Annotated in this window: 61 protein-coding genes; 25 read left to right on the top strand and 36 right to left on the bottom strand. The window is 35.6% G+C overall.

Annotated features, from left to right (window positions below):
- Positions 1–267 precede the first annotated feature (267 nt).
- Positions 268–1,584, top strand: coding sequence for a bifunctional rod-capping linker CpcD/ferredoxin--NADP reductase PetH (gene cpcD/petH / locus K2F26_RS20465; RefSeq protein ID WP_220609262.1), 1,317 nt, complete (start codon positions 268–270; stop codon positions 1,582–1,584).
- Positions 1,585–1,695: 111 nt separating this feature from the next.
- Positions 1,696–2,985 carry a homoserine dehydrogenase gene (locus K2F26_RS20460; RefSeq protein WP_220611964.1) on the top strand — a complete coding sequence of 430 codons (1,290 nt, stop codon included), beginning with the start codon at positions 1,696–1,698 and terminating at the stop codon, positions 2,983–2,985.
- Between the two features lie 108 nt (positions 2,986–3,093).
- Here the strand turns inward: K2F26_RS20460 and K2F26_RS20455 are convergent, their stop codons facing one another.
- Positions 3,094–3,531 carry a CAAD domain-containing protein gene (locus K2F26_RS20455; RefSeq protein WP_220611963.1) on the bottom strand — a complete coding sequence of 146 codons (438 nt, stop codon included), beginning with the start codon at positions 3,529–3,531 and terminating at the stop codon, positions 3,094–3,096.
- A 748-nt stretch (positions 3,532–4,279) separates the two neighbouring features.
- Between K2F26_RS20455 and K2F26_RS20450 the strand changes: the two genes are divergently transcribed.
- Both K2F26_RS20450 and pcrA read left to right on the top strand, forming a co-directional pair.
- Positions 4,280–6,007, top strand: a complete 1,728-nt coding sequence (locus K2F26_RS20450) for a sensor histidine kinase (RefSeq protein ID WP_220611962.1) — start codon at positions 4,280–4,282, stop codon at positions 6,005–6,007.
- A gap of 209 nt (positions 6,008–6,216) precedes the next feature.
- Positions 6,217–8,562 (top strand): DNA helicase PcrA, encoded by a 2,346-nt coding sequence (gene pcrA, locus K2F26_RS20445; protein WP_220609261.1) that lies wholly within the window; start codon positions 6,217–6,219, stop codon positions 8,560–8,562.
- A 196-nt stretch (positions 8,563–8,758) separates the two neighbouring features.
- Here pcrA and K2F26_RS20440 read toward each other — a convergent pair whose 3' ends face one another.
- The 11 genes from K2F26_RS20440 to K2F26_RS20390 form a co-directional block, all read right to left on the bottom strand.
- The gene (locus tag K2F26_RS20440) at positions 8,759–10,345 is read right to left on the bottom strand and encodes an Hsp70 family protein (RefSeq protein ID WP_220609260.1); all 1,587 of its coding nucleotides are present in this window, start codon (positions 10,343–10,345) and stop codon (positions 8,759–8,761) included.
- Positions 10,346–10,434: 89 nt separating this feature from the next.
- Positions 10,435–10,986 (bottom strand): nucleotide exchange factor GrpE, encoded by a 552-nt coding sequence (locus tag K2F26_RS20435; protein ID WP_220609259.1) that lies wholly within the window; start codon positions 10,984–10,986, stop codon positions 10,435–10,437.
- 14 nt (positions 10,987–11,000) lie between these two features.
- A complete protein-coding gene (locus K2F26_RS20430) occupies positions 11,001–11,489 on the bottom strand; it encodes a hypothetical protein (RefSeq protein ID WP_220609258.1) in 489 nt (162 codons plus the stop codon).
- Positions 11,486–12,706, bottom strand: a complete 1,221-nt coding sequence (locus K2F26_RS20425) for an AAA family ATPase (RefSeq protein ID WP_228020510.1) — start codon at positions 12,704–12,706, stop codon at positions 11,486–11,488. Before K2F26_RS20425 ends, K2F26_RS20430 begins: the two co-directional genes overlap by 4 nt.
- A gap of 59 nt (positions 12,707–12,765) precedes the next feature.
- Positions 12,766–12,978 carry a DUF2997 domain-containing protein gene (locus K2F26_RS20420; RefSeq protein WP_220609257.1) on the bottom strand — a complete coding sequence of 71 codons (213 nt, stop codon included), beginning with the start codon at positions 12,976–12,978 and terminating at the stop codon, positions 12,766–12,768.
- Between the two features lie 360 nt (positions 12,979–13,338).
- Positions 13,339–13,713: a DUF1257 domain-containing protein gene (locus tag K2F26_RS20415; RefSeq protein ID WP_220609256.1), complete on the bottom strand. Its 375-nt coding sequence runs from the start codon at positions 13,711–13,713 to the stop codon at positions 13,339–13,341.
- Between the two features lie 62 nt (positions 13,714–13,775).
- The gene (locus K2F26_RS20410; protein WP_220609255.1) at positions 13,776–15,365 is read right to left on the bottom strand and encodes a Ycf46 family AAA ATPase; all 1,590 of its coding nucleotides are present in this window, start codon (positions 15,363–15,365) and stop codon (positions 13,776–13,778) included.
- A gap of 125 nt (positions 15,366–15,490) precedes the next feature.
- Positions 15,491–16,216: a pentapeptide repeat-containing protein gene (locus tag K2F26_RS20405; protein WP_220609254.1), complete on the bottom strand. Its 726-nt coding sequence runs from the start codon at positions 16,214–16,216 to the stop codon at positions 15,491–15,493.
- 309 nt (positions 16,217–16,525) lie between these two features.
- The gene (locus K2F26_RS20400) at positions 16,526–17,653 is read right to left on the bottom strand and encodes an SUMF1/EgtB/PvdO family nonheme iron enzyme (protein WP_220609253.1); all 1,128 of its coding nucleotides are present in this window, start codon (positions 17,651–17,653) and stop codon (positions 16,526–16,528) included.
- Positions 17,654–18,362: 709 nt separating this feature from the next.
- Positions 18,363–18,692, bottom strand: coding sequence for a helix-turn-helix domain-containing protein (locus tag K2F26_RS20395; RefSeq protein WP_194058331.1), 330 nt, complete (start codon positions 18,690–18,692; stop codon positions 18,363–18,365).
- Positions 18,689–19,045, bottom strand: a complete 357-nt coding sequence (locus tag K2F26_RS20390) for a type II toxin-antitoxin system RelE/ParE family toxin (protein WP_220609252.1) — start codon at positions 19,043–19,045, stop codon at positions 18,689–18,691. The genes K2F26_RS20395 and K2F26_RS20390 overlap by 4 nt, the downstream gene beginning before the upstream one ends.
- 524 nt (positions 19,046–19,569) lie before the next feature.
- On the opposite strand from K2F26_RS20390, the gene K2F26_RS20385 reads away from it, so the two are divergent.
- Both K2F26_RS20385 and K2F26_RS20380 read left to right on the top strand, forming a co-directional pair.
- The gene (locus K2F26_RS20385) at positions 19,570–19,812 is read left to right on the top strand and encodes a hypothetical protein (protein ID WP_194058335.1); all 243 of its coding nucleotides are present in this window, start codon (positions 19,570–19,572) and stop codon (positions 19,810–19,812) included.
- A complete protein-coding gene (locus K2F26_RS20380; RefSeq protein ID WP_220609251.1) occupies positions 19,809–20,255 on the top strand; it encodes a type II toxin-antitoxin system VapC family toxin in 447 nt (148 codons plus the stop codon). The genes K2F26_RS20385 and K2F26_RS20380 overlap by 4 nt, the downstream gene beginning before the upstream one ends.
- A 362-nt stretch (positions 20,256–20,617) precedes the next feature.
- Here the strand turns inward: K2F26_RS20380 and K2F26_RS25075 are convergent, their stop codons facing one another.
- The 3 genes from K2F26_RS25075 to K2F26_RS20365 are packed head-to-tail and all read right to left on the bottom strand — an operon-like array spanning position 20,618 to position 21,421.
- Positions 20,618–20,884, bottom strand: a complete 267-nt coding sequence (locus K2F26_RS25075) for a HEPN domain-containing protein (RefSeq protein WP_220609250.1) — start codon at positions 20,882–20,884, stop codon at positions 20,618–20,620.
- Positions 20,850–21,101: a HEPN domain-containing protein gene (locus tag K2F26_RS25070; protein ID WP_220609249.1), complete on the bottom strand. Its 252-nt coding sequence runs from the start codon at positions 21,099–21,101 to the stop codon at positions 20,850–20,852. The genes K2F26_RS25075 and K2F26_RS25070 overlap by 35 nt, the downstream gene beginning before the upstream one ends.
- Complete coding sequence (locus K2F26_RS20365; RefSeq protein ID WP_220609248.1) at positions 21,098–21,421, bottom strand: nucleotidyltransferase domain-containing protein; 324 nt, start codon at positions 21,419–21,421, stop codon at positions 21,098–21,100. The genes K2F26_RS25070 and K2F26_RS20365 overlap by 4 nt, the downstream gene beginning before the upstream one ends.
- 468 nt (positions 21,422–21,889) lie before the next feature.
- Between K2F26_RS20365 and K2F26_RS20360 the strand changes: the two genes are divergently transcribed.
- Complete coding sequence (locus K2F26_RS20360; RefSeq protein ID WP_194058343.1) at positions 21,890–22,087, top strand: hypothetical protein; 198 nt, start codon at positions 21,890–21,892, stop codon at positions 22,085–22,087.
- Positions 22,084–22,467 (top strand): type II toxin-antitoxin system VapC family toxin, encoded by a 384-nt coding sequence (locus K2F26_RS20355; RefSeq protein ID WP_194058345.1) that lies wholly within the window; start codon positions 22,084–22,086, stop codon positions 22,465–22,467. The genes K2F26_RS20360 and K2F26_RS20355 overlap by 4 nt, the downstream gene beginning before the upstream one ends.
- 194 nt (positions 22,468–22,661) lie before the next feature.
- Here the strand turns inward: K2F26_RS20355 and modD are convergent, their stop codons facing one another.
- Positions 22,662–23,504 carry a ModD protein gene (gene modD, locus K2F26_RS20350; protein ID WP_220609247.1) on the bottom strand — a complete coding sequence of 281 codons (843 nt, stop codon included), beginning with the start codon at positions 23,502–23,504 and terminating at the stop codon, positions 22,662–22,664.
- Between the two features lie 531 nt (positions 23,505–24,035).
- Between modD and K2F26_RS20345 the strand changes: the two genes are divergently transcribed.
- From K2F26_RS20345 to K2F26_RS20335, 3 genes are all read left to right on the top strand, one after another.
- Positions 24,036–24,263 (top strand): photosystem II protein, Psb35-related, encoded by a 228-nt coding sequence (locus tag K2F26_RS20345; RefSeq protein ID WP_194058349.1) that lies wholly within the window; start codon positions 24,036–24,038, stop codon positions 24,261–24,263.
- Positions 24,238–24,423, top strand: a complete 186-nt coding sequence (locus K2F26_RS20340; RefSeq protein ID WP_220612027.1) for a hypothetical protein — start codon at positions 24,238–24,240, stop codon at positions 24,421–24,423. Before K2F26_RS20345 ends, K2F26_RS20340 begins: the two co-directional genes overlap by 26 nt.
- 109 nt (positions 24,424–24,532) lie before the next feature.
- The gene (locus tag K2F26_RS20335; RefSeq protein ID WP_220609246.1) at positions 24,533–24,895 is read left to right on the top strand and encodes a four-helix bundle copper-binding protein; all 363 of its coding nucleotides are present in this window, start codon (positions 24,533–24,535) and stop codon (positions 24,893–24,895) included.
- Positions 24,896–25,562: 667 nt separating this feature from the next.
- Here the strand turns inward: K2F26_RS20335 and K2F26_RS20330 are convergent.
- Positions 25,563–27,152, bottom strand: a complete 1,590-nt coding sequence (locus K2F26_RS20330) for a helix-turn-helix domain-containing protein (protein ID WP_194058353.1) — start codon at positions 27,150–27,152, stop codon at positions 25,563–25,565.
- Between the two features lie 766 nt (positions 27,153–27,918).
- Here K2F26_RS20330 and fdxB point away from each other — a divergent pair.
- From fdxB to K2F26_RS20305, 5 genes are all read left to right on the top strand, one after another.
- Entirely contained in the window at positions 27,919–28,212 is a 294-nt protein-coding gene (gene fdxB / locus K2F26_RS20325; RefSeq protein WP_096565798.1) for a ferredoxin III, nif-specific, read from the top strand.
- A 625-nt stretch (positions 28,213–28,837) separates the two neighbouring features.
- A complete protein-coding gene (locus K2F26_RS20320; RefSeq protein ID WP_220609245.1) occupies positions 28,838–29,815 on the top strand; it encodes a cytochrome c oxidase subunit II in 978 nt (325 codons plus the stop codon).
- 123 nt (positions 29,816–29,938) lie between these two features.
- Entirely contained in the window at positions 29,939–31,591 is a 1,653-nt protein-coding gene (gene ctaD / locus K2F26_RS20315) for a cytochrome c oxidase subunit I (RefSeq protein ID WP_220609244.1), read from the top strand.
- A gap of 152 nt (positions 31,592–31,743) precedes the next feature.
- A complete protein-coding gene (locus K2F26_RS20310) occupies positions 31,744–32,340 on the top strand; it encodes a cytochrome c oxidase subunit 3 (protein ID WP_246605426.1) in 597 nt (198 codons plus the stop codon).
- Between the two features lie 239 nt (positions 32,341–32,579).
- Positions 32,580–33,149, top strand: coding sequence for a Uma2 family endonuclease (locus K2F26_RS20305; protein WP_220609243.1), 570 nt, complete (start codon positions 32,580–32,582; stop codon positions 33,147–33,149).
- A 327-nt stretch (positions 33,150–33,476) separates the two neighbouring features.
- Here K2F26_RS20305 and K2F26_RS20300 read toward each other — a convergent pair whose 3' ends face one another.
- A complete protein-coding gene (locus K2F26_RS20300) occupies positions 33,477–33,740 on the bottom strand; it encodes a formylglycine-generating enzyme family protein (protein ID WP_220609242.1) in 264 nt (87 codons plus the stop codon).
- Positions 33,709–34,347 carry a serine/threonine-protein kinase gene (locus K2F26_RS20295; RefSeq protein WP_220609241.1) on the bottom strand — a complete coding sequence of 213 codons (639 nt, stop codon included), beginning with the start codon at positions 34,345–34,347 and terminating at the stop codon, positions 33,709–33,711. The genes K2F26_RS20300 and K2F26_RS20295 overlap by 32 nt, the downstream gene beginning before the upstream one ends.
- Before the next feature lie 760 nt (positions 34,348–35,107).
- On the opposite strand from K2F26_RS20295, the gene K2F26_RS20290 reads away from it, so the two are divergent.
- The 4 genes from K2F26_RS20290 to K2F26_RS20275 all read left to right on the top strand — a co-directional run bounded on the left by K2F26_RS20290 (position 35,108) and on the right by K2F26_RS20275 (position 37,176).
- Positions 35,108–35,593, top strand: coding sequence for a hypothetical protein (locus K2F26_RS20290; protein ID WP_220609240.1), 486 nt, complete (start codon positions 35,108–35,110; stop codon positions 35,591–35,593).
- Positions 35,594–35,724: 131 nt separating this feature from the next.
- The gene (locus K2F26_RS20285) at positions 35,725–35,895 is read left to right on the top strand and encodes a hypothetical protein (RefSeq protein WP_220609239.1); all 171 of its coding nucleotides are present in this window, start codon (positions 35,725–35,727) and stop codon (positions 35,893–35,895) included.
- Positions 35,896–35,913: 18 nt separating this feature from the next.
- A complete protein-coding gene (locus tag K2F26_RS20280) occupies positions 35,914–36,525 on the top strand; it encodes a cysteine dioxygenase family protein (protein ID WP_220609238.1) in 612 nt (203 codons plus the stop codon).
- A 174-nt stretch (positions 36,526–36,699) separates the two neighbouring features.
- Positions 36,700–37,176, top strand: a complete 477-nt coding sequence (locus K2F26_RS20275; RefSeq protein WP_220609237.1) for an ArsC/Spx/MgsR family protein — start codon at positions 36,700–36,702, stop codon at positions 37,174–37,176.
- A gap of 86 nt (positions 37,177–37,262) precedes the next feature.
- Here the strand turns inward: K2F26_RS20275 and K2F26_RS20270 are convergent, their stop codons facing one another.
- Together K2F26_RS20270 and K2F26_RS20265 are read right to left on the bottom strand one after the other, a co-directional pair.
- Complete coding sequence (locus K2F26_RS20270) at positions 37,263–37,991, bottom strand: PIN domain-containing protein (protein WP_220609236.1); 729 nt, start codon at positions 37,989–37,991, stop codon at positions 37,263–37,265.
- A 3-nt stretch (positions 37,992–37,994) separates the two neighbouring features.
- Positions 37,995–38,630, bottom strand: a complete 636-nt coding sequence (locus tag K2F26_RS20265) for a hypothetical protein (protein ID WP_220609235.1) — start codon at positions 38,628–38,630, stop codon at positions 37,995–37,997.
- A gap of 122 nt (positions 38,631–38,752) precedes the next feature.
- On the opposite strand from K2F26_RS20265, the gene K2F26_RS20260 reads away from it, so the two are divergent.
- On the top strand, positions 38,753–38,941 hold the full coding sequence (locus K2F26_RS20260) for a hypothetical protein (RefSeq protein ID WP_220609234.1): 189 nt from the start codon (positions 38,753–38,755) through the stop codon (positions 38,939–38,941).
- Positions 38,942–39,006: 65 nt separating this feature from the next.
- Here the strand turns inward: K2F26_RS20260 and K2F26_RS20255 are convergent, their stop codons facing one another.
- The 5 genes from K2F26_RS20255 to bchB form a co-directional block, all read right to left on the bottom strand.
- Positions 39,007–39,510 (bottom strand): hypothetical protein, encoded by a 504-nt coding sequence (locus tag K2F26_RS20255; protein ID WP_220609233.1) that lies wholly within the window; start codon positions 39,508–39,510, stop codon positions 39,007–39,009.
- A 26-nt stretch (positions 39,511–39,536) separates the two neighbouring features.
- Positions 39,537–39,983 (bottom strand): Tse2 family ADP-ribosyltransferase toxin, encoded by a 447-nt coding sequence (locus tag K2F26_RS20250; RefSeq protein ID WP_220609232.1) that lies wholly within the window; start codon positions 39,981–39,983, stop codon positions 39,537–39,539.
- Positions 39,984–40,007: 24 nt separating this feature from the next.
- A complete protein-coding gene (locus K2F26_RS20245; RefSeq protein WP_220609231.1) occupies positions 40,008–40,163 on the bottom strand; it encodes a ribbon-helix-helix domain-containing protein in 156 nt (51 codons plus the stop codon).
- 165 nt (positions 40,164–40,328) lie between these two features.
- Complete coding sequence (locus tag K2F26_RS20240) at positions 40,329–40,766, bottom strand: hypothetical protein (protein WP_220609230.1); 438 nt, start codon at positions 40,764–40,766, stop codon at positions 40,329–40,331.
- A 283-nt stretch (positions 40,767–41,049) separates the two neighbouring features.
- The gene (bchB, locus tag K2F26_RS20235) at positions 41,050–42,576 is read right to left on the bottom strand and encodes a ferredoxin:protochlorophyllide reductase (ATP-dependent) subunit B (protein WP_220609229.1); all 1,527 of its coding nucleotides are present in this window, start codon (positions 42,574–42,576) and stop codon (positions 41,050–41,052) included.
- Positions 42,577–42,897: 321 nt separating this feature from the next.
- Here bchB and K2F26_RS20230 point away from each other — a divergent pair, with 321 nt between their 5' ends.
- On the top strand, positions 42,898–43,560 hold the full coding sequence (locus K2F26_RS20230) for a Uma2 family endonuclease (protein WP_220609228.1): 663 nt from the start codon (positions 42,898–42,900) through the stop codon (positions 43,558–43,560).
- Between the two features lie 87 nt (positions 43,561–43,647).
- Here the strand turns inward: K2F26_RS20230 and K2F26_RS20225 are convergent, their stop codons facing one another.
- The 9 genes from K2F26_RS20225 to K2F26_RS20185 form a co-directional block, all read right to left on the bottom strand.
- Positions 43,648–44,217 (bottom strand): peptidylprolyl isomerase, encoded by a 570-nt coding sequence (locus K2F26_RS20225; protein ID WP_220609227.1) that lies wholly within the window; start codon positions 44,215–44,217, stop codon positions 43,648–43,650.
- Between the two features lie 284 nt (positions 44,218–44,501).
- Positions 44,502–46,535, bottom strand: coding sequence for a primary-amine oxidase (locus K2F26_RS20220; protein ID WP_220609226.1), 2,034 nt, complete (start codon positions 46,533–46,535; stop codon positions 44,502–44,504).
- Positions 46,536–46,696: 161 nt separating this feature from the next.
- Positions 46,697–47,221 carry a tetratricopeptide repeat protein gene (locus K2F26_RS20215; RefSeq protein WP_220609225.1) on the bottom strand — a complete coding sequence of 175 codons (525 nt, stop codon included), beginning with the start codon at positions 47,219–47,221 and terminating at the stop codon, positions 46,697–46,699.
- Positions 47,222–47,367: 146 nt separating this feature from the next.
- Complete coding sequence (locus K2F26_RS20210) at positions 47,368–48,153, bottom strand: transporter substrate-binding domain-containing protein (protein WP_220609224.1); 786 nt, start codon at positions 48,151–48,153, stop codon at positions 47,368–47,370.
- A 162-nt stretch (positions 48,154–48,315) separates the two neighbouring features.
- Positions 48,316–48,672: a 50S ribosomal protein L20 gene (gene rplT, locus K2F26_RS20205; RefSeq protein ID WP_220609223.1), complete on the bottom strand. Its 357-nt coding sequence runs from the start codon at positions 48,670–48,672 to the stop codon at positions 48,316–48,318.
- A gap of 21 nt (positions 48,673–48,693) precedes the next feature.
- The gene (gene rpmI, locus K2F26_RS20200) at positions 48,694–48,891 is read right to left on the bottom strand and encodes a 50S ribosomal protein L35 (RefSeq protein ID WP_096567982.1); all 198 of its coding nucleotides are present in this window, start codon (positions 48,889–48,891) and stop codon (positions 48,694–48,696) included.
- A 191-nt stretch (positions 48,892–49,082) separates the two neighbouring features.
- Positions 49,083–50,051 (bottom strand): DUF8738 domain-containing protein, encoded by a 969-nt coding sequence (locus K2F26_RS20195; protein ID WP_220609222.1) that lies wholly within the window; start codon positions 50,049–50,051, stop codon positions 49,083–49,085.
- Positions 50,052–50,216: 165 nt separating this feature from the next.
- Complete coding sequence (locus K2F26_RS20190; protein ID WP_220609221.1) at positions 50,217–52,553, bottom strand: ATP-dependent helicase; 2,337 nt, start codon at positions 52,551–52,553, stop codon at positions 50,217–50,219.
- A gap of 109 nt (positions 52,554–52,662) precedes the next feature.
- Positions 52,663–53,748: a RuBisCO accumulation factor 1 gene (locus K2F26_RS20185; RefSeq protein ID WP_220609220.1), complete on the bottom strand. Its 1,086-nt coding sequence runs from the start codon at positions 53,746–53,748 to the stop codon at positions 52,663–52,665.
- Positions 53,749–54,127: 379 nt separating this feature from the next.
- Here K2F26_RS20185 and ubiE point away from each other — a divergent pair, with 379 nt between their 5' ends.
- The 3 genes from ubiE to K2F26_RS20170 all read left to right on the top strand — a co-directional run bounded on the left by ubiE (position 54,128) and on the right by K2F26_RS20170 (position 56,805).
- Positions 54,128–54,838 (top strand): bifunctional demethylmenaquinone methyltransferase/2-methoxy-6-polyprenyl-1,4-benzoquinol methylase UbiE, encoded by a 711-nt coding sequence (gene ubiE / locus K2F26_RS20180; RefSeq protein WP_220609219.1) that lies wholly within the window; start codon positions 54,128–54,130, stop codon positions 54,836–54,838.
- 157 nt (positions 54,839–54,995) lie between these two features.
- Positions 54,996–56,231, top strand: a complete 1,236-nt coding sequence (locus K2F26_RS20175; RefSeq protein WP_194053952.1) for a DUF445 domain-containing protein — start codon at positions 54,996–54,998, stop codon at positions 56,229–56,231.
- A gap of 400 nt (positions 56,232–56,631) precedes the next feature.
- Positions 56,632–56,805 (top strand): hypothetical protein, encoded by a 174-nt coding sequence (locus K2F26_RS20170; RefSeq protein WP_220609218.1) that lies wholly within the window; start codon positions 56,632–56,634, stop codon positions 56,803–56,805.
- Positions 56,806–56,931: 126 nt separating this feature from the next.
- Here the strand turns inward: K2F26_RS20170 and K2F26_RS20165 are convergent, their stop codons facing one another.
- The gene (locus K2F26_RS20165; protein WP_220609217.1) at positions 56,932–57,144 is read right to left on the bottom strand and encodes a hypothetical protein; all 213 of its coding nucleotides are present in this window, start codon (positions 57,142–57,144) and stop codon (positions 56,932–56,934) included.
- Positions 57,145–57,406 lie beyond the last annotated feature (262 nt).

Genomic DNA, 57,406 nt, shown 5'->3' with positions numbered 1-57,406 from the left:
AATTAGTAAAAAAAAGTTTAAATTGATTTACTATTAACATTCTGTCAAAGACTTATCATCTACCTTAGAAGATGAACAGGTGTGTTGGATACCATACCTATACAGTCTTTGCCGAGTGTACTTAGCAGGGCATCATTTTTATGATGCTGTTTTCTCACATTGTCAGTTTTATGCTTTTATGCAACGAAAATCCGGTAAACTTAAAGCTGACAATATGATGGGAATTTTTTGATAAACGGTTAAGTAAATATTGGAGTGGTAGAACGAATGTACAATCAAGGTGCTGTTGAGGGTGCTGCCAACATAGAATCAGGTAGCCGCGTCTTCGTATACGAAGTGGTGGGTCTGCGTCAGAATCAAGAATCTGATCAAACGAACTACCCTATTCGTAAAAGTGGCAGTGTATTCATCAGAGTACCTTACAACCGCATGAATCAAGAAATGCGAAGGATCACTCGTCTAGGCGGTAAAATTGTCAGCATTCAGCCTATATCGGTGCTACAGCCAGTTAATGGTCAAGGAGCGGTAGACAGTGCTAACAGAGAAGTCAGCGAGCCAGTGACACCTGTAAATGCTAACAATGAGGAGATTGGTAAAGACGCACCCGTGAGTACCAGTAGCGAAGCCAAAGGTTTCGCTAAACCATCTAAGGATAAAAAAGGTAACACGATGACTCAAGCGAAAACCAAACACGCTGATGTTCCTGTGAACACTTATCGTCCTAATGCTCCTTTTATCGGTAAGGTAATCTCTAATGAGCCGTTAGTAAAAGAAGGCGGTATTGGTATTGTTCAACATATCAAGTTTGACTTGACAGGCAGTAACTTAAAGTACGTGGAAGGTCAAAGTATTGGTATTATTCCCCCTGGTGTAGACAAAAAAGGTAAACCTGAAAAACTTAGGCTTTATTCTATTGCTTCCACTCGGCATGGTGATGATGTAGACGACAAGACTGTATCATTGTGTGTTCGTCAATTGGAATATAAAGATCCAGCAAGTGGCGAAACAGTATATGGTGTTTGCTCTACCTATTTAACTCAGATTAAACCCGGTGATGAAGTAAAAATCACTGGTCCTGTGGGTAAGGAAATGCTATTACCTGAAGACACTGATACTAATGTAATCATGTTAGCTACAGGGACAGGTATTGCTCCTATGCGTGCATATCTGTGGCGGATGTTTAAAGATGCAGAAAGAGCAGCTAACCCAGAATATCAATTCAATGGATTTGCTTGGTTGCTGTTTGGTGTACCTAAGACGGCAAACATTCTCTATAAGGAAGAATTGGAAGAGATGCAGGCTAAATATCCTGATAACTTCCGTTTGACCTATGCTATCAGTCGGGAACAACAAAACCTTCAAGGTGGCAGAATGTATATCCAAGACCGTGTGGCAGAACATGCTGATGCACTGTGGCAGTTGATTAAAAATGAAAAAACCCATACTTACATCTGCGGTTTACGTGGTATGGAAGATGGTATTGATGCCGCTTTGTCCGCTGCTGCTGCTAAGGAAGGTGTGAACTGGAGTGATTATCAGAAAGGCATGAAAAAAGAAGGCCGCTGGCACGTGGAAACCTACTAATGTGGTCAATGCTCAATAGTAATTTAATTCCAAATTCTCAGCTTTAAGTTTGTAGGTGGGGCGATGCCCTGCCTACAATTGTTTTGTGTATATCGTTTGGGTGCAAAATCTGTGGGTGTTAAACTAGGAATATTAGGATTAGGTACTGTGGGAACGGGAACTGTACAACTGTTGCAGGACTTGGAAGGTCGTCACCCACTGTTGCAGGAAATCGAAATTCATCGGGTAGGAGTGCGATCGCTTGATAAACACCGAGATGTAGAACTACCATCGGGGGTAGTGACTACGGATCTAGAAGCAATTGTCAATGATCCAGATATAGATATAATTGTGGAAGTCATGGGAGGATTAGAACCAGCGCGATCGCTGATCCTCACTGCTATTAAAAATGGTAAGCACGTAGTAACAGCTAATAAAGCGGCTATTTCCCGATTTGGGGCAGAAATATTTACCGCTGCCAACGCTTCTGGGGTATATGTGATGCTAGAAGCTTCTGTTGGTGGTGGTATCCCTGTGATTCAACCCCTCAAACAGTCTTTAAGTGTTAACCAAATTCATACTATCACTGGCATTGTTAACGGTACAACTAACTACATCCTTAGCCGGATGCAAACGGAAGGCGGCGACTTCAATGAAGTTTTAGCTGATGCTCAACGTTTAGGTTATGCAGAAGCTGACCCTACCGCTGATGTTGATGGCTTGGATGCGGCTGATAAAATTGCTATTTTGGCATCTTTAGGTTTTGGCGATCGCATCAACTTGCAAGATGTCTATTGTGAAGGCATTCGCCAAGTCAGTAAGACCGATATTACCTATGCTGCTAAATTGGGATTTGTGATTAAATTATTGGCGATCGCCAAAGGCCAAATCGGTGATAATTCTCAGCTATCAGTGAGAGTCCATCCCACTTTAGTACCCCAAACTCATCCTTTGGCTAGTATCAATGGTGTTTATAATGCCATTCTGGTGGAAGGTGAACCCATTGGCCAGGTAATGTTTTTTGGACCTGGTGCTGGTGCTGGTGCTACTGCTAGTGCTGTTTGTTCAGATATTTTAAATCTGGTAGCGACGTTGAAAACTAATACCCCCAAAGCAAATCCCTTATTAGCTTGTAGACATCAACATTACTGTCAAATAGCGCCAATTTCTGAACTTGTTACCCGATTTTACACTCGTTTCCTCAGCAAAGACCATCCCGGAGTCATCGGTAAATTAGGAACTTGCTTTGGTAAATATGGCGTGAGTTTAGAGTCAGTCGTCCAAACCGGTTTTCAGGAAGAACTAGCAGAAATTGTCGTTGTCACCCACGATGTGAAAGAAGGCGACTTTAGACAAGCTTTAGCCGAAATTCAAACCCTGGAAGCAATAGATAGCATTCCTAGCATTTTACGAGTGCTTTGAGGAGATAGGAGACTGGGGACTGGGAAGAGAAGCAGGGGAAGCAGGGGAAGTAGGGGAAGTAGGGGGAGAATATTAACTCCTGCCTCCTGCCTCCTGACTCCTGAAAAATTAAGATTCTGAAGAGTCTTTACCTACAACTTGTGATTTGAGGGTTGTAATTTCACTGGTTAACTCTTGCCGAGTTGAAGCTTTGAGTAAATAGCGATAAACAAACCAGGCAGAATAACCAATACCAATCAATTCAAAGGTAGGTGCTACCAAGGGAATACCATTGAGAGAATCTAGTACAGCCAGTAAGACCTTAACAGTGACAATTGCTGTAATCACTAAACCAACGCTAATTATAGGCTGCTTGTATTGATTAAAGAAGTTACCTACATAGTCAGGTAATGTGCCTAAAAAGCCAGAAACTTGCTGCCCATATTTGAGCCATTGCTCTTGAGACTGTACAGGAGGCTGTAGTTTGGTGATGCTTCCTGCTTGGGTGTTGATATCTGGGATTGTTGTTTCTTTTGACTTGGTTTCTGTATATTCTGGTTCTTGCATTTTCACTTCCATAATTTTGACAGTGGAGTTTTCTTAATCCTCACTATTCTGACCACAAGACTGTTTACTAAGCAATGGACTCCTGAATCAGTACAATCAGGTTGAGGTCAAAAAGGGTTTTTAGTGTTTGTAATAGGTATTATCACCTTAATTACCGTCTTACCTTTGCTGCATTAACAGTAAAGTAAATCTAGAAAATAATTGGATAAGCTGTTGTGCATCAAGGATGTACGCCTCAATCTTCCAGCTTATATCCCCAACTCACATTCTTGTAGTCGGGGACTTACGCCGATTTTGTTAAACGCTGATTTAATCTGCCTATTTCTGACTATTAAAGCTATATTCCGCCAGATTCGTCAATTGGCTTTTTCATCTTGATTTTAATATGTAACAATTTTTAGGTTTGTTCAAATAGACTAGACGTTAATAATATTTGATGATATAATGTTTAGTCAATTGTAAAATCTCTATCAAACATAATAAGTTTGATCGGAAAAATCGCCTCTAATATCTCGCATTGGAAAGGAAAATTTTTGGCACAGAAACGCACTCCAGCAAAGCTGCCTTGATTAACCCTTGAGAAATGTCTCAACTTTCTATACTCAATATAAGTCCATGCTATTATCTGGAAAAGAATGATTTAATCCTGTTATCAAAGAGGGTAAATGAAAATTTAATCATATTTAAAGTCATTATCAAGGTTAAACTTGGTTGGTGATATTTGTAGGAAGGTTAAGAAAATGCTGGGATACCAGATCAAAAGCCTACCCTTGTTGACAAAAGTTTGGAAAGCAAGAAAGTGTCAACTCAAGAGTCAAAAATAGATGAACTTCCAACAATAGAATTTCCCTCCCGTGGGAAACTTAAAGCTAGTTCATGGCGTATCCATCAAAAAATTGGCTATGGCTACTTTGTAGCTATTGGAATTGGCTTTTTCGGCTCTCTGACTGGGTTGGTGCTGGCCAGCTATTACCGAGGAAGAGAAGTTCGGCAGTTCCATCAGGCTAAACAGCAAGAACAACTACTGAATAATTATAAAAATGCCATATTTGAGGCACAGTTGCATAGCGCGAATTTAGTGGCTGTGTTAGAAAATACACAAAAGCGAACCCAGAAAAAAGATGAATTACTGACTTCTTTTGCTGAAGCTCAAAAATTAGACACAAAAATCAGCGCATATATTAGCAGTAAGCCCGAGACTTTAGCTGCCAATAGCAACACTTTACAAACTTTATTATCAGATTATTCTAGTAATTTTAAAGCTTATATTGAGCAAGTAGAAAAAATTTTACAAAAACTTGATAATAATGCTTTACAGTCTGAACAAGTAGAAACTGTACGCAAAGAGTTACTGGAAGTTATGAACAGTAACACTGTCGAGGATCTAGATAATTTATCAAATAAGTTGACGAGAATTTTAAGAACGGCGCAAGAACAAGAACAGGATAGGCAAAACGATGTAGAGGAAGCGAGATTTGTAGAAAGAACAATTTTTATAGTCAGTATGCTGCTATCTGTGGCTATTGCAGCTGTGGTAGCTTGGCGTACCAGTCGAGCGATCGCTGAACCTGTAATTACTGTCACTCAAGTAGCTGAACAAGTGGCAAAAAAATCTAATTTTGATTTACGCGCTCCCATCACTACTGATGATGAAATTGGCTTGCTGGCTAAATCTCTCAATCGCTTGATTGAGCGAGTATCTGAACGCACTAAACAACTCGAACAGGCGAAAGAATTAGCTGAAGCTGCCAGCACAGCAAAAAGTCAATTTCTCGCTAATGTCAGTCACGAGCTACGCACACCGTTAAATGCAGTTATTGGTTTAAGTCAACTTTTGCAAGATGATGCTGCTGATATAGGTGCTTCTCCTGATTTTATTACTGATTTAGAAACTATTAATTCCGCTGGTAGACATTTGCTAGAACTGATTAACGATATCCTTGATGTGTCAAAAATCGAAGCTGGGAAAATGACTCTTTACCCAGAAACATTTGATATTACAAATTTGATTAATAATCTTGTTCTCACCGTTAAACCAGCTATGGAAAAAAATGGTAATAACTTGGTGGTAGACTGTGATGAAAATTTGGGAAATATGTATGCTGACCAAAAAAGAATGCGACAAGTATTGCTAAATTTACTCAGCAATGCTGCTAAGTTTACTACAAACGGTAAAATCACATTGACAGTTAAACATGAAAAAACCAACTTATTCAAAGATGCTCCTTTAGGTATAATTAGTTTTACTGTCACTGATACAGGTATTGGTATGTCCCCTAGTCAGCAGCAGCAGCTATTTCAACCTTTTACTCAAGGAGATAATTCCACTACTAGGAAATATGGCGGTACTGGGTTAGGATTGGCTATTAGCCGTCATTTTTGTCAAATGATGGGGGGTGAGATTATTGTCAAAAGTCAGCTTGGTGTTGGTTCTACTTTTAGAGTAAATTTACCTTTGAAAGCTAATAGGGAATAGGTGATTGGGTTTAAGTTGGTTTAATTTTATTATGATATGAATGAACCACGAAGGAACGAAGGAACGAAGGAAGAAGAGAATAAGAGAATAAGATAGGTAATATTGCACTTAACAGGGAGTAGTTAATAAAAAAAGCTATGTACTAAAAGATTTTCAATCTTCCTGTTCCCTACTGTATAAATATTATTGCATCGCTATTTCACACACCTATGACTACAAATATAGATTTTCTTAGCCATCTTAACCCCAGTCAACGTATAGCAGTTGAACACTATTGCGGACCTTTATTAGTTGTCGCTGGTGCGGGTTCTGGTAAAACTCGTGCGCTTACTTACCGTATCGCTAATTTAATTCTGCAAAACCGTGTTAACCCTGAAAATATTTTAGCGGTGACTTTCACCAACAAAGCTGCACGGGAAATGAAAGACCGGATTCAAAGGTTATTTGCTGAACAATTAGCTATTTCTCAACACGGTAACAAGTTTGATTTATTACCAGAATACGAACAAACTCAACTGATATCTAAAGTTTATCGCACTACTATCAAAAATATGTGGTGTGGCACTTTTCATAGTCTTTTTTCTCGCATTCTCCGCTTTGATATCGAAAAATATCAAGATGAAAAAGGACGACGTTGGAATAAAAACTTTTCTATTTTTGATGAGTCTGATGTCCAAAGTTTAATCAAAGAAATTGTTACTAAAGAACTTAATTTAGACAGTAAAAAATTTGAGCCTAAATCTGTGCGTTACGCTATTAGTAATGCCAAAAACCAAGGTTTATCACCCCAGGAATTTGAACGAGAACAGCCAAATTATCGTGGTCGGGTAATTGCTGATGTTTATAATCTTTACCAAGATAGATTAGCACAAAATAACGCTTTAGATTTTGATGATTTAATTTTAATTCCTACAAGATTATTTCAACAAAATGAACAAGTTTTAGGGTATTGGCATCGGAAATTTTGTCATATTTTAGTAGATGAATATCAAGACACCAACCGCACTCAATATGAATTGATTCGTCTGTTAGTAACTAATGGTGAAAACAGAAAGAGTGAGTGGGATTGGCAAAATCGGTCTGTGTTTGTGGTGGGTGATGCTGACCAATCAATTTACAGTTTTAGAATGGCTGATTTTACCATATTACTAGAATTTCAACAAGATTTTGGTGATGGTTTAGAGGATGATGATACCAGAACAATGGTAAAATTAGAAGAAAACTATCGCTCTTGTGAAAATATCCTCCAAGCTGCTAATGAACTAATTGAAAATAATACCCAACGTATTGATAAAATTCTCAGAGCTACAAGAGATGCAGGGGAAGAAATTTATTGTTATAAAGCTGATGATGAAATAGCAGAAGCAGATTTTGTGATTAATCAAATTCGCACTTTAGAACATCAAAACCCGGAATTAAATTGGGGTAGTTTTGCTATTCTTTATCGCACTAACGCCCAATCTCGACCTTTTGAAGAATTATTAGTAAAATATCAAATTCCTTATACAGTTGTTGGGGGAATGAAGTTTTATGACCGCAAAGAAATTAAGGATGTTGTCGCTTATTTAAGAGCAATTAATAATCCAGCGGATACAGTTAGTTTATTAAGAGTTATTAATACTCCTCGTCGGGGAATTGGTAAAGCTACTATTGATGCTTTGATGAATGCTTCCCAACAATTAGGTACAACTTTATGGGAAATATTAAGTGATGAAACATCAGTAAATACTTTAGCTGGACGTGCTGCCAAGTCTGTGAATGGTTTTGCTGGTATAATTCAGAAATGGCAAGAACAAATTACAAAAATTCCCGGTTCTGAAATTTTAGAAGGAATTTTGGATGATTCTAACTATATTCGGGATTTGATGGAACAGGGAACGGATGAAGCTGATAATAGAATCAGTAACGTCAAAGAATTGTTTAACGCTATCACTCAGTTTGAAGATGACAATAAAGGTGATGATATTTCATTACAAGCATTTTTGCAAAGTGCGGCGTTAAGTTCTGATTTAGATAATTTAAAAGAAGGACAAACAGCAGTTTCTTTAATGACTTTGCACGCTTCTAAAGGTTTAGAATTTCCTGTAGTATTTTTAGTTGGGTTAGAACAGGGGTTATTTCCTGGTTATCGTTCTTTACAAGATCCTGCATCGTTGGAGGAGGAACGACGTTTGTGTTATGTAGGGATAACACGCGCTAAGGAAAGATTGTATTTATCCCATGCTAGAGAAAGAAGGTTGTATGGTAGTAGAGAACCAGCTTTGCGATCGCAATTTTTGGATGAACTACCCCCAGATTTATTAACCACCAAAAAGAAAAACACCCGTACTTTTACTAAGTCAACATCTGCAAACCCTGATAATCAATGCGCATCAGAAAATTGGCGAGTCGGCGAAAGAGTATTGCATAAAACTTTTGGAATCGGCGAAATTACTCATGTTTTTGGGACGGGTAATAAGATATCTGTAGCGATTAAATTTGCTAGTTTAGGTCAAAAAATCATTGATCCGAAAGTAGCGCAGTTGCAAAGAATGGATTCAATAATTGACAATTAACAATGAACAATTGACAATTACCTCTCCCTTGAAAGGGGAGGTTTTAAACCGTATGGCTATAGCTTGCGTGACGACGTAGGAGTCATACGCCACGCTACGCTATCGGCTGACGCTCACGGCGGAAGCCTTGAATGAAACAATTGTCAATTTTCAATTGTCAATTATCAATTGATAAAAGGGACTGGGGAAGAAAATTTTAGATTAATTTATAAATTTCACCTCTATTAACTAATATCTCTGCTGTTAATAAATCCTTGACAGTTGCTAATAAAATTCGTCGAGAATCTACCTCAAATAACACAGATATTCTATCAAATCCTGCTGCTGCTGGAGGGTTAAGTTTTGCTACACATACCTGTTGATGTTGGGTATCTAAGGAACGATAACTTTCTTGATGTTGGAGAGTGCTAGAAGTCATTCTACCTGAAGCATCAAAAGCGATTTCTGTTTGTGTCATATCACCTACTTCTCCAATATCTAAACGAATCTCTGTTTGTCCATTATTTGCAGTTTGTAAGGTTAACCATTGGGAACTTTGACAAGGATATTTTGTACCTTTGGTAAATATAGGATGATAAATATAACTTTTGCTGAAATTATCCCATAAACGAATCGCGTAACTATGACGCAAAAAATCATCTATTTCTGTAATTTGGGTTATTGCTAATGCACCATGACATACAGCATCAAAGGGTTTATTTAATTTTACCTTGTTTTTACCAAAATAAGAGATGATTAATTGTTGAACTGCGGGAATTAAACAACTTCCTCCTACTAATAAAACTTGTTCAATATCATTTTTAGAAATACCTTTTCTTAAAGCAAAATTTAGAACTTCATCTAACGCATCCCTTAACTGTTGTAAAAATTGCCAATATTCTAAAATTTCTTCTAATTTTTCCCGGTTAATTTTTAATTCATAAGACATAAAAGATTCATCATCAAACCAACTTTCGGAAGCGGTTTGATTTTTAGAAAGTTGAATTTTTAAACCTTCAGCAATTTCTAGGAGATTTTGATAACTGATTTTACCAATTTGTTCAGGTGTGAGATTTTGCGATCGCAAATAATCATCAACTATCCAAACATCAATATCTTCACCACCTACATAAGCTTCTGATTTTGCTAAAACCTCAGCGCGTAAGTTATAATTATCATGAGAATTATTAATAGTTCTCACTAAACTTAAATCTAAAGTTCCCCCACCAAAATCAACCACTAAAATTAACTTACCGGGAGATTTTACAGCATAACCTAAAGCTGCTGCTGTAGATTCATCTATAATAGAAACTTGGGGAACATTTAATTTATTACCTAACTCTCGAAACCAGTCTAAATAACGTTCAAAAGCACCAACAGGAACAGTAAAAATTAAATGAGTAGGTTGGATATTTTGCTTTTTGATTTCTGTCCAAATAGTTTGGATAAACAATTCAGAAACAGCAATAGAATTATAACTAATTCCATCAATTTGACGTGGTGGTGGTTGATAATCTCCAGCTAAATCGCGTTTAAATTTTTTAAATAATCTTTCAGGAGGGTAACTTTGAGAAAGTCCTAAACGTTGACTTCTTACACCTTCACCTAATATAATATTATTGGGTGATTTAATAAATAATAAACTAGGAATAACGGGAAATTCTAACCTTTCACCTTGAGAATTTACACCCACAAAGACACGGGATAAATTAGGGAAACGTAAACTTTTAGGTTGTTGGGTATCAGGTTCTAAAATACTAATTACAGTATTACTTGTACCAAAATCAATTGCAATTGTAGTCATAATTTAGGAGTCAGGAGTCAGAATAATAAATAATTCTCTTGGATTTCTTTGCGTCTTTGCTTCTTTGCGACTTTGCGCGAAACTAAAATTCAATTATTATTAAAACCTCCCGGTAAAGAGCGACTAACCTTAGCAGGATAGAGAACTTGATCACCATTTTGATAACCAATAAACCGAATATAAACTAAATCACCTTCTTGAATATCATCACTATCAGCTTGATGTATTTGGGGATTATAATTAACCTGTTCCCAAGTTTCCCCAATCACAGTATAACCCCAATTGGTAATTAAATTATCTAAAGATGTAAATAGGGAAACCAGATTTTTAGCGGGTAAGTCAGGTTTAGCTAAAGCCATTTTTTTGACTGTGGGATAGTTGGTTAATAATGTTTGTAATTGGGTAAAGGTTTCAGTTTGGAAATCGGTTTGTAGTTGTTGAGATTGTTGTTTTAATTCTTCCCGCAGTCGTTGACATTGTAATTCTAAATCTTTAATTTTTTGTTCTGTATCTGTTGAGGTGATAGGTTGATAATTAGTTGGTGTATTTTCCTGGGTTTCGGGAAATAGGAAACGCAGAATCATATAAATGATAATAGTGAGAATGACGGCAAAACCGATATGATTAATTTGTTCTAGCATATTATTTTTTTAGGCTAATTGGTAAACAGAAATGGTTTAACAGATAAAATCATTCGTTCTAACTCAGGTTTATTATCTACAAGAACAGGATGTTCCCATAGTCCATTTTGATTTTCATAGCAAGCTTTAGCAAGTGCTTTTCCAATATTCTCAAAACTTTTTTTAGTATCATTTCTAAGAATTTCTGGATTAGGGTTGAAAACCAAAATAAATACCCTATTTTTTATATCTTCAGGAATACATTCTTGTACATAAGTGCCTCTATTTTGATAGATATCCCGATCAATAATCAATAAAATATGTTTATTAACATTTTGTCGCAGTTTGGGAATATATTTTTTTTCAAATTTATCTTTGACGTTTACCCATCCACGCGCTTTTTGTAGACGTTCAATCTGATCTTCATCTACGTTTAAATTTAGACAAAATCCGTTAACAATATCGTTATGAGCTTTATCTTCTAATAAAATTAGAAGATGTGGTCTATACTCATTTGAACTCATAATTCTATATCTCCACAAATTAAGTCTTCAATGAGATCAACTTGATCTCCAAGACCAGGTATCTCACTGATCAACCTAATTAAAGTTGGTTCTAAGTGACTTTTTCTATCAAGAAAAAAGGTATTTTCATCAGAGAATTTTTTGATTGCTTCAGGATTGTGAGAAGTTACTAAAAGTTGTCCACTATTTGTAAATGAACGTCGTAAAGACATAGTAAAATGACCTACTACCGATAGAGAAAGATAATTATCAGGTTCATCCCAAAAGCAGAAAACCGGACTGTAGAATTGATTAGTAGCTAATACCACAGCACAAAGAAAACAGCATTTTTCACCATCTGATAAATCTTGAAAATTAACATCTAAAGTAGCTTGATTTTTCGCAAATCTAACGATGAGACTTTTCACGTCTTTAGCAATAATTTCATTAACAAAATCCTGAAAGTCTGGCATAGGTTTTCGGAGATATTTGTCAATTTCTCTATAGGCCGCAGGATATCTACCCAGTAAACCAGAAAACCATTCTCCAATATTTGTACCATCTTTTTTTGGTTGTAAAGTTTCCCCGTGAGAATCTCCAGTCATTAAACTAGGAATTGGTGCTAAAATAATCATCTCAGCCAGCCAATTCTTTAAAACATAAAGACTATCATTACTAATTATTGGCATAGCTACTAAATGCCAATCTACAGAAAACTGAGCTTCTTTATTTTGGGTATTACTATGAATAGTAACTTGAGCATTTTTTCGAGAGTAAATTGGATTTCCATCAACTAGAAGCTGTTCTTCAAAAACTCGCAGCTCTTGAAAATTTTCTGGTAACTCTAACGCGAGAATATACTGATATAATTGATTTTTCAATAATACTTCTATTTCTAAGCGAATGGGAACTTCAAACTTGCTATAAGCAAAATCATTTCGTCCAATAAGATTATTTTTTTCCAGATCCCGCAATCTATTTGTACCTCTAGCAATAGCTTGAAGAACCTCTAATGCTTTACCAATAGTTGATTTACCTGTACCATTTTTGCCAATCAAGAGAGCAGATGGTATATCTTTTATTTTCAGTTCAAAGTTTTCTAAACATCGGAAATTATTTACATATAATCTTTGAAGCATAATACAGCCATTCCTAAAAGTAGAAAATAATGGATAATTTTGTCTGGGTATATAACGATTATACAGTAATTTCTGATAGCGAAGCGTGGCGTAAGCCATATATTTCTCGTTATCAGTCTTCAGATAACCGACTTCTTAAAGAAGTCCGGTATCTAAGTTTACTGTTGTTGTAAGGTTTGATTTTCAGAAGTTGTAATCATCTCATCATCTTGATAATATTCTGGTAATAATTCCTGAGATTCTATTTCTCCTAAAGATTGTTCTAAATTTTTTGTAGTTTCCACACAACTAGAACCAGTGGCATTTAAAACCCGTTCCACAATTTTACCATCTTTACCAATGCGATATTCTATCTTTTGATATTCTGCCATGAGAATTTTTCCTTTTTAATAATGTTAACATTTTAGATCCCCCTAAATCCCAAAAAGGGGGAATTTGAACGATTTAGCCCCTCTTACCTTAAAAAAGGGGAATTTGATATTTAGCCCCCCTTAATAAGGGGGGTTGGCAGGGGAAACGCATCTTATCAATAAGGGCGATTCAATCTCAATAACGACCAAAATATTCGCATTAACGACCACTTATTGACAATATTTTAGTCCATCACCATGATCCTGAAAAAATCAATCAAACGATAAATAGGGATTTATTGGTCTATACATTAAAACGGTATTTTGTCAATAAGATTTAGATGCGTTTCCCCTGGGGGGGTTGGGGGGATCAATTCTTATTTAAACCCATTTACCAACAACAACCCGCACAGTACCATCTGCTAAAACCTCCTCTTCTTCCACATTAAAACCCTCAGTTTGTATAGTTCCCATCAAAGTTTTATGAGCGTATTTTTGACTAATATTATTAACAAACTCCTGTTGATTAATTTCCGCACCCCAAAAATCTGCAACTAATTCATAAATTCCCCCCTGTTGACGAAAACCCAAATCATAACCATTAGCTTGTTTAATCACATATTCAGCATTAGTTTTAGAACCACTATAACCACGCACCTGAGAATTTAACTCAACCTGATAACCCAACTCCTTTAATACTTGAAGCAGCACTTCACCCTCTTTAATTTGCACCTTGATACTTGTAAAATGAGACATAAAAAATCAACTCCTTTTTTCATTCATGAATTATCAATTATCAATTGTCAATTATCAATTATTTAATCCACTTCCAAAGGACCCAAACCTTGCTGCTGAGAATAAACCTTCAACTCCTCCATTAACAGTGTATCAATAGATGCCGTTCTTGCGCCAGCTTCCGCCGCCCAACGTTTTAAAAATGTAATTTGTTCCTTAGCAATAGCCGCCAAAGGCACAGTTTCCGATACCGCATCTAAAATATCTTCTGTATTAAAATCCCTCCTATTTCCATCTATTAAACTACCAAAAGCCCGGTGCATTCCATCAATAATTACTTGTTGAATTTCAGCACCGCTAAAATTTTCTGTATTTCTGGCAAGTTTGGGTAAATCAAATTCTCGCAGTCGGGAAGGACGGATTTTTTGCAAGTGAACTTTAAAAATATCATGGCGTTCTTTTTCTGTGGGTAAATTTAAAAAGAATATTTCATCAAATCGCCCTTTTCTTAATAACTCGGCTGGTAATATTTGCACATTATTAGCAGTAGCTACCATAAACACCGGACTGGTTTTTTCTTGCATCCAGGTAATGAGTGTACCAAATACCCGGCGCGATGTTCCCGAATCACCATCAACACCACTATTAATATTACCAAATGCCTTATCTATTTCATCCATCCATAATACACAGGGTGATATTGCTTCTGCTAATTGTATCATTTGCCGAATGCGATTTTCACTTTCTCCGACTATTCCCCCAAATAATCTGCCCACGTCTAAACGTAACAATGGTAAACGCCATTCATGGGCGATAGTTTTAGCGGATAATGATTTTCCTGTTCCTTGGATTCCTACTAATAAAACGCCTTTGGGGTTGGGTATACCATAACGTCGTGCTTCTTCGGTAAAAGCATCTTGACGCATTCTTACCCACTGTTTAAGATTTTCTAATCCGCCGACGTTTTTTAATGATTCATTGGATGTGTAAAATTCTAATATTCCTGTTTGTCTAACTGCTTGTTTTTTCTCTTCTAAAACTCTATCAATATCTGATTCATTGACTTGTCCTTTTGCTGCTAAAGCTGCGGCTAAAACTCTTCTAATTCTGGCGCGACTTAATCCTTGACAGGCTTTAATTAATTGTTCTTTTCCTAGTCCATTTAAGTTAAGTTTTTCGGGGACTATTAATTGCTGAATTAAATAATCAATTTCTTGGATGTTGGGTAAGGGAAAATCAATTACTGTAACTTCTTCTTGTAGTTCTGGGGGAATGGTTAATGTATGACTGGTGAGGATGAGGGTTTGGCGTGTGCGTTTGAGTTGACGGGTGAGGTTTTTGATAGCACGAATTACGGGAGCATTTTTTTCTGTTTCGGGGTTTTTGAGAATAAAATGTATGTCTCGCAATACAAATATTGTGGTTGTATTTTCTGGGGTTTTGGTAATTCTTGATAATGCACCCATGACTGAACCTTTATCAGTTCCGTTGTCATCCCAACCGGTGACGATATCCCATAATAATAGTTGTCGTGGTGTCTGGGATATTTGGGTGAGTTGTTGCAGGACTTGTTCTATTGGTTCTTCTTCGACTCCGACTATATATAGTAGGGGATAGCGGGCGCGAAGCATGAGGTCTATTTGTTGGAGTAGTTGTTGATGGGGGTTATTCATTATGTATAAATAGGGGGATTAGTTGTTAGTTTATTGAGCTTTTTGTTTCGCGCAAAGACGCAAAGGAGCAAAGAAGAAAATAAATGTCTGAATTAATAGCACTTTAAATGAATTTAGTATAGTTATTAAATTCCTCTAGTGTTATTTGTCAGAGTTTGTTGATTAAGATGGGCGAAAAAAAAATTAGTTCCTGTTACATCAGCAAATTCAAGATTTGTGTTTAAAAAACTTGTATTAGCAATAATGGAATTTTGAAGATTTGCTCCATATAAATTAGCATTATCGAATTTAGTTTCAGTTAAATTTGTTGATTCTAAATTACAGTTTTTCAAATTGGCTCTGATTACAATAGCACCTGAGAAATTTGCTTCTTTGAAGTTACATGATACATTGTCATTATATCCTACACCTTCTGTTAAATTAGCTTTTGTAAGATTAGCTTTTGTGAAATTTGAATTAATAAAATTTGCATTTGTCAAGTTTGCACCTTGAAGATTAGCATTAGAAAAATTACTGTTAGTTAGCGATGCTTGAGTTAGATCAGATTCCTGCAAATCGGCATTAATAAGATAGACACTTATAAGTTTAGCTTTAACTAATTTAGAATTTTTTAAATTCACACCTTGAAGATTAGCACCAGTCAAATTAATTCCACTCAAATCAACTCCTTCAAGACTAGGGAGATAGGTTTCTTTCTGTCTAAATAGATTCCATGCTTTAATTCCCGCTGTACCAGCTTTTAACAAATTTACCGCTCTTTCTGTGGTCATTTTCAGATCATGACTACTTGATATTTGATTTTCACCACCAAGCACAGCATCGTATTCTAGGGGTTGTTGTGGATTATTCATGATTCGTTAATGGTTGGTTTCGTGTATGCTGTATTAAAAATAGCATATTATTGTCTGAATCAGGATGACCAGGATTTGAGGATGTACAGGATGTGATTGTTTAATTATTGGTTAGTTGTTGATGATTAGTATAGATAAAAGTGAATATTTATGAAGTGAGATGGAAGAATAAATATATCAATCACATCTATCAATCATCAAATTACAATCCTGTAAATCCTTTAATCCTGGATATCCTGATTCAGACAAAAAAATTTTTCGCTATGCGAGAGAGGTAAGACAAAAAAAGAGCAAGAGAGCATAGTGCTATTAAGTCCTCGCCGCACCACTACATACAACCCGAAAACCAACCCTGAAGTCGTTGAAGGCGAGGATGTTGTTGAAGCGACAAGCAGAACGGCAACCCTCAGGATTGACGACCCACGAACCACCGCGCAGCAGCTTTGTGTTAGTATTCTTTTTAGCATCTAGCCATGCGCTTCCATCTGTTAGCGCACCTTCATAGTTACTATGCCAATTATCTTGACACCACTCCCATACATTGCCGTGCATATCGTATAATCCAAAGTTATTGGCTACTCCAAAACTCCCTACGTCTCTTGTTTTTTCTCTATAAACTCCTTGGGGTTCTTGTCCATAAGTATTAATATTATCATAGTTAGCTAAATCAGTTGTAATCGTCTCTCCAAAGTGAAATGGTGTGTTAGTTCCCGCTCTACAAGCATATTCCCATTCGGCTTCACTTGGTAATCTATAGTTTTTTCCTGTCTTTTGACTTAACTTTTTACAGAAAGCCACGGCATTATTCCAACTAACTTGTTCAACTGGACGATTACTACCTTTGAAATAAGAAGGATTAGTTCCCATAATAGCTTGATATTGTGCCTGTGTTACCGGATATTTTCCCATAAAGAAACTAGGAATAGTAACTTGATGCTGGGGACTTTCATCATAAGATATTCCCTCTTCATTTTCTGGTGAACCCATCATAAAAGTACCACCAGGAATAGCAGCCATTTCCAAGCTAACACCATTACCCAAATCTTCTATAAAATATCTAGCTATACGTTGCTGTCGTTGAATAATTTCACCAATTTTATTAACTGTTACTACTTCAATTTGTTCTAGTTTTAAACCTTCGTGATTAGGTTTTTCTAATATTTGTTTAATTCTTGGTTCTGTTCTAGAATTTAATATTAAATAAGCTGCATTTTGAATATCCCAAGATTTATCTTTTAAACCTGCAATTACTAAATCTAAACCCTGTTCTCCATAATTCAAAGCTTGCTCAAGTGCAGCAATTCTCACTTTTGCATCTGGATTTTGTAACCGTAATTTTACCCCTTCAATACCACCTAAAACGGCTGCACCTTCTATTGATGGACTATTACCACCAAGCACAGCATCGTATTTTCCTGGTTGTTGTGGATTATTCATGATTAGTTAATGGTTGGTTTCATGTATGCTGTATTTAAAATAGCATATTTGGGTAATTTTGCTAGTTGTTTACATAAATTTAATATTGTCAGAATCAGGATGTCTGGTTACTGAGCGAAGTCGAAGTACAGGATTTGAGGATGTACAGGATGTGATTGTTTGATTATTGGTTAGGTGTTGATGTTGTGGTTGTCTGAATCAGGATGTCCAGGATTTAAGGATGTACAGGATGTGATTGTTTAATTATTGGTTAGGTGTTGATGATTTTTAAGTAATAGCCGGAATAATCAATACATTATTTTTATTGGTTAATTATCAAGTAATTATCCTGAAAATCCTCTAATCCTGTACTTCGACTTCGCTCAGTAACCAGTTATCCTGATTCAGACAAAAAGTTAATTTTCATCCAATAATCATCCTGTAAATCCTATCATCCTGGGTATCCTGATTCAGACAAAAAGTTAATTTTGAGGAAATGACTGTAACAATCAATACATTACTCACATCTAGTAACCATCAAATAACAATCCTCTAAATCCTATAATCCTGGTTATCCTGATTCAGACAAAAGGCTAATTTTTATAAAATAACCGTAATAATCAATATATCATTCACTTCTACTAATCATCAAATAACAATCCTCTAAATCCTATAATCCTGGTTATCCTGATTCAGACAAATTCATCAAATAACCATCCTGTTAATCCTATCATCCTGGGTATCCTGATTCAGACAAATTCATCATAATAGGTTCTTTATTAGGAAGTTTAATAATAATTTCCATAGTTCCTCCCAAAGCATTAACAACATTACGTATTGTATTTAATTCTAAACTTGGTTGATTTTCTAAATCAGATATTTCTATTTCTGATAATTCCAAACTATCAGCTAATTCTGATGATGATAAACCCAATCTTTCCCGTAAATTTTGCAGCGTAATTTCTGCTAATCTTAATTCAGAAGTTCTTGCAGCAATTATTTCTTTTCGTTCTTGAGAAAGTTGATTTAACTCTTCCGATAAAGTTGTATATTTTTTCATGATTTTTCTTCCTTGAGTGTTTCCAAATATTCTCGATATCTTTTATCTGCTATGGGTATATTTTCTTTATACCATTTTTTATTACCAGTTTTGTTACCTCCAACTAATAAAATCGCTTGTCTTTTGGGATCAAATGCAAATAAAATCCGCCAAGGTTCTCCTTGATATTGAATACGTAGTTCTTTCATATTACTGAAATTAGAACCTTCTAAAGTATCAACTCTTGGTCTTCCTAAACTGGGTCCAAATTCTGCTAAAATACCTAATACTGCAAATGCTTCATTTTGAAATCCCTGTTCTTGTTGATAAAACCAAATTCTAAAATCTGGATCAAATATTATATTCCATTCCATAAATCCGCTTAACTTATTTTATCTTAATTTCCTTTACTTTTGGGTAATGGTTAGTTTGGTGTATGCTGTATTTAATATACCATATTTGGGTAATTTTGCTGGTTGTTTAGATAATTTTAATATTGTCTGAATCAGGATGTCCAGGATTTAAGGATGTACAGGATGTGATTGTTTAATTATTGGTTAGGTGTTGATGATTAGTATGAAGAAAGGTTAATTTTGAGAAAATAAATGTAATAATCAATACATTATTCACATTTAGTAATCATCAAATAATCATCCTGTTAATCCTCTAATCCTGGTTATCCTGATTCAGACAAAAAGTTAATTTTGAGAAAATGAATGTAATAATCAATACATTATTCACGTTTAGAAGGTGAAGAATCAGATCCCCGACTTCTGTAGTAAATTTGTGGTGAAATCAGAAAATCTTGCTAGAAGTCGGGGATCTCCTGATTATGACAGTTTAGAGTTTATAATAGAATGTAATCTTGCCCATGACCTAGTAAATGAGATAAATAATTATGAATGTACAACTTATTGATTCCTTAGTAGAAATTGTGTTAAAATTAACTCCCGAAGAAAAACAACTTTTCCAAGAAAGGCTGAATTATCAAAATTTCCACCAACAAACTAAAAAACCTTTAACATCTGAAGAAAAATTAAAACTTTGGCAAGAGTGGATAGAAAAAGCTCCTCAAAGTTCTGTTAATCTTCCTGATGAAGCACTACGTCGAGAAAACATTTATGATGACAGAGGAAGATGAGTAATTACCTATTAGATACCAATATTCTTTTACGTTCCAGAGATATCACATCTCCTGATTTTCATTTAGTTGATAAAACAATTAAATATTTAATATCTAATAATCATCAATGTTTTATTACTTCTCAAGTAATCATTGAATTTTGGGTTGTTGCTACTCGTCCTGTCAATGTTAATGGATTAGGGTGGACTGTAGCACAAACAACCCAAGCAGTACAAATGCTAATAAATCAATTTGATTTACTAGAAGAAACACCAGATGTATTTTCTACTTGGTTGAACTTAGTAACAACATATAATATTTCTGGTAAACGCACTCACGATATACACATATTAGCCGTGATGCTTGCTCATCATATCAGCCATATTTTAACTTTAAATCCCAAAGATTTTATAACTGTTCCTGAAATTACAATTATTCACCCTGAAAATATTAGTAGCTAAGAATATAGTACAATATTATTGTCAGAATCAGGTGGTTATCGAGCGACTTGTACTGAGCGAAGTCGAAGTAAGTCGAGATAATCTCCAGGATTTAAGGATGTACAGGATGTGATTGTTTAATTATTGGTTGGTTGTTGATGATTTTTAAGTAATAGCTATAATAATCAATACATTATTTACTTTGGGTAATCATCAAATAATTATCCTGTTAATCCTCTAATCCTGGGTATCCTGATTCAAACAAAAAGTTAATTTTGAGGAAATAACTGCAATAATCAATACATTATTCACATCTAGTAATCATCAAATAATCATCCTGTTAATCCTCTAATCCTGGTTATCCTGATTCAGACAAAAAACATTCATAAACAATCAATATTTGCTTTCGCAAAATCTAGGATTTCTATAGTTCTTTGAATAATCAGATCCGCATCAGCTTCTGTAATATTAGGATCAGTATTATAGTCACCCCTTAAACGAGTTCTTTCTGCATCAATTAAATAACGATGAAATTCACGAGGAACTCTGTCTGTGCGAGCAAATTTTTCTCCAAAAGCAGCAATAACGGCTGAATGTTTAGAATAAGCAAGTCCTTCACTTTCTAAAAAAGCCGTAGCAATATACAGCACTTTGCGTAACGATTAGGTACAAGAATTTAGGGCATATCATTACATCAAATTGAAAATGAGATATAACCTGTACCAGATAGACGCGCAAAATGCTGTAAAACATAGCATAATAACCACGAGAAACAGCAAATTCAGCAAAACCTTTTTGGTTAAGTTCTACTGCTGCTTGTAAACTCCTCTCAGCTTTTTCTAAAAGTCTTTTTTGGTCATCATTCATATTATTAAACCATCTTTTCTAATATTACGAAAAAAACCACTCTCATAATTTTCTAATTGTTCTCTATTAGCAAAAGCACAACTAATTAACACATTGTATTCTAAACATAAATCAGCAATTATTTGACTAATTTTTTCACTCTCTTGAGAATAATTAAAAACATCTTTTAACACAATTAAAATATCAATATCTGAATCTGGTTGTGCTGTTCCTCTGGCTTGTGAACCATATAAAATTAGTTTTTCTAACTGTTCTCCATAAAGTTGTTTTAACTTTTGCTGTACTTGGGTTAAAACTGTGTAAATAGGTTGATTTAGCATAATTTTAATTAAGAGTGAATGAACAATAATTAACCTGTGTTGTTGGTATATGCTGTACTTAATATAGCATATTTGGGTAATTTTGCTAGTGGTTTAGATAATTTTAATATTGTCAGAATCAGGATGTCCAGGATTTAAGGATGTACAGGATGTGATTGTTTAATTATTGGTTAGGTGTTAATGATTTTTAAGTAATAGCTGCAATAATCAATACATTATTTACTTTGGGTAATCATCAAATAATTATCCTGAAAATCCTCTAATCCTGGGTATCCTGATTCAGACAAAAGGTTAATTTTGAGGAAATGACTATAATAATCAATACATCATTCACATTTAGTAATCATCAAATAATCATCCTGAAAATCCTATCATCCTGGGTATCCTGATTCAGACAATTGTATAATATTATGTATAATATCGTCATTATGTTACAATCTGAAGTGAGAGAAACAGGAGCATAAAACTATGCCATTAATCAAAATACCAAGACATTATCTTGTATCTCAAGATGAAGATTCAATTACGGTAGATGTACCTGAATCAATGCTATTAAATTGGAAAAAAGACTATGAAAAAATTAGTAAAGCTAAAGGAAGTTTAAAACATAGAAAATCAGCTATGTTAGCTCATTTATCTCATCTGCGTCAGGAGTGGGATAAATGAGATATCTTTATGATACAAATATTTTTATCTACTATTTAGCCGATGATATAATAGTTGATTCATGGTTTGCAGAAGAATTTGTGAATGTACACGAAATTCTACTTTCACCAATTATCCGTATTGAATTACTGAGTTTTGCTGGTTTGTCACAGGAAGAAGAAGAATGTATTGAAGATTTGTTATCTCAGTTTACTGTAGTTCCATTATCACAAGAGATTGAAAATAAAACCATACAATTAAAGCGAAATTACAAAATTAAACTTCCTGATGCAATTATCGCTGCTACAGCAATAAATCAAAACGCTATTTTAGTGACAAGAAATATTAGTGATTTTCAGGCAATTACAGAATTAAAAATAGTCAATCCTTTTGCTAATTGATTATATTAAATATAATTGTGAGGATGTACAAGATGTGATTGTTTAATTATTACTTGTTTGTTGATGATTAGTATGGATAAAAGTGAATATTTATGATGTGAGATGTAAGAATAAATACATAAATAACAGCCATTAACCACCAAATAACAATCCTGAAAATCCTTTAATCCTGGACATCCTCATTCAGACAATTATTACCTCCGTTTCATCTTCGCCCCAATATCAGCAGGTTTACCAAAATACGGGTAACTGGTCACCAAAATATCTACCCCTGTGCTGGCATAATTCCTGACATTTTCTAAATTAATTCCACCTGCTGCTGCTAATTGTAAACCTGGATATTTCTGCTTTAATTCTGCAACTAAACCACTAAGTTCTACAGTAGGAATTTTATCAAATTGAATTAAATCAACTCCTGCTTCAGCCACCATCCAAGCATCGGTTTCTGTTTCCACTTCAATAGCAATTTTTTGTTCTGGAAATCGTTTTCTCAGTTGATTAATTCGCTCACTTATTTCCGCAATACTATCTATAAATAATAGGTGTTGTTTAAAAATCAAAACTGTTTCTGAAAGTCCTAAACGATGGGGAGTAGCACCACCAGCTAAAATTGCTTTCATAGAAATAATTCTTGTACCAGGAAAGCATTTGCGAGTTGTGACAACTGCCACATCAGAATTTATATTTTTAGCAGCATCAACTAATTCTTTTGCACGGGTAGCAATACCAGAAGAGTATTCCATTAAATTTAACGCCACTCTCCAACCAATATGTAAAGCTTCCGCACAACCACTAGCTTTGAGAATTAATTGCTGTGATGTTAAACAAGTTCCACTTTCTAGTAAATATTCAACTTTTGCACCACATTTTTCAAATACTCTTGCTGCTTCTTCCGTTGCACAAATAGTCATGGTGTGACGGGTAGAAAATTCAATTTCTCCTAATTCTTTACCTATATTTAATCCATAGGTAGTTAAATCGAGAAATGGGACATCTTCTGCAATTAATTGTGCTATTTCTTCATCAGAAAAGAACATTCTCATATTATTTCCGTTGGAATAGTTATATTATCTGTGAGGGTAGGCAAAAGGCAAGAGTGAAGAGGAGAAAGTTGATTATCAGTAATTAACTGGACTTGATATCATTTATTTTGTCCATTGGAATAGGGAGCATATCTGTTTGGGGGGGGAACAGGAGGGAGAAGGGGAGATGGGGAGGTAAATAACCCAATCACCAGTCACCAATCACCAATCACTATCATATACTGTTGCTCCTAGTTGAATTGCGATCGCAATTACATCTTTATTACTCTCCCCATGAACGCAGAGATAATTACTCAGCTACTCTCTAACCAGCAATTGATCTGATTGATACACTAACGTACTATATAGTAATATAGTAATGTATTTAGTCTGAGAGTGTGGAATACTCTACCACAAACATCGGTTAGCACAACTGGGGAACATTTGACAATTTGGAAAACAATCTGTTACATTTATTTACATAAAGCAATAAATGTTTAAGACACGAAAGTAAAGTTAAGACATAATTAAAACACGAGGTTAAGGATGACTATCTTAGTTGCATTATTAGTTGTAGGTTGGGTTGCTGTTTCTGTGATTGGTTCTCTGGCTTACTTCATGGGTGAACAAACCAAGCCTATCCATGAACGGAACTGGCGTTCTGAGTCTTTTGAACAATTGGCTAAGTCTATTACTGGCATGGAAATTGATTACAGCGATCGCACTCCTGCTTATGCGATGGATGCTTATGCCAGCCGCACTCTACCCCAATAGTAGTAAAAACGCTTCATCAAAGTGCAGAGATCCCCGTCTTCTTCAAGAAGTCGGGGATTGGAATATTCAACGGTTTTCTTTTCAAATAGAAATTACTGCCAAAGTAGCAAGAAAGATTCTGATTTTGTTGTTAGTATTCATTGTCGGAATTATCGGCTGATCAATTCAGGGCTTCCCCTATTATTTACCCTGGAAACATCGGTAATTAATGTGGTTATTAGTCTAATTCATGACTATAAATACGCATCAAAAAATCAGGAGTATTTGCTATGATGATGATGATGACTGAATCCATGACTACGGAAATGCAAACTTGCATGAATGCTTGCATGGAATGTCATAAAATCTGCTTGGAAACCATGACTTACTGCATGAGCAAAGGTGGTAGGTACATGGATATAGGCATGATGAGCATAATGCGCGATTGCTCTGAAATGTGCATGATGTGTACAAATATGATGATGAGTGGTTCTGAATTTATGGGACGCACTTGTATGCTGTGTGCGGAAATGTGCGATCGCTGTGCTGCTGCTTGTGAAACCATCGGTGATGACAGCAAAATGAGAGATTGCGCCGCAGCTTGTCGTAGATGTGCGGAAACTTGCCGATCCATGCAAATGGCACGTGCTTAATTTGAATAACTAGCAGATTAACTATTATCAATTTATCTGCAACCTATTTAGGCGCTCAGGCTGTTGTGGTTTGGGCGCTTATCAATTGATAATTGACAATTGATAATTGTTTCATTCAAGGTTGAATATCATCACCATAAATTGTCTTATTTGTCAATGCCCCTATTTCTCACCCGCAAACAAAAGCAGGTAATTTTGGTAAATCTCGTGTCAGGATTTCTTGATAAATTTTTGATTTTAGGGGTTATTTCTTTTTTGGCTATTGCTGAAGCGTTTATCAGTCAAGACTTGTAAGCTTGTGCTAAAAGATACATTTTTAAAGTAGGGACAATAAAGCAATTTACAAATTCTTCTAAATTATAGCAGATAGCTGAAAGTATTGCAAGCTCGTTGATAAATAAAAATAATTCTCAATTAAATGTTAAGAAAATATAAAGGAAAAATGTAGTCAATTACAGATTTTCAATCATTTTATGGATTTTGATAAGATTTTATTATTTAAAATCCAATAGCGATCGCAGTTTACCTACCAATAGATCCCCGACTTCTCTAAGAAGTCGGGGATCTGGGTATTAGTTCTAAAAACCTAATTCTTAGGTAGGGGTAATTCATGAATTACCCCTACTTTAAATTACCCCTACTTTCGTTCTGTTTTGCATAAGTCCTGTTAAAGAATATTCAGCACCCTCCTTAATAAAGCTTGATCTTCAGGTTTAGGTTTCAGACGACCATTTTCCACATCACGAATCCAACTTTGACTTTTACCTGTTAACTTTGCTAATTCTCTTTGGGAGATATTGATACTTTTGCGGGCTTGAGATACTTGTTCAGCTAATAAATTATCCGTAGTTTTGACGGTTTTTTTACTTCTCACATTACGCCGCTTTTTTTTCTCAGCATCTGCACTGATATTTTCCCATTCTGGTGGTAATTCAAAAGATAAAATCCGGGCATTCATCAACATATTCCACTTACCACGAGGACCGCTATCTGTAAGACGATGATCACCACCACCGTCATTGATCCAAAACTCTAAAGCTTCATCTGGATCTTCGGGAATATCAACTAATTTTGCCCATAATGGTTGGATTTCTATGGGGTAGGTAACAGGATCAAAAATTGGCTTAACTCCAGAATGATTGAGAACTTCCAAATCATTTTCAAAAGTTCGTAATAACCGCTTTCTTTCATCTCGTAATCTGGAAGCTAAGTTAATTTTTTCCTCACCATAAGCAACACGCAGTAAAGTAGGAACAGTGATGCGTTGTTCTCTACCCATCTTGGTTTTAAAAAGTAACCATAACATCAATCTGACTGCGCCTTCATGTTGCTGCCACAGACTCATCACTGTAGTTAACAGCGTTTTCGGCAAAGTACCATATTGATAGAAACCAGTCCGTTCTTTACAGCCTTGTTTATTTAAAAAATGCTGCGCCCAAAGACCGGCTTTCACTTTAAATGTCAACCCAACTAAATATTTACATCCCTGTTCATCTTCCTGAAAATGATGATGAATATCTGTTAAATGCCACAAAGGACTTTCTGTAACAGAAAAACCGGGAACTTTACCTCTTGCTTGCCAGTCAATAGAAACAACCAGAGAGCAAGCTTGTTGAACGATGTTTTTGATTAAACATAACTTGGTGATTTTGTTAAGGTCTTTACGTTTTTCTAATCCCAAGTATGCTTCAAATTGTCGCTCATCAATTGAAAACTCCTGTTCCCAGGGTTGATCTAAAGTTGTAGCATAGGCAGCAAAAATCAGATGAATACAAGCGGCTCGAAGATCAAGATTTTCAATTGTTGGTAAATTTTTAGCCCGGTTACTAACTTGAAATGAGTCCTGAAGCTGAAAAGAAATTGCACCCCGACCTTGATTAACTTGTCGGCTATAGTGTAAATTACCTGTTGCATCTGTTTGCCATTGTAATGATTTACGTTGTGCTAGTAAGTTGCAAGCTTCCCAAATAACTATTGCCGAAGCAAAGGGATGATTCTTGCCATTAGAAAATAAATTAGGACTGGTAGGTTCTCGCACTTCAACTTTGCATCTGCCTTTTTTTGCTTGCCAGAGTATGGGGGAATTTGTAGGACAAGCAATTACACATTGCGGTTCTGGATAATAACCCTCACAATTGTTACAAAGACAAGGATCAATCCAATATTCGTTATTTTCGATTTTGATTGCACCCGTAGGACATTGGGGGCGGCAGTTATCACATCCATCGCAATTTTTGTTAGGAATTGTATAAGGCATAAGGCTGCTTCCTAGTCTAATTGCTGAGATGTTTGGCTCAAGTCTACCCTCGATGTCTCGTCTTGATTCATAACTTGCTACCAAATTATCTCCATGACAAGATCAGTTATTTGGTTAACAGTTATCAGTTAACAGTTATTGTCTTTGACTGTTCACTGTTCACTGTTGATTTTTACCTGTCACCTCTTTGGGACTTTGAAAGTCAGGCTTCATTGCTTCTTCATTAACTATACATTTCATAAAGATTTCGCTAAGTTTGTTCATAATGAGCTTGGAGATTTTTTTTAATATTTGTGTTCTGCTTTCACAGGAAATCTTGACAAAAACTGTTTTTTAATAACATCTGAAAAACTGAAAATTGTTTTTAATTAGTTAATGTTTAAATTCCTGTTCACTAACTGTTTACTTCTGATTGTTGATTATTTAGTATCTGCAAATACTGTCAAAATTCTTACTTTCACCTTATGGACTATTTTCTACTTGTTGATTTTTGCGAAAACCTATCAATAAAAATATCAGGATATAAATTATATTTATCTGAAAAATAACTGGATTTTCTCTTTGAATACTAAGGATCGAGTAGAGATTTTTTAATAAAAAATTGCATCTAGCCTAGAAAATTATTCGAGATAAATTGACATGATTTTTCAAGTCAGCAAAACTTGATAAAAAAGTTAATTTTTATCAGCAAAATGCCAAAATATTAGGCTACTATTAAGAGTAAATCACCAAGAAAATTGTAAGCGAAATTGCTGAGGTTAGATTCATGGCAACATTAACAGGATTGACATTTGGCGGTAAGTCTTGGACACCTAAATTTGTTACAGAAATTGACAAGGATAAATGTATTGGTTGTGGCAGATGTATTAAAGTATGTGGTTACACAGTTTTAGGGTTGATGGCATTGAATGAAGAAGGTGAATTTGTGGAAGATGAAGATGATGAAGAAATTGAACGCAAGGTGATGGTAGTCGCTCACCCAGAGAACTGTATTGGTTGTGAAGCTTGTTCTCGTATTTGTCCCAAAAATTGTTATTCCCATACAACATTAGACCAGTAATACTTATGGGCATCAACTACAGTCAGTAAGTTACAAGGAGAAGAGAAATTGTTTAACTCCTTACATCAGCATCACTGATTGATGAAAGTTCATTTAGAGGGGAATACTCAATCCTTACCTAACTTTACATAATTATTTAAAAAAATATTAAAAATTTTAGGATTAACAAAAACATAGATTTAAAATTGTTAGGGTTCATTACCTTAATGATAAAATTATGTGGATTTTAATGAGAAGTTAACCAAAATCCAAAATCTAAAATCTAAAATCCAAAATCCCATGACTGATTAATTCTGTTACCATAATTAATCATCAAGAAGGCTAATTGTATATAAATTGGGTTTTTGAGTCAAGGTAAACAGGAGAAAAAATATAATTTGTAATATTTTTGTAATATTTGTGAGAAAGATGTGAAAAAATCTGGAAGTTTACCCAATTTTGATGACTTACAAGTTAGAACGGTAATAAGTAAAAATTGAGGAGTCAGGAGTCAGGAAAAAAGGTGACAGGTGACAGTAAGAAGAGAATGGTATCTCATGTTTAAGAATGAATTTTTCTTCTTCTAAGACCCATACCCGGCACCCGACTTCCACTGATAATTGTTAATTGATAAAGAGTGGGTAGTATGCAAAAAGTTCCTGTGTCATTGTGGACACTGTTAGCGGGGATGTTCATTGCTCCTATTAGTATTTGGATAGGTCAACATCATCATTTATTACCAGAGCAAGCATCACAACAAGCGCCTTTGGTAGACGGATTTTTTAATGTCATGTTTACCATTGCGATCGCACTATTTTTAATAGTCGAAGGCACAATCTTAATTTTCCTATTTGTCTACCGTCGTCGTACTGGAGACAATAGTGATGGTGTACCGATAGAAGGCAACTTAGCATTAGAAATATTTTGGACAGCTATTCCTAGCGTCATTGTCATTGGTTTAGGTATCTACAGTGTGGATGTTTATAACCAAATGGGAGGTTTAGAACCAGGTACTCATCCTCATCATGTTGCTCATGTTTCTGGTACGGCAATGGCGGCTAGTATGAATGATAATTCTCAAACTTTAGCTGCTCCTAATATTGGCATCGGTGCAAGTCCCCAAACTAAAAATAACCCAGCAGACTTGGTAGTTGATGTTAAAGGAATACAATTTGCGTGGTTATTTAACTATCCTGAAACTGGTATAACTGCGGGAGAACTTCATGTTCCTGTCGGTGCAGATGTGCAGTTAAATTTATCCGCAGATGATGTAATTCATTCCTTCTGGGTTCCCCAATTTCGGTTAAAACAAGATGCAATTCCTGGTGTACCCACAGAATTAAGATTTGTAGCCACAAAACCAGGAAGATATCCCGTAGTTTGTGCAGAATTATGTGGTGGTTATCATGGTTCAATGCGGACACAAGTTGTAGTTCACAGTCCAGAAGATTTTAATAACTGGTTAACCGAAAATCAGGTAGCACAAAAACAAGAACCACTGCAAATTATAGCAGTCAATCCTGCTAATTTAACAACTGCTGAATTTCTTGAACCTTATATTCAGGAAATGGGAATCAGTGCAGAAAATATTCAGTCATTAGTAGAAGAAGGGAATAGGGAATAGGGAATAGGAAAGAAATGATCTGATGATTTATTCTTAATTATCCTGACTCCTGACTCCTGACTCCTGACTCCTGACTCCTGACTCCTGAAAATCCAAAATCCAAAATCCAAAATCTAAAATCGCATGACACAAACAGAATTTTCACCCAATCATCCACCAGATAATAGTCAACAAAAGACTTTACTGGTTGCCCATACTCAACATCTCCAAGCGTGGAAATGGTATGATTATTTCACATTTAATATTGATCACAAAGTGATTGGTATTCAATATTTGGTGACAGCATTTATATTTTATTTAATTGGTGGTTTAATGGCTGTGGCTATCCGCACCGAGTTAGCGACACCAGAAGCAGATTTACTTGATCCAAATCTGTATAATGCCTTCATGACAAATCACGGAACAATCATGATTTTCTTATGGATTGTTCCCAGTGCTATCGGGGGTTTTGGCAATTATTTAGTACCCTTAATGGTGGGTGCTAGAGATATGGCATTTCCCAAATTAAATGCCATTGCTTTTTGGTTAAACCCCCCCGCAGGATTACTATTATTAGGCAGCTTCTTTTTTGGTGGTTCTCAATCTGGATGGACCGCTTACCCACCACTAAGTTTAATCACCGCTAACACCGCACAAACAATGTGGATCTTAGCGATAGTCTTAGTAGGAACATCCTCAATTTTAGGATCAATAAACTTCGTCATCACCATTTTAATGATGAAAGTTCCCAGCATGAAATGGGATCAAATTCCTTTATTTTGTTGGGCAATTTTAGCAACATCCATCCTGGCACTTTTATCTACACCAGTATTAGCAGCAGGATTAATTTTACTGCTCTTTGATATTAACTTTGGGACATCATTCTTCAAACCAGATGCAGGTGGTAACGTCATTATTTACCAACATTTATTCTGGTTTTATTCCCACCCCGCAGTTTACTTAATGATCCTACCAATTTTTGGGATCATGTCAGAAGTAATTCCCGTTCATGCACGGAAACCGATATTTGGATATAAAGCGATCGCCTATTCCAGTGTTGCTATTTGTGTCGTTGGTTTATTCGTGTGGGTACACCATATGTTCACCAGTGGAACACCCGGATGGATGCGAATGTTCTTCACCATTTCCACATTAATAGTAGCCGTTCCCACAGGAGTCAAAATATTCGGTTGGGTAGCAACTTTATGGGGTGGAAAAATTCGTTTTACCAGCGCCATGTTATTCGCCATTGGTTTATTATCAATGTTCGTCATGGGTGGTTTAAGCGGCGTAACAATGGGAACAGCACCCTTTGACGTTCACGTTCACGATACCTATTATGTAGTCGCTCATTTCCACTACGTTTTATTTGGTGGATCAGTCTTTGGAATTTACGCAGGAATCTATCATTGGTTTCCCAAAATCACCGGCAGAATGATCAACGAAACCTGGGGAAGAGTTCACTTTGCTTTGACATTCATCGGCACAAACTTAACATTTTTACCCATGCACGAACTCGGATTACAAGGAATGCCACGCCGAGTAGCCATGTATGACCCCCAATTTACCAGCTTAAACCAACTTTGCACCATTGGAGCATTCATTTTGGGTATTTCCGTCATTCCCTTCGCTTACAACATCATTAATAGCTGGCTAAAAGGAGAATTTGCAGGAGATAACCCCTGGGAAGCATTGAGCTTAGAATGGACCACCAGTTCCCCCCCAATCATTGAAAACTGGGAAGTTTTACCCATAGTCACTCATGGACCATACGACTATGGCCATAGAGAAGAATAGGTGACAGGTGACAGGTGACAGGTGACAGGTGACAGTGAATAGATAATTATTTATTCCCAATCACCAATCACCAATCACCAATTACCAATTACCAATTACCAATTACCAATTACCAATTACCAATTACCAATTACCAATTACCAATAAACATCATGACAGCAATTACAACCAACGAACATCACACAACAGCACACGAACAACACCCAGATTTAAGAGTTTGGGGACTACTAACTTTTTTAATTTCCGAATCATTAATGTTTGGTGGATTTTTTGCCACCTACTTATTTTTTAAAGGTACTACCGCAGTCTGGCCACCAGAAGGAACAGAAGTAGAATTATTAGTACCCACCATTAACACCATCATCCTCGTTTCCAGTAGTTTTATCATTCATTTCGGTGATAAAGCAATCAAAAAAAATAGTGTTGGTTGGATGCGGTTTTGGTATTTTATCACTTTTTTGATGGGTGCTGTATTCCTAGCAGGACAAGTTTATGAATACATGAACTTAGGTTATGGTTTAACCACCAATGTTTTCGCTAACTGCTTTTATTTAATGACAGGTTTTCACGGACTTCATGTATTTGTGGGACTGTTATTAATTTTAGGTGTTTTTGTGCGTTCTTTCCGTCCCAATCATTATAATTCCATGAAACACACAGGAATTGAAATGGCGGAAATTTACTGGCACTTTGTTGATATAATTTGGATTATTCTTTTTACTTTGGTTTATCTCATGAATGCTTTTTAAGTTGGTAATGGGTAATGGGTAATGGGTAATTATTCACTCTTTACCTTTTCCCTGATCATACATTTTTCACAACTGTGAAAACATCATCCAATCACATCCTGAAAATCCTTAAATCCTGGATATCCTGATTCTGACAATTAAAATCCTGAAAATCCTTAAATCCTGGATATCCTGATTCTGACAATTAGCCGTAATTCTGCTATAATCATAATGACTTCAATATAATCGGTGACAGTATAATGATTACCACTGTTGAGCGTCGTTATAGTTTAGATGAATATCGCGCTATTGAAGAAAAGTCAGAAAGACGCAACGAATATCATGATGGGGAAATTGTACCAATACAGGGAGTAACACTCAACCATAGTCGTATCGGTGGTAATATTTTAGCATATCTTACATATCTTCTCCGTGATAGTCAGTTTGAACCAATTAATAGTGATTTACGTTTATGGATACCTGAATATAAAAGGGGTTTATATCCAGATGTGATGGTTTTTGATGGTGAACCACAATTAAATGAAAATCGCAACGATGAAGTTTTAAATCCTACCCTAATTATAGAAGTATTATCCCCTTCTACGGCAGATTATGACCACAAAGACAAGTTTACAATGTATCGTTCAATTAGCAGTTTTTGTGAATATTTATTAGTTGCACAAGACGAAGTTTTTATAGAAAAATACAGTAAACAATCTCAAGGTTGGTTATTAAGTGATTTTAATAATTTAGAAACATCTATTTCTTTAGAGTCAATTGGGGTTGAATTACCAATAGCAGAAATTTATCGTGGTGTTGTTTTTGATTAGATCCCCGATTTATTTATATCAATCCTCTAATTCATGATAAATTTCTCACAGAAGTCGGGTATCTTTGCGTCGTTAAATCACATCCTGAAAATCCTTAAATCCTGGACATCCTGATTCTGACAAATAACCCCTTGACAATCCCTGAATTATCTATCATCATCAATATAATGCCTATATTATTACCAATTAAAATTCCCAAACCCAAAATCAAATAACCCTAACCCCAAATACCGCACTTCAAAAAACGCGAAAAAATGATTGCCTGACGATGATGGGGAAAGAGAAAAGGAAAAAGGGTAGAGGTTAAAAGAGGAACAGTATAAAGGACTACAAGTTTCTGGAGGACAATACAACCCGAAAACCAGTGATTTGGTTACTACCGCCACGCAAATTCCCAGAGCGAAAATTAGACCGACAGCACAAAGCAGCGTTAAACCAAGAACCGCCACGTATAACATTTTTATCGCTTTTACAAATCCAAGCATTGCCATCAGTAGGCGCGTTTATATAATTGTCGTGCCAGTCATCTGCACACCATTCCCAAACATTCCCGTGCATATCATACAAACCAAAATTGTTCTGGTGGTGCATATCCAGGAGTTCCGGTAATAGTTCCCACTCTAGTTAAAATACTACCACTGGTTTCTTTAGAAACACCAAAATCAATTAAGAATAATTGACCGGTTTTACTTCTGAGAATATTTTCTGGTTTAATATCTCGATGAATTACATTATTGTCATGAATAAATTGCAAAACTGGCAATAATTCTGTTAAAATATTTTTGATTTGGGGTTCATTTAATAGACCTTGAGTTTTTAACTCTTGCAGTAAATTTTGTCCATCAATAAATTCCTGAATTAAATACAATCTACCATCTTGAGAAAAGAAAGCGAGTAAGTCGGGTATTTGCGGATGTTTACCTAACTCTTGCAGTCGTTGAGCTTCTTGTTGAAATAATTCCGTTGCTTTTTGTAAAGATGAACTTCCTGCTTGTTGGGGTAAAAATTGTTTAATGACACAGGGTGTATTTAATCTTTTGATATCTACAGCTTGAAAAGTGCGTCCAAAACCACCTTCTCCGATAAATTTCAGGGGGAGATAACGATCATCTAAGATGATTTTAGCACCGCAACTTACACAAAAATTAGTACCTGGGGGATTTTGGTAAAGACAGTCAGGATTGAGACATTGACTCATGGTAGTTGCTGGGTATATCTAGCCATGATTATAACATACCACTGTCTGAATCAGGATTTCCAGGATTTAAGGATTTTCAGGATGATAGTGTTTAATGGTTGGTGGTGATTTGATGATTTAAGTATTTGTCTGAATCAGGATTTCCAGGATTTAAGGATTTTCAGGATGATAGTGTTTAATGGTTGGTGGTGATTTGATGATTTAAGTATTTGTCTGAATCAGGATTTCCAGGATTTAAGGATTTTCAGGATGATAGTGTTTAATGGTTGGTGGTGATTTGATGATTTAAGTATTTGTCTGAATCAGGATTTCCAGGATTTAAGGATTTTCAGGATGATAGTGTTTAATGGTTGGTGGTGATTTGATGATTTAAGTATTTGTCTGAATCAGGATATCCAGGATTTAAGGATTTTCAGGATGGTATTATTTGTGTGTAAGTTATGATTTTGGTTAATTATTTATTATGTTTCGAGATAGATATTGAGATAATATAAAATTTACACAATTACGTCTAGTCCATGCTATAAAATAAATTAGAGTTGTAATAGGTAATGGGTAATAGGTAATGGGTAATAGGTAATGAGTAAATTACATCCTGAAAATCCTCAAATCCTGGATATCCTGATTCAGACAAAATCAACATCTTGAAAATCCTCAAATCCTGGATATCCTGATTCAGACAAAATCAATATCTTGAAAATACTGTAAAGATTTCAATATTGTAAATCCTAATGCTGACAAATTATCATGTTTCAAAATTATGCAAACCAACAGCAACAAATTCTCCTGGTTTGATGTATCCGATGAAGTCAAAGAACTATTAATATTAGCCGCTAAAAACTGGGAAAATACAGAAGAATCTGCCAAATATATGCAGCAAGCTTTAGCTAAAACCGGAGAAAATACAGATGTTTTAGTAGCAGCTTACAGATATTTTTATTACAAAAATAATTATGGTTTAGCACTGACAACAGCCGAAAAAATAATTGCTAAAATCAAAGAAATAGAGAATTTACCTGATAATTGGGAAGAACTGCAACCGATACTAAAACTAAGAAAAGAAGAACCCAATATCAGATTATTCTTAAATGCTTATGCTGCTTCTGGTTTAGTTGTAGCTAAACTAGGAAAATTAGAAGAAGCTAAAGAAATCAGTACCAAAATTCAAGGTATTGATAATAAAAATGATTTTGGTGCTAGTATTCTTTTCGACATTTTAACCCGTCCCCCAGAAGAAGATGAATAATTTGTAATTCTTAGGGAACAGGGAACAGAATATTTGACTTTTAAATTAATTCTCCCTAGTCACCAATCACCAATCACCAATCACCAATCACCAATCACCAATCACCAATCACCAATCACCAATCACTAACTATGAACACTTGGTTTTCTGTAAAAATTCCCTATTTCAACTTATCAGCATCTAGCAATAATACCATTATTTTACCAGGACAACCGGAAAATCCGAAAATTCCTGAAATTAGAAATCCTCAAGCTAATCCTCCTATGGTTTTTTTACCCAGATATTCACAATTTACACTCTAGATTGATACGATATAAATTATGCAAGTTCAGGATTGGTTTATCTCTGGAGATGGAAAACATCAAATTTGTAAATCCGCAAGAGAATGGGATTTATTACGTGATAATTATCGCCTTTATCGGTTTCTTACAGAAGTAGAAGATGTTCTCAATCAAGTTGAAGAGGAATCTATTTTTCTTCCTCAACTGAGAATGTTAGTAAGGCGATTAATTATTAATTCCTATTGGGTACAAAGTCAAAATTTAGAACCAGATTCTAAAACCGGAACATCAGTTTTATTATTATACGATGAATTAGGATTTCCTTTAACTGTGCAAACAGTCACATTTGCACCAGGAACAACTTCTAATATTCATAATCATGGAACTTGGGGAATAGTTGCTATTTTAAAAGGTCAGGAAAAAAACACATTTTGGCGACGTAATCCCACAGCCGAATTTCCTGATAAAATTGAAAAAGTAGGAGAACTAGATTTATATCCAGGTGACTTAATTAGTTTTACACCGGAGACTATACATCAAGTTCAATCTCTTGGTAATGAACCTACAGTAACTTTTAATATTTATGGTGAAACCAACCCTAAAGAAAGATTTGAATTTGATGTTATTAATCATATTGCTAAGAAATTTTAAATAAGTTTTAAATAAACTTTAAATGTAGTTGTAAAAATAGCAATCACAGATTATTGTCAGAAATATAGAATCCTAAATTAATGATTTATCTTTCATCTGCGTTTATCTGCGTTCATCTGCGTTTAATGATTGTCCATCCAGAAATCAAACTTGAAACCTATAGGAGAAACAACAATGGCCAGAGTAATTTTCTATGAAAAACCAGGCTGTAAAAACAACACCAGACAGAAAGTATTACTCACAGCAGCAGGTCATCAAGTGATAGCATATAGCTTATTAACAGAACCTTGGACAAAAGAAAGATTAAAATCATTTTTTGGCGATCGCCCCGTGATTGAATGGTTCAACAAAGCTGCACCTAGCATAAAATCAGGAGAGGTAAACCCGGAAAATGTTGACGCAGAAACCGCTTTAATGATGATGTTGAGAGATCCCCTATTGATCCGTCGTCCTTTATTAGAAGTAGGGGAACAAAGAGAAGTAGGTTTTGATGTGGAAAAAATCGACGCATGGATAGGTTTAAAACCCGTGGATGAGTCTTTTAAAGCGATGAGTGAAAATTTAATGCAGCAAGACTTACAAGGTTGCGCTCATGGAAATAATCACGAACACCACCATCATGGGGAAGGTAGTTGTAAAAATCACGGTTAATGATGGAAATTTTTGTAGAAACCCATCAACGGATTAAAGATTGTAAATATGAGATGATTATAGTCGTCTTTAGACGACTTTTATTATTATCTCGCATAATTGCTTTTACTTTCAACAATAGCTAAACCCCATTCTAATTTATTTAAGTATTTGGCATTAATACTAACAAGCTCTTGATCAATAGGTGATTTGGGAGCATTGGGTTTTCCATAATCTTGAAAATTTGTAGTGATAAAGCAAATATTGTTCTGAAAATTTTTATTTCTCAATTGCTTACCGATATCTAAAAAAGCCGCAAATATCTGACAGTCTTTAGCTGAATTTTTACCTTTTTGAGCAGGAGCGTCACATTTATTAATTCTCTTCATTGCTTCTACATAATGAGAATCATCTATTGCTATTTTCTCACATTTATCTAGGAGACTTTTGGAAAGATTTCCTAGATGTTCAGGGAGATTTAGAGTTTTTATGATTTGCCCAAAATCATGATTAAAATCAAAAATAATATTTGCAGCATTAACCATTTTCTCTCTTGTTAGTTCTGCTTTTTTGATTTCTTCTGTAAGTTCATTTTTGACAGGTTCTATATTTTCTTTCCATTCCGTATAGACAATTTCATTTGTCACTAACCACAGATTACGATTATTTGCTTGTGCTTTACGAATTAATTTTAAAGATGCTGATATTTCGTTAGTAGATATATTATCTCTGAATGGAGAACGGATGATATCTAAAATTATGCAAGTGTCTAAAAATAAAACTGGTGCAGGTGCAGAAATAATAACTTCACTTAGCTCTGTTGAACTAATAAACATTCATCATTGTCCTTTTGTATAGTTCAATAAAGCATCTGCAAATTCGTATTCTGTGACTAATTTATCTACTGCTTCTTTTGACCATCCTTTTTCAATTAAGGAGACACTCAATAAATTAGGATCTAATTTTACACCTTTAGCATTCACTTTTAGGATGAAGTCAAACCATCTTTTTCTATCTAAAGGATGGGAGGTAAAGGTAAATTTATTTGCATAAGTAGCAAATTGATTTAATAATGCTGCTGCATCATTACCGATCAGATTTTCAATAAATTCTTGATCGTTTGTTAATTCTGCTGTTACAGAAGTATTTTTAATTGCAGGTTGTACAATTGTTTCAAAGAAGTTTACTAAAATTTGGTTGTATTCATCAATAGATAATTGACCTTTGGCTGTTGGTACAATATTAGATACAAACCAAGTATTTGCATCTTTTTGGAAAAGTATTAAACCAGCAGCTTCTAAACCATCTCCTGTGGTATGTTCAAAATAATAGGCTTTTTCTTCTAAGAGAACTGCGTTTTTTTCGCGTTCGTAAGCTCTTGACCAATTATTTGTACAATTATCGGTTAAATGTTTGATTAATTGGTCAATATTATAGCTATTTAGGTATATATATAAATCTCGAAACTTTTTCATAGTGATTGTAATAAGGAACAATTACTAAAAATAGAATAGCATATTTTTTATTCAGTTAGCTTTCTAACCCGTCTGGGAATTAATTGCCAGTCTAATAGTCGAAGTCCGTTAAAACGGACTCAATGATTATTCTAGTCGTCTTGAGACGACTTTTGTTATTAGCGTCAGAATTAATTATGAGGCGGTTATTGATGCAAAATGTCAGTAGAATTGAAGCTGTTTGTCTGGCATTATATTCAACATTTCCCCAACTTTCAGGAAGAAGGTTAACCCAGGAAATAGGAACAGAAACTACATCTAGAGAGCTTTAACAAGTCTGTTAGGAACATCTTGTTTTAGTTCTACGCATTGTAATAAGGTGGCTATTTTCATGGTTTTAAGTCTGGATAGCCATTGATGTATGATAAACTTCTCCTTTATAGGGTTGCCAAATATAACCAGAACTAAATTCTTGGAAACCTGATAATGTTTCTAATCCCTGTGTCAGTTCTGTAGATAAAACTAATCCAGGAATAGATAAATTAGGTAAGTCTTCTATCAGTTCACTATAGGTTCTAAATTCATCAACTTCTACACCAACTAAAGCATAGCGGAATTTAATATGGGGGAACTTACTAAAAAAACTTAGATCACTGTAGAGCCGAAGACCTAATTCTGTCATTAGATTAGCACTCTCAGGATTATCTATGCCCACACAACTAATATTATCTGAACAAACCCGACACCACCAGTTATTTTCTATATCTTGAAAAATGTCTGCACTAACTTGGCATTTTTTTGACCCTATGAACTGCGTCTGCTGTATTTCAAAATGGAGAGCTAAAACCTCAGCACTCGTTTTATCACCACATTCTGCTGATAAACTAAATATCCAAGCCATATTTCTAGCCTCCTGTAGTTATAATTTTAATCAACTCTTTGCCAATATTTTTGGGTATTTGCTAAGGCTAATTCATATTTTTCTAATAACATTGTAACTCTTGGTAAAATACTAACGTGAGTTGGACTATCCTGAATAGCTTGTAAATCTCCAGTGATGTTACTGTCATCAATTTGCCATAAAGGATCTTTGCCAATTCCGCCAAATTTGGCTGGTTTGCGATTTGCTGGTAAACTTTCAATTGATAGAGAAACAGACATTCCTTTTGTATCTTTAATAGCAACAGCAACTATTTCTCCATAAGATTCACGATGTGACTCTATTAATAAATAGCCTTGCTGATCCAGATAACCTAAAGGCATTTGTTCAACATTTATATCAATGCCTATTCTAACTCCTAATAGTCTGGCAGAGCGACCGATTTTGGGCTGACCATTTTCATCCATCATACCTCTATAGTAGAGTTTTACCATTGTTTAATATTACAAAGAGTACACTTATGATGTTTTCTGTTGTTGTTGTTGACGGTTAGCTAGTGCTTCCCCTAGCAAAATCGCGGCCATTTGGCTTTTGGTTCTTTGTTCTTTTTTGGCAATTTCTTCTAATGCTTGCCATGTTTCATCAGGAATTATGGCGTTAAGTTTTTTACTCATTAACTGATTAGAGATATATAGGTTTTGATGTCATCATATTATGAGATATGATGATATGATGTGATGTTATAGTTTTAGTAATAAAAATTTACAAGGATGATTCGTTTAATGTTAAACCAATGGGCATCATCAAAATCACTTGCTGAAAACTTTTGCAACATACTCTTACGTAAAAGTGTATAATTCTCTGAGTTGGCTACCAATGCGAATATTCGTCAGGTGAAATTTACCGTAACCTGGTGAACTTACAATACGCTTCTCATATCCAAAAGCCTCGACAAGTGCATTCACCTGTACAGCTTTAGTTGGTTCTTCCTTGGTCATTATCCATAGTTTTTCTAGTATATCTTCCTCAGCATATAAATGCTTGTCACATCTAACTCGTATGAAATTGTCTTCTAATTCATCAAGATAGTTTGGGACATAGATTAATCCTGCTAAGTATTTTTTACTACTTAGCTCATATTCAATAGTTGATAAATATTTCGCCAAAGCAGGATGTAAAATTGTTTCATAGGACTTTGATAATGAGCCAATATAGGCTGTAATAGCAGTAGGCTCACAAAAGGTATGAGCAATAGACGATTCATTGAGAATATACATAGAGTTGAGTTTCTGAATAGTGATTGTTATTTTATAACCTCATGTATTGTACCAATAAGAGATATATAGGTTATGAACTCACTATATCATCAGATATGATGATGTGATGTTAGAGCTATAGAAATAAAAATTTACAACTAATACTGACGGTGTAAAGATGTATATTGTTACCCTGTCGTCTTTCAATTATCAGTATTTATCAATTATTTTTAACCACAAAATTAAGAGGTAAAGATCATCAATAAATCCTTACCCCTTAATATTATTAATTCATCCCCAAAACCTAAGCTCCTACAGCCTCCTTAGCTGCATATAAAACTTCAGCCGAAATATCTTTAACCCCGCGTTCACGGGCAAACTTTTCTGTATTTCGCTTCACTTTCCCCCGCACAAAACCAGGAATTTTATTCAATTCTGCTAAACCATCTTTTGTCCAATGCAAATCAGATTCCGCAGAAATTCCTTTAGTAATTACCTCTTTTGTATCGTGTCCACCAAAGATTTCTAACAGGTGATCTTCCATTCCTAAAGTGAAGGAATTATAGATTAAATCGGTGATTTGATTTGTACCTTCATAACCCATAAATGGTTTGTAACCAATGGGGAAATTTTGCACATGAATAGGTGCTGCAATGACTCCGCAGGGAATATCTAAACGTTTACCTACATGACGTTCCATCTGTGTACCGAAAATTGCTGCTGGTTCAACACGAGCGATCGCATCTCCAATTTCTCCATGATCTTCTGTAATTAAAACCTCATCGCAATATTCGCTTACCTGTTCTCTAAACCAGTCAGCATCATATTTACAATAAGTACCCGCCCAAACTACCTTAATTCCCATTTCTCTTGATAAAATTTTAGTAATAGCCGCAGCATGGGTACTATCACCAAAAACCACCGCTTTTTTACCTGTTAAATTTTGACAGTCAATAGAACGAGAAAACCAAGCAGCTTGGGAAACATATAAAGTTTGTTCGTTGATAAATTCCTCATAATCAACATTCGCACCTTGTTGATTAATTACTTGTTGAATTTTGCGGATACATCTAGCAGTTTCCACCACTCCCATCGGGGTAATATCTACAAAAGGTGTACCGAATTGTTCTTGTAAATAATTAGCAGTTAATAACCCCAATTCCCGATAAGGAACTAAATTAAACCACGCTTTTGGTAAATTTTTCAATTCATGAACAGAAGCACCTTCAGGAATCACAGCATTAACTTCAATTCCTAAATCTGCCATTAATTTTTTCAGTTCTGTGCAATCATGATTATTATGAAAACCCAAGGTAGAAATACCAATAATATTTACTGAAGGTTTTTCAGTTTTTGTAGTTGGTAATTCGTCTTTTTTCCGCGCTTTTTCTATGTAATATTTGACAATTTGATGTAAAGTTCTGTCTGCTGCTTGCAGTTCATTCACACGATAATGATTAACATCTGCTAACAACACATCACCTTTTGCATCCATTTGCGCCCGATCTACAAAGTTTTGTAAATCTTCTTGTAAAATACTTGATGTGCAAGTAGGAGTTAAAACAATTAAATCTGGGTGTTCTTCTGCATCCTTGCGGGTGATATTTTCTACTACCTTTTCTTGAGAACCACGCGCTAAAACATGACGATCTACAATACTCGCTGTAACTGGTGTAAAATCACGTTCTCTGGATAACATCGAACGCATGACGTTAAAATAGTCATCTCCTAAAGGAGCGTGCATAATAGCGTGAACATTTTTAAAGGAACTAGCAACCCGTAAAGTACCAATGTGAGCAGGTCCAGCATACATCCAGTAAGCTAATTTCATTCGGTCTTCTCCTGTGATAGTTTTAATAACTATGAGTTTTCGCCTATTAAATTGGATTGTCGCAAAAGTTTTGGCTATCAACAAATAAGCTTTTTTAAGTAAGTGAAGTTAACTTCTCGGTGTTAGCAAATCTTAGCATTACTCAAAGGTAGTCATAGATAGGATTTTGGGGGTTAAGGGCTAAAATATTTCCATAGTTTAAGTAAATAAATCTTAATATTTTGATAAATATTTTGATAAATATTTCTATCAGTTTTTAGAGATATGTAAAGTATTTTTTTGTTATCATGTATTCATGGTGTAATTATCCAGTAAAAAATAATGGTTAAACGACCCTTTCCTTCTACTCTTATTTTTCCTTTAACTAACGGTGATAAACTTAATCGTTATGAATTTGAGCGTCGTTATGATAGTACAACTAATGTTAAAAAAGCTGAACTAATCGAAGGAATTGTTTATATTATGCCTGCTGCTTTACGTTTCCGAAGTCATGGTCAACCTCATGCTCGCATCTTAACATGGCTTGGCAATTATGAAGTTTTAACTCCTGGTGTAGAGTTAGCAGTTGAACCTACAGTACGTTTAGACTTCGATAACGAACCTCAACCGGATGCAGTTTTGATTATTACACCAGAAGCAGGTGGACAAACTAGAATTAGTGAAGATGATTATATTGAAGGTGCGCCAGAATTAGTAGTAGAAATTGCTGCTAGTAGTGCAGCTATTGATTTACATGGTAAAAAACAAGCGTATCGTCGTAATGGTGTGAAAGAGTATATTGTTTGGCAAGTTTTAGAACAAAAATTAACTTGGTTTTATTTAGAAAAAGGTGAATATTTAGAATTAGTTGCTGATGAAAATGGTATTTTAAAAAGTCGTTTATTTCCAGGTTTATGGTTAGCAGTAAATGAATTATTAACAGGTAAGATGTCTGATGTTTTGCAGGTTTTACAAGCTGGTTTACAGTCTAGAGAACACAAATAAATTTCGCAACTTTCCCAAGATTCAAAGGTCTAATTTGTTAGATCCTCAACTTTTTGAAGAAGTCAAGGATCTGAAAAAATTACTTAATTACTTGCGGAAAATTTCCACTTTTTCTAACACCACATCTTGATTAGGGCGATCGCGTGTTGTACGTACATCAGCAATTTTATTCACTACATCCATACCAGTGACTACGTGACCAAAAACACTGTGTCTTTTGTCAAGATGAGGCGTTGGACCTTCTGTAATAAACCATTGAGAACCATTAGTTCCAGGTCCTGCATTAGCCATTGACAAAATACCTGGTTCATCGTGCTTCAATTCAGGATGAAACTCATCCTCAAATCTATATCCGGGTCCACCAGTACCCCAACGATGAGACATATCAGGATAACGACTTAAAGGATCACCGCATTGAATCATAAAACCGGGTATGACACGGTGAAAGCGAACGCCATCATAAGCGGGAGTACCAAGCATAGATGCACCGGTTTTAGGATCTTTCCAGTCAATGTTTCCGGTAGCTAAACCGACAAAATTTTTAACAGTATTGGGGGTTTTATCTTCTTCCAATTTAACCACAATTTCACCCAAGGAAGTAGTTAAGCGGGCGTGAAGTTGTCCATCACCGGGAACGTTAATTTCTGGAAAGTTCATTAATTAAATAACCTCTTTTCAAAACTGCGCGTGTTTTATATATACTAGGCTAATTAATACTCACATTGCAAGTTTACAGATAAAAAAAATTTCTCTAGCGATTTGTCTATTAGACATCGACCGAATTTAAATATGTGTAGTCTTAAACCCTTGTAGGGATAATTCATGAATTGTCCCTACATTCATTTTCATCAAATGTCTATTGAGGCAGAACTTCATATATTTTATTACCTGTCAGAGACAGGTAACGACAAAAACGAGAAAATAGATCGATATGAAATGATTTATTCACCTAAATTAATCGCTGGATTTCTCTGAAAAAATCCCCTGGGCATCAGTTTAAAACTTACTTGATGTCGTGGCATTACAGGCCAATCTTCTGGACGAGGAACATGAGTTATACCCATTGTGTACCACACAATAATATCTTCATTTTCTAAAGATTCATTATCAGCAATATATTGCGGTAAACCTTCTCCAAGTGATGTTTGATTTGGATAATCACCACCTGCATACATTTCACCGGATTTATATTTTGTCACCCAAAAATGATGAGTTGCAAAACCGGCTTTTTCTATGATCTTTGCACCTTCTACTGCATACAAAATTGTATTTCCTCCAGGTATTAATATATATGCAGGTGCAACCCCTAAATGATTCTTTTTATCTGCACTGGTAATCATCCATTCTCGACTGTGTTTAATATCTGCATCACGGACTGCTTCTTTTTCCGTTTTCAATAATGTATCTTCAACTGTGATGGCATTTCCTACAGGATTTTTTTCACTGATGGGTAAATTATTAACGTTCATTTCCATAACATTATTATTTTGTCCATCAACATCTAAATCTAAGCGATAATTAAAAAAGTGCTGATGATTGACACCAAAGATATTTTTAGCTAATAATCTTCCCAAAGAATTGCTAGATTGTTTTTCGTCTGGTGTGCCTTGAGCTAACACAATTCCCGATAATTCATTTTCTATTTCTAAAGTTCCATCTTGATGAAATATCCAATTTAAAGTATAATCATAGTTGTCAACTGTTGTAATCATTTTCATCACTAATTCACGATTACGACGAAAATAATTTTTTTGAGTGTTAAAATCAAAATGTTTCCAAAGTACGCCGTTATCTCTCTCATAAATTCCTATGACTCCAGGCATAGTATAAGGTTCACCCTCACCATTAGCAAAGGTGGCATTTAATAATACTCCATTCTCAGGAATTTCTTGACCTAATTTTAGTTGATTTGCTAATAAACCAATATTGTATTCTCCCACATCAAAGGCGTTACGAAATGACCAATTTTGATTAGGATCACCATAAGGAACTGCCATTTCTGAAAGACTTCCACGATATAAAACAGGTCTGATTTTTTCGCCATCGTTATATTTAACCAGATACAAAACCAACCCTTCACGGGGGTGCATTAAATAACGAAATTGCCAACCTTGCCAAGTAATTTCATTACCTTGAATTTTGAAGGTTGTACCTTCTGGTTGAATGATTTTTAAAGGTTTAGGTGGTGGTGTTAATTTATTGAAAGTTTTAATATCATAGTCCCAATTTTCTTGGGAAATAGGAACTACACCATGATCAACAAAACTAGCAACTTCTTCTTTATTTAAATCAACAGTGACTAAAACTCCTTCGATGGGACGAGAATAATAATTCCAATGTTTACCTTGATAATAGGATAAGGCACGACAAATTCGATTACCATTTTTTGCTTCTTCTTGACTTAGTATTCCTGCTCCCCAACAACTTATTTGTACTTGATTAAAATCTTTAATTCCTCGTTTTCTCATTGCTTGTTGCCAGAGTGGATCAGATTTAACAATTTCTCTGGCTATTTCATAATCTGCGGGTAAAATAGCAGGTTGAACATAAGGTATTTCTTGCCAGTTATTTAAGGTTTTGGTTGTTAAGTCAACTGTTGCTGTAAAAGTTTTATTGTGTTCCCGTTCATAAACTTGCAAAAAAACACGGCGAGGAAATTTTTGATCATGTTGAAAATTCAAAACTTGTTTTTTATCTGGTTCTTGTAATGTAATCATGGTAAAAAATGCTGTTTCGCTTAATCGTTTTTCCTGCTTTAATACTTCTACTGCGGTGGTAATTTCTGTTTCTGTTAAGGGGTTTAGGGGATGGGTAATAAATGATTTTTGATTTAATTCTTGAGCAAATGTAATATGAGAAAATAACAAATTGGTCAAAATTAAGATGCTGAGGGCGATCGCCAATTTTAAAATCTTTTGGTAGTAGGTATAATTGGTTTCTGTAAATAGCCGAAAATGATGGAGATTGAAAAACATACTGTTTGATAACTAAGTAGAGTTAGTGAATATCTATTGATTTCAAAACTCTTACTGAAAAACAGTGTAATTAATATTAAAAAGCAATAAAAAAATCATAAATAGTAAGGGTTTAACATTGCTAAACCCCTACAGAAATATATCACCTGTCACCTGTCATATTATGCAGAAACTAATCTCCGCAAAGATTCAGCACGACGTTTAGCTATGGCGTTATTGGGTGCAATTTTTAGTGCGGTTTCATACATTTCCAACGCCTGAGCAGTTAATTTTTTCTTTTCGTAAGCGTGTCCAAGATTATTTAAGGCTGTTACATAATCAGGTTTCAATTTCAGAGCTTCTTTATACTGCCGAATTGCTAAGTCATATTGTTCTTGGGAAAAATAAACATATCCCAAACCATTGTAAACTGGGGCTATATCTTCTTCTCCCTCTTCTTCGGCGGCTTTGATAGCTTTTTGAAATAGGGGTATAGCCTGGGTAAAAACTTTTTTTTCAGAATAAATACTGGCTAATTCGTAATATTCTTGAGCAGTACCTTTTTCTTTTGTCAACTTGCTTTTTAACCGGGAAAGTGAACTTTCTAGTTTGCGAGTTTTTAAAATCTGACGAAAAACAGTCACACCCGCAAATAGGAGCAACCCGACGAAGACTGAAAGATAAACTATTGCTAAATTTTTATCCATTGGCTACAAATACAAATATTAAATGTGATTCTTGTATCTATGATCAATTTTATGGTAAAGTGGGAAAATAAATAAATTAAGAATTAACAATAAAAATTTCTCCCTTATCAATTATCAATTATCAATTATCAATTATCAATTATCAATTATTCTAGTCCCCAATAGTTTGTGCGTTGTTTGAGCCAACCTGTGGTTGTGTAACGAGCGATCGCTTCATTTACTCCTCGCCTTAATTGATCATACTGCAATCCTTTGGGCATGACTACAGATAATGGTTCTGTTGATAGTTTGGTGGGCAATATTTGATATTGGGGATATTCTTGCACCCAACCGCTTAAAACGCTGACATCAGCCCCAAAAGCATCCACTTTACCGCTTTCTATCTGCTCTCTTCCCTGAGCGTAGGAATTAACACCGACTAATTCAGCATTAGGTATAAAGTATTTTATGTATGAGATAGTGCTGGAGTGATTGAGAACACCAATTTTACGTTTTCCTAAATCTTGCAGTTTCTTGATAGCGGTATTTTTTGTAACTATTGCTGCCCCATCATAATAGTAAGGAACACTGAAGCTAACTATGCGGGAGCGTGATTCAGTGGCGGTAACTCTGGCGATCGCCATATCCACTTGATGATTAAAAACAGCAGGTAAGCGATCGCTATTAGCTACAGGTTGCAACTTCACCGCATCCTGTTTACCTAACAAATCACTAGCCAAACGCTTGGCTAAATCAATCTCTAACCCTTGTAAATTGCCGTTTTCATCTCTAAATCCCAAAGGACGGATGTTATCCTTAACCGCCACAGTTAAATAGCCTCGTTGCTGAATTTCTGCCATAGTCGCCGCAGAAGCAACCAAATCTATCTCCCCATAGAACAGGCAACAAACGATAATCAAGGTAGCGGATAATACCAGATGTAACCGATTCATAATTGACCTTCGTTTTCCTACGAGACGCTGCGTCTAAGCGATACGCTCCCATTAAAAATTCAAACTGTCAAATTCAAAATTTGAATTTTTAATTTTTAATTTTTAATTTTTAATTTTCCGAAGGAGCTATCTGTTACATCCGTTATTCATCCGTTGCCACCTTTATCCTTTGACAGAGTTTGCCAGTTCAGCCACTTTAGCGAAGCTTGCAGGATCAAGAACTGCCAACTGTGCCAACATTTTACGGTTTAGATCAACATTAGCTTTTTTCAGATTGCCAATTAATTGGCTATAGCTCAAACCATGTTGTCTAGAAGCCGCGTTAATACGGGTGATCCACAGACGACGAAAATCGCGCTTTTTCTTTTTGCGATCGCGGTACGCACTGCGAAGCGCCTTCATCACCTGTTGGTTAGCGGTTCTAAACAGAGTAGAGTGAGAACCACGAAAACCCTTAGCTAATTTGAGAATTTTATTGCGGCGTTTACGAGCTACATTACCGCGTTTTACACGAGTCATTTTTTACAGTACCTGAAGGATTTACAAATATGGAAGCATTAAACGCACGTTTTCTTCGTCGCGTTCATGGACAACTGCCATTTTAGACAAATTGTTCTTTTTGCTAGAGGACTTATGCTCTAACAAGTGATTTTTGAAAGGTTTACGACGCACGATTTTACCGCTGCCAGTGGCGCGGAATCTTTTCGCTGCTGCCTTGCGAGTCTTGAGTTTAGGCATGGGATGGCTTTGAATCGACACAATCCCTCATTATATACTAAGAGGAATCAGATTAACCAACATTTTCCAATAATTACAGCAGCTATCAGTTATCAGAGGGAACAGGGAATAGGTAAAGAAATTTCTCCCCATCTCCCCATCTCTGCTGTCACCTGTCACCTGTCACCTATCATCTGTCAATCTGTCACCTGTCACCTCAAAGTAGCTGCCACCTTGGGATCTAAAACAATGCGTGAACCTGTACGATCTACATGATAAGTCCAAAATTGATTGTTCACTTTGAGAACCACTTCCCAACCCTCAATAGGATCATATTGCTGAGTACAGATTTCACCAAAATTAAACACACAGGAATTACTAAAAGTTTTTTGCACAGTACGGGTAATTGTGATACCTGTAGTTTGTAAACGAGAACGTTGATAAGCATCATTCAAAACTTTCTCGGCAATTTTTTCTGGTAATTTATAACCCTCATTAGCTTTAATTTTCGGATCAATTACAACTTGCGAACCAGACTTATTTACATGATAAATCCAAGATTGCTCTTTTACCTTCACCACTACAACCCAACCTTCTACAGGTTGATAAATTTCAGCACAAACTTCACCAAAATTGAACACACAGGAATTACTAAATATTTTAGATGTGGAACTAGAAATTCTCAGAGCATTTCTTTTTACACCAGAACGATTAGCAACATCATTTAAAACCTTACTAGCAATATTTCTTGGCAATTGAGAAGCATTAAAAAAATTAATATTTGGCTCAATCACAATTTGCGAAGCTTGACTAACATGATAAGTCCAAGATTGCTCTTTTACCTTCACAACTACAACCCAGCCCTGAATTGGTTTATATTCTTTAGTGCAACCCTTTTTAAACTCAAAAATACAACGGTTACTAAAAGTAGTCTGAGTCACCTGAGAAATTTTCAAATCAGATACTTGTACCCTAGAACGCACAGAAGCATCTCTTAACACCGCCTCAGAAATATTTCTAGGTAAAGTATTTTGGGCTATTTGTGTTTGTTGGGTTCTGGGAATAGCCAATACTGTATTATTATTACTGATATGGATTCCACCAATCAGCAAACCTGTTAAAGCCAAAGTACAAACAATTGATTTCGATAAGTTACCGTTATTTTTCATCTGTGATAACATAATTTTTTCCGCCTAATCTGTACAACATAGATAAACTTATATACTGTTTTTGCCCGTAATTTGTTCCCTATGAACTGACGCAAGATTTGAATAAAAACCTGATTCTTGGGTAGGGGTAATTCATGAATTACCCCTACTTTCGTTCTGTTTTGTGCAAATGCTGTATCACTTGGAAACTACAGCTAAATTCATCACATTTTCGGAAAACTGACGTTTTAAAGCAGCAAATACCGGACAAGGAGGAGAAGCTTGTAAATTATTCGGTTTACTCCATGTAAAGGGTGCTTGTTGAGCCGCAGACATCCATAATAACTTTTTAGCCCTAGTCATAGCAACATAAAGTAAACGATATTCTTCAGCCATTTTCAGATATTTTGCATCTTCCCAAGCTTGGCTAATATTGGGTATATTTTCTCCTTTTTGATGGAGTGCTGCACGAATTTGGGCGCGTGCTACTTCTGATAATGTAAAATCACCTAAAAATTGACTTTGGGGAGGAACCCAAAAACTTCCAGGAATTAAATTTTCATGTAAAAAAGGCAAAAATACATAATCCCAGTCTAGCCCTTTGGCTTTGTGCATGGTGATAATTGTTAGTTGTCCTTTTTTGGTATATTGTTCTTCTAAATTGTCTGTATCTACTGGTTCAAATCGTTCAGAATTGACAATTTCACTTAAAGCAGAAAGCATTGTAACCATTGAATTATTACCGAACATTTGCAGGTTGACTCTTTCTGCAAGTTTGTCTGCTGTGGCTAATTCTGCTTGATCATATTTTAATGTTAAAGCTAAAAAAGAAATGATTTGATAAAGTGGTAATTCTAAACGAGCGCGAAGCAAACTTCGACATAAATGAGCAGCTTTTTGTACTGTTTCTGTTTGGGGAGTTGCTAATGGTCCAGGATATAAAAATTCTTCTGGTAAAATAGCAAGGGTGTTAATATCTTGGGTGGGAATTAATTGACGTTGTACTAAAACCTCTAAGGTAGCTTTTAAATAATCAGGAGAATGGGGGCGATCGCAAAATTGTAATAATGATAAAATCTCTTGAGTTACATGAGAACGTCTTTCTTGTTCTCCCACATCATGAAGTTTAATTTTATGTTCTTTAAATATCGGTTCTAAGGCTTCTGCTAACCATCTACCTTGGCGATTTTCTCTTACTAATACAGCAGCACTGGCTTGGGAATTTTCCTTAAATAATTCTACAAATCTCTGAGAAATTAACTCAACTGTCTGATAAATGTCACGCGGACTATATAATTCTAAGCCTTTTCCCACTGGTGCGGGATTAGCATCTGGTTGAGGATCATCAACATTAACCGCCTCAATTTTTTGATCTAAAAATGGCGTTTGTCTGTTTTTATTTGTTGCTAACCAATGACTATTTACCCATTCCAAAGCAAAGTTAGCAGCATCAATAATAATTCTACTACTACGCCCTGCTTGATTCATTGTTGCTAATCTTTGATTTACATGACAATTTTCACAAAATTCACGAAAATAAATCGGATCAGCAGGGGTGAAAGTTGAGTTAATCGCTTGGTTAGGATCACCAACTCTAACTAAATTCAATTTCGATTTATTTACATTATTTTCATCTCCATTTTCATTTTCCTCACTTGCTAATATTTCTAAAAGTTGTGTTTGTAGTTGACTAGAATCTTGGGCTTCATCTTCAAAAACTGCGAAAATTTTATTTTTTTCAACCTGTAAGGCGCTCTTATTTTGTAATACCTGTAATGCTCCTAAAATCATATCATCATAGTCAATGAAATCCTGTAATTTCATGATTTTTTGATATTGTTCATACAATCCCGCCGCAATGCGTAAAATTTGATAGGGATCTTGACTTTTTTCACTCCATAAATAAAGTTTTTCCGGTAATATTCCCGAACTTTTAGCTTCATGAATCACGGTATAAGCCAAATCTGGTAATACTTCCGTTCTCAGCACTGACTGACGACGCAATTTTTCTGTTTCTTCTCCGTCAAATTGCTGACCTTCTAACAAGCGGCGATATAGTGCAGGATGGTTATTTATCCATTGTTCTACCGCTATTCTAATGAAGCGATGACTTTGATTAGGAGTAATTAATTTGACTTCATCTAAATGTAACCCTGATAAATCAGGATGACGACTGGCAATATTTAAGGCTAAACCGTGTAAGGTATAAACAACAAAACCTGTTTGCGGTAAGGATAATTCTTTTAACTTGTCGCGGATTTTTAATTTTAGGTTCGCAGCAGCAGAACGGGTAAAAGTAACAACTACCAACTGACGGCGATAATTTTTACCAGTATTGACAGAATCCTCATATTGACGAGCTATAGCAATTGCAGCAGCAGCAGCCATACCCGTAGATTTACCAGCACCCGGAACAGCAGATACAGCCAATGGTCCTGTTTCCCAGTCTGCCATTTGTGTTTGTCCAGGTCGCAAACTTTCACGAATTTTGTTAATATTTTCTCTTAATTTGCTGACAGCTAATTCATAGTTCATAATTCATAATTGGTAATAGTTGATATTTGATAGTTGATATTTGATAGGGAATCATACAACTGATTAACCATTCACCAATTATCAATTATCAATTATCAATTATCAATTTTTACTCATCAATTTGCCAAGCATCTTTGGTAAATTCTTCATCGAGAACTTTCTTAGGACGTAAAATGATAATAACTTTACCTAACAAGGTATTTTCTGGTGCAGTTTCAAACCATTGAAAATCAACTTCTCCAGAATTATCAAAGGCAAAGTAACTAGAAGCATCCCAATCTCTTTGATTGCGATCTATCACAACTAAAACAGGTTCTATTTTCGTTTGATTTGGGTTGGGGAAAATATCGCTACTAGCAATAATTACTACTGGATCTTCCGCAGATCGTAACACTTGCCAACCTGGTAAAGCTACCCAAGCTTGTTCTCCAGCGAATTTGACAATTTTAAATGGTTCAATTTCTGTAATTATGGGTACAGCTTTTACAGTTTGAGGTGTTAATGGTAATTCACCAACTACGGGTACAAGGCGGGGTAGTTCTTCATCTGACTCCAGCCGAAAAAAGGGTAGAATGGGGGCGGGACGTTGGGGAACTACGGTAAAATCAGTTAATAATTGTTCGATTTGTTTCCTAGCTGTGGGAGAGTGAACAAAACGCAAACCCTTAGCAATTAAGCGCGATCGCTCTTGTAAATCCGAGTTCTGCCTGGCTAATTTCCAAGCTTGATAAGCTACTGCATCCCCTGGATCGTTGGTAAAACCTTGTGGTGGGGTAGAAAAACGAGAAAAATCTTTAATTGCTTTAGCAACTTCCCGCGCTTCGTCTACATCCAGTTTATGTAAAAAAATCAAATCAGCCGCTGCTGCTCTGTCCTCTTGAGTCAGTAAACGCAGTTCATAAAGAATATCACTAGCTCTTGTACCGTAGTATGCCCGTGTTGCTTCCGATGCACCAAACTTTTCTAAAGAACTGTAAACTTGAGCGCCAACAATCACCTGATTTTGTTGGATTGGCTCAAATCCAGTGGCTTCAAAGATTTCTTGGGGATTGTAACCGTTTTTTTGGAGATAGGCGATCGCTACTCCCCATTCCACCCAGTTACCTTGTTTTTGTCTCAGTTTGACTAATAATTCTTGTGCTGTATCATTAGCAGCATTCCCGGTATCTTGTGTGTTCGATGGTAATTCAGTCATAATCCTAAGTATCAAAAGTGCAAACTTCAATTTAAGATGGTGATTAGTAATTAAGCTCTTAATTATCCCTTAAATTTGCGAATTTTAGATTATGGATTTTGGATTTTAAATTGAGGTTGTTCGTTTCACAGCTTGGTTGATGTTGAATTGCTAAAAATCAGGATTTTCAACTCTGCTGTGTATGGAATATCACAAAATTGTGAAGAACATATAAAGAAATTTATTGATAACACAAATCTCGAAATTGAGCAAGTGCGCTCTCAATTCAGTAGTCGTGAACGTACCCATTACCCATTACCCATTACCAATTACCAATTACCAATTACCCATTACCAACCTAAAATAAATCCAAAATCCAAAATCCAAAATCTAAAATCGGATGACCAACTATCAACCACCCTTCAGCAACAAAATTCGTAACATTTTTGACCGGATAGCCCCGGTGTATGACCAATTAAACGATTGGTTAAGTTTAGGACAACACCGGATCTGGAAAGAAATGACCGTTAAATGGAGTGGAGCAAAACCCGGAGATACCTGTTTAGATTTATGCTGTGGTAGTGGTGATTTAACCTTTAGATTGGCGCGACGCGCAGGAATGACGGGAAAAGTTTATGGTGTAGACTTTTCCTGTAACTTACTCGCAACTGCCAAAGAACGCTGTCAGAGATATTACCCCCAACCTCCGATCACTTGGATAGAAGCTGATGTTCTTAATTTACCCTTTGACGACCATCAATTTGATGCCATCACAATGGGCTATGGTTTAAGAAACGTGAAAGATATTCCCCGCAGTCTCCAAGAAATATATCGCGTTCTCAAACCCGGTGGTAAAGCAGCAATTTTAGATTTTCATCGCCCTAGTAACGAAACATTCCGCGCTTTTCAGCAGTGGTATTTAGATAACCTCGTCGTTCCCCTGGCAACTAATTTAGGTGTTAAAGAAGAATACGCTTATATTAGTCCCAGTTTAGACCGTTTCCCCATCGGTAAAGAGCAAGTAGCGATAGCACAAAAAGTAGGTTTTGTCAACGCCACACATTACCCCATTTCTAACGGTATGATGGGAGTGTTGGTAATTGATAATTGATAATTGATAATTGATAATTTGTAATTACTAACTAATTTTCAGTTGCTAGTTGGGAGTCAGGAAACAGTGAGCAGTGAACAGTCAACCTCGATAACTGTCACCTGTCACCTGTCACCTGTCACCTGTCACCTGTCCTCTTTCCCTAATCCAAAATCCTGTGGATTGGTCACATCTTTGGCTTTATGTATCACCCCCAATTCTGGGTGGAATTATCGGCTATTTCACCAATGATATAGCCATCAAAATGCTGTTTCGCCCCTATCGAGCTATTTATATTCTGGGGCGCAGAGTGCCTTTTACTCCTGGGTTGATTCCCCGCAATCAGGAGCGGTTGGCAAAAAATATTTCTAATACCATTATGGGATCGCTGTTAACGCCAGATGAATTGCAAAAGCTGGCGAAGCGTCTCTTACAAACAGAACGGGTACAAGGGGCAATCCTCTGGTTATTGAAGTTGGCGATTGAACAAATCCAAGGTGATAAAAACCAGAAAAGTGCCAAAATTGTGGCGGGAATTTTACGGGATTTGCTGGGAGAGTCTTTACCCCGTCTCCTGAAGGTTTTGGCCAGACAGGAAAATTTTTTAGAAGCGCAAATCAACCAAATTTTTGATCAAATATTACTGGAATTTCAACTCACTGAAGAACAATCTACACGGTTAGCTGATTGGTTGTTGCAAGTTGTTTTACCACCGGATGTTTTAAGACAGGCAATAGTTGATTTTTTAACAGATAGGACTATTCAAACTATTGATGATAGCTTTCGTGAAAAAACCAGCGGTACTTATTGGGTAGTTGCTAATTTATTTGGTTTACGTAATACTCTGACTCGGTTAAGAACTTTTTGTTTAGATGAAAAAGAGGCTACAAATAAACGATTAGAAGAATTAATCCAAGATTTGCAAATGCGCGATCGCCTCAAAAAATTATTACAAGATTTATCTTTACAAAACTTACCCGTTGGTACAGTTCGCCAACTCAGAAAAACCACTAGGGAAAGTGTACGCCATTACTTACAAAAGAGTGGTAGCAATTTGTTACAGGAATTAACTGAATCAGCGGACTGGGAAAATATTGCTGTCTTGCTGTTAAATCGTTTGCGAAATTCACCAGTGGTTAATACTTCTTTAGAAGTAGTGTCTCAAGAGTTAGCTTTAATTTTAGAAAAGTATTTAGAAAAAGATTTAGAAGCAATTGTCGCCCAGGTAATTCCCATTTTATCTATAGATCAAGTGATTGTTGACAGAGTAAAATCAACTTCACCTGCTGATTTAGAAGCAGCAATTGAAGGAATTGTCAAGAATGAATTACAGGCAATTGTGACTTTAGGCGGTATTTTAGGTTTTGTTGTCGGGTTATTTCAGGTAGGATTTTTAATTTTCAGTCGATATTAGGGACTGGGAACTGGGGACTGGGGACTGGGGAAGAAAATTTTAGATTTTAGATTTTAGATTTTAGATTGGAATGAACAAAATCCAAAATCCAAAATTGAATCACCAATTACCAATTACCAATCACCACGAACAACTATATCTATTGTGAAAAAATTTTGATTGGGGGATCTAGAAACCCCCGTACTCAACATAAGCTGTTGGTGTATTTTATCGCTTTATAGCGAGAGTACATGAAATTGACTCAAGAAGTGCTATAAAGCCGATATTCGTCCTGACGGACACAAGATATCAGGGAAATAATCAAAGGATAACCAAACCAAAAGGCAATTTAGCCGAATTTGCTATAAATTGCCAATCTGGATGTAGTAGTGCTGATTTACTTGTTGGTAAACCAGCGGTAATGAAATTTCATCCAGTTCGTTATCTTCAGAGTTTCGCTGAGTTCTTTATTAAGTTGTTAACCGATGAAGGGGATCTATTTTTAGACCCCTTCGCTTTTTCCCAAAGAACGGGTTTTGTTGATATTACTCAACAACACCACAGAGGATCTTTGGAAATCAATGAAGCTGATTGATAAGGAGAAGTTGCTTATGACTTGGCTCAGAGTCAATATTTGATAAGTCGTGGTTTTTCTCTTGTCTTGAATACAGATGATTTTGCTGCACTAGAGACTTTAGAGTTTAGACTGCTCAATAAAGATTCAGATTTCGCCATCTACTTGCATTTTATGCACTTGATCAGCCAATTCTTGACGACCTTGATCGTCTAGCTTATCAATTGCCAACATCCCCATGAGAATAACCTCTTTTAAGGTCAAACGAGTAGAATGTGCCTGTTTTTGCACAGTCTCTTTAATGATTGGACTTACGCCAATTGCGGTACTAGCTCTAGCCACGGAAATAAAAGGAAACATTAATGACTTCGCATAAATCTTAGCACTTTAAACGACGTTATTGTATATAGAATAAAATTTAACAATATTTTTTTAATATTTTGTAATTTGTGATTTTTTATACTTATATATTGTAAACTACATTCTCATGGGGGATCTTGATACCGCGTAAGGAAAGTAGAATTTTCCTGAATTCAGCCCAATAGGGTTGTCATAAGGAAAAGCAGTGAGTCCTTACAAGGAAAGAAAAAACGATGAAGGCTATGAGGCAGATGACTGGTGA

This window comes from Sphaerospermopsis torques-reginae ITEP-024 (assembly GCF_019598945.1).
GTDB lineage: Bacteria > Cyanobacteriota > Cyanobacteriia > Cyanobacteriales > Nostocaceae > Sphaerospermopsis.
The sequence above is the reverse complement of the archived record's forward strand: the minus strand, read 5'-3'. Positions and strand labels throughout refer to the sequence as shown.

Excerpts from the sequence above, each read along its gene's own strand:
- K2F26_RS20170 (WP_220609218.1), top strand. The coding sequence starts at position 56,632 with ATGAAATTTCATCCAGTTCGTTATCTTCAGAGTTTCGCTGAGTTCTTT.
- K2F26_RS20240 (WP_220609230.1), bottom strand. The coding sequence starts at position 40,766 with ATGTATATTCTCAATGAATCGTCTATTGCTCATACCTTTTGTGAGCCT.
- K2F26_RS20340 (WP_220612027.1), top strand. The coding sequence starts at position 24,238 with ATGCCAGCCGCACTCTACCCCAATAGTAGTAAAAACGCTTCATCAAAG.
- K2F26_RS20290 (WP_220609240.1), top strand. The coding sequence starts at position 35,108 with ATGCAAACCAACAGCAACAAATTCTCCTGGTTTGATGTATCCGATGAA.
- K2F26_RS20385 (WP_194058335.1), top strand. The coding sequence starts at position 19,570 with ATGAATGTACAACTTATTGATTCCTTAGTAGAAATTGTGTTAAAATTA.
- K2F26_RS20365 (WP_220609248.1), bottom strand. The coding sequence starts at position 21,421 with ATGCTAAATCAACCTATTTACACAGTTTTAACCCAAGTACAGCAAAAG.
- ctaD (WP_220609244.1), top strand. The coding sequence starts at position 29,939 with ATGACACAAACAGAATTTTCACCCAATCATCCACCAGATAATAGTCAA.
- K2F26_RS20415 (WP_220609256.1), bottom strand. The coding sequence starts at position 13,713 with ATGTCTCATTTTACAAGTATCAAGGTGCAAATTAAAGAGGGTGAAGTG.
- fdxB (WP_096565798.1), top strand. The coding sequence starts at position 27,919 with ATGGCAACATTAACAGGATTGACATTTGGCGGTAAGTCTTGGACACCT.
- K2F26_RS20405 (WP_220609254.1), bottom strand. The coding sequence starts at position 16,216 with ATGAATAATCCACAACAACCCCTAGAATACGATGCTGTGCTTGGTGGT.
- K2F26_RS20310 (WP_246605426.1), top strand. The coding sequence starts at position 31,744 with ATGACAGCAATTACAACCAACGAACATCACACAACAGCACACGAACAA.
- K2F26_RS20335 (WP_220609246.1), top strand. The coding sequence starts at position 24,533 with ATGATGATGATGATGACTGAATCCATGACTACGGAAATGCAAACTTGC.
- K2F26_RS20295 (WP_220609241.1), bottom strand. The coding sequence starts at position 34,347 with ATGAGTCAATGTCTCAATCCTGACTGTCTTTACCAAAATCCCCCAGGT.
- K2F26_RS20320 (WP_220609245.1), top strand. The coding sequence starts at position 28,838 with ATGCAAAAAGTTCCTGTGTCATTGTGGACACTGTTAGCGGGGATGTTC.
- rpmI (WP_096567982.1), bottom strand. The coding sequence starts at position 48,891 with ATGCCTAAACTCAAGACTCGCAAGGCAGCAGCGAAAAGATTCCGCGCC.
- K2F26_RS20435 (WP_220609259.1), bottom strand. The coding sequence starts at position 10,986 with ATGCTAGAACAAATTAATCATATCGGTTTTGCCGTCATTCTCACTATT.
- K2F26_RS20455 (WP_220611963.1), bottom strand. The coding sequence starts at position 3,531 with ATGCAAGAACCAGAATATACAGAAACCAAGTCAAAAGAAACAACAATC.
- cpcD/petH (WP_220609262.1), top strand. The coding sequence starts at position 268 with ATGTACAATCAAGGTGCTGTTGAGGGTGCTGCCAACATAGAATCAGGT.
- K2F26_RS20390 (WP_220609252.1), bottom strand. The coding sequence starts at position 19,045 with ATGGAATGGAATATAATATTTGATCCAGATTTTAGAATTTGGTTTTAT.
- K2F26_RS20420 (WP_220609257.1), bottom strand. The coding sequence starts at position 12,978 with ATGGCAGAATATCAAAAGATAGAATATCGCATTGGTAAAGATGGTAAA.
- K2F26_RS20280 (WP_220609238.1), top strand. The coding sequence starts at position 35,914 with ATGCAAGTTCAGGATTGGTTTATCTCTGGAGATGGAAAACATCAAATT.
- K2F26_RS20440 (WP_220609260.1), bottom strand. The coding sequence starts at position 10,345 with ATGACTACAATTGCAATTGATTTTGGTACAAGTAATACTGTAATTAGT.
- K2F26_RS20380 (WP_220609251.1), top strand. The coding sequence starts at position 19,809 with ATGAGTAATTACCTATTAGATACCAATATTCTTTTACGTTCCAGAGAT.
- K2F26_RS20250 (WP_220609232.1), bottom strand. The coding sequence starts at position 39,983 with ATGGTAAAACTCTACTATAGAGGTATGATGGATGAAAATGGTCAGCCC.
- K2F26_RS20165 (WP_220609217.1), bottom strand. The coding sequence starts at position 57,144 with ATGTTTCCTTTTATTTCCGTGGCTAGAGCTAGTACCGCAATTGGCGTA.
- K2F26_RS20400 (WP_220609253.1), bottom strand. The coding sequence starts at position 17,653 with ATGAATAATCCACAACAACCAGGAAAATACGATGCTGTGCTTGGTGGT.
- K2F26_RS20220 (WP_220609226.1), bottom strand. The coding sequence starts at position 46,535 with ATGTTTTTCAATCTCCATCATTTTCGGCTATTTACAGAAACCAATTAT.
- K2F26_RS20345 (WP_194058349.1), top strand. The coding sequence starts at position 24,036 with ATGACTATCTTAGTTGCATTATTAGTTGTAGGTTGGGTTGCTGTTTCT.
- K2F26_RS20230 (WP_220609228.1), top strand. The coding sequence starts at position 42,898 with ATGGTTAAACGACCCTTTCCTTCTACTCTTATTTTTCCTTTAACTAAC.
- K2F26_RS20190 (WP_220609221.1), bottom strand. The coding sequence starts at position 52,553 with ATGAACTATGAATTAGCTGTCAGCAAATTAAGAGAAAATATTAACAAA.
- modD (WP_220609247.1), bottom strand. The coding sequence starts at position 23,504 with ATGTTCTTTTCTGATGAAGAAATAGCACAATTAATTGCAGAAGATGTC.
- K2F26_RS20245 (WP_220609231.1), bottom strand. The coding sequence starts at position 40,163 with ATGAGTAAAAAACTTAACGCCATAATTCCTGATGAAACATGGCAAGCA.
- K2F26_RS20425 (WP_228020510.1), bottom strand. The coding sequence starts at position 12,706 with ATGGCTTACGCCACGCTTCGCTATCAGAAATTACTGTATAATCGTTAT.
- K2F26_RS20265 (WP_220609235.1), bottom strand. The coding sequence starts at position 38,630 with ATGAAAAAGTTTCGAGATTTATATATATACCTAAATAGCTATAATATT.
- K2F26_RS20215 (WP_220609225.1), bottom strand. The coding sequence starts at position 47,221 with ATGGATAAAAATTTAGCAATAGTTTATCTTTCAGTCTTCGTCGGGTTG.
- K2F26_RS20305 (WP_220609243.1), top strand. The coding sequence starts at position 32,580 with ATGATTACCACTGTTGAGCGTCGTTATAGTTTAGATGAATATCGCGCT.
- K2F26_RS25070 (WP_220609249.1), bottom strand. The coding sequence starts at position 21,101 with ATGAATGATGACCAAAAAAGACTTTTAGAAAAAGCTGAGAGGAGTTTA.
- ubiE (WP_220609219.1), top strand. The coding sequence starts at position 54,128 with ATGACCAACTATCAACCACCCTTCAGCAACAAAATTCGTAACATTTTT.
- K2F26_RS20285 (WP_220609239.1), top strand. The coding sequence starts at position 35,725 with ATGAACACTTGGTTTTCTGTAAAAATTCCCTATTTCAACTTATCAGCA.
- K2F26_RS20395 (WP_194058331.1), bottom strand. The coding sequence starts at position 18,692 with ATGAAAAAATATACAACTTTATCGGAAGAGTTAAATCAACTTTCTCAA.
- K2F26_RS20330 (WP_194058353.1), bottom strand. The coding sequence starts at position 27,152 with ATGCCTTATACAATTCCTAACAAAAATTGCGATGGATGTGATAACTGC.
- K2F26_RS20430 (WP_220609258.1), bottom strand. The coding sequence starts at position 11,489 with ATGAGTTCAAATGAGTATAGACCACATCTTCTAATTTTATTAGAAGAT.
- K2F26_RS20225 (WP_220609227.1), bottom strand. The coding sequence starts at position 44,217 with ATGAACTTTCCAGAAATTAACGTTCCCGGTGATGGACAACTTCACGCC.
- K2F26_RS20260 (WP_220609234.1), top strand. The coding sequence starts at position 38,753 with ATGATTATTCTAGTCGTCTTGAGACGACTTTTGTTATTAGCGTCAGAA.
- K2F26_RS20355 (WP_194058345.1), top strand. The coding sequence starts at position 22,084 with ATGAGATATCTTTATGATACAAATATTTTTATCTACTATTTAGCCGAT.
- K2F26_RS20275 (WP_220609237.1), top strand. The coding sequence starts at position 36,700 with ATGGCCAGAGTAATTTTCTATGAAAAACCAGGCTGTAAAAACAACACC.
- rplT (WP_220609223.1), bottom strand. The coding sequence starts at position 48,672 with ATGACTCGTGTAAAACGCGGTAATGTAGCTCGTAAACGCCGCAATAAA.
- K2F26_RS20300 (WP_220609242.1), bottom strand. The coding sequence starts at position 33,740 with ATGCACCACCAGAACAATTTTGGTTTGTATGATATGCACGGGAATGTT.
- K2F26_RS20255 (WP_220609233.1), bottom strand. The coding sequence starts at position 39,510 with ATGGCTTGGATATTTAGTTTATCAGCAGAATGTGGTGATAAAACGAGT.
- bchB (WP_220609229.1), bottom strand. The coding sequence starts at position 42,576 with ATGAAATTAGCTTACTGGATGTATGCTGGACCTGCTCACATTGGTACT.
- K2F26_RS20195 (WP_220609222.1), bottom strand. The coding sequence starts at position 50,051 with ATGTTATCACAGATGAAAAATAACGGTAACTTATCGAAATCAATTGTT.
- K2F26_RS20360 (WP_194058343.1), top strand. The coding sequence starts at position 21,890 with ATGCCATTAATCAAAATACCAAGACATTATCTTGTATCTCAAGATGAA.
- pcrA (WP_220609261.1), top strand. The coding sequence starts at position 6,217 with ATGACTACAAATATAGATTTTCTTAGCCATCTTAACCCCAGTCAACGT.
- K2F26_RS20185 (WP_220609220.1), bottom strand. The coding sequence starts at position 53,748 with ATGACTGAATTACCATCGAACACACAAGATACCGGGAATGCTGCTAAT.
- K2F26_RS20210 (WP_220609224.1), bottom strand. The coding sequence starts at position 48,153 with ATGAATCGGTTACATCTGGTATTATCCGCTACCTTGATTATCGTTTGT.
- K2F26_RS20270 (WP_220609236.1), bottom strand. The coding sequence starts at position 37,991 with ATGTTTATTAGTTCAACAGAGCTAAGTGAAGTTATTATTTCTGCACCT.
- K2F26_RS20410 (WP_220609255.1), bottom strand. The coding sequence starts at position 15,365 with ATGAATAACCCCCATCAACAACTACTCCAACAAATAGACCTCATGCTT.